The organism is Paenibacillus timonensis (assembly GCF_022427145.1).
Classification (GTDB): domain Bacteria; phylum Bacillota; class Bacilli; order Paenibacillales; family Paenibacillaceae; genus Fontibacillus; species Fontibacillus timonensis.
The window spans coordinates 57376-100180 of sequence record NZ_JAKSXN010000010.1 but is presented as its reverse complement, the minus strand read 5'-3'; the positions used below and the strand labels follow the sequence as shown (position 1 = coordinate 100180).

Sequence of the window (42805 nt, the reverse complement as noted above, 5' to 3'; positions counted from 1 at the left end):
ACATGCTTCAAGGCCGCAAGTTGTCATTAATACCTTCAGGATGTCGATAGCCTTATCGTCATGAGCATGCTTGGGAAGATCTCGTATCGGGGAACAGACTGTTAGATCATGGTTTAATATACATTTTCTTTCATGGAATCGACAAAAAAACAGACTTCCCCTATGCCGGGTGGGTCTGTATATATAACCGTCCGGGGAGCTGGCTGACATGATCCTAGAATTTTAGTCCCTATAGCTTTGCGTCCTTGCCTTTCGGCAAGTTTGCCTTTTTCCATGAGAATATGCAATTAAGTATCCAATATCTATTTCGACAGGGTCAAATAAGAAATGAAGACTTTCATCCTGGTTTTTAATAAAAACCTAGTCTGAAAGTCCTCTTTGTAACAAAATGTACATAATCCAAATGACCTATATCACTTTTTCCCCGGATCGATATCCTGCGGGCGGAGTCCTTCCCAAATGTTCGGGATGTTTACTTTGGACGGATCATCAAAGACGAGAAAAGCCGTCGGCAAATAACGCTCTCCGTATTCGGACGAAGGCTTGTTGACGATATCGCCGCCTTCCTTCACCAATACGGTAGACGACCCGCCGTCCAGATTGGCGGCGATCACCGCGCCGTGCTCCAGCATGATCTGCTGGACATCGTACAGGCTGGCGCCGATGCTGTAGCCCGGCTGGCGTCCGTCGATGACGACGAACAGGATGGCGCCGTCTTCACGCTGCCCCATGGCCGTCCGTGGCGCGATGCCCCAGCCTTCTTTTTGACTGCGGATCTGCCCTTTGCCGTTCACGATAATTCTCGGCTGAAACGTCACCGCCTCCTGGATGCCCAGCTTGTCCAGTTCCTCGAGCGTGTATTTGCCGGCAATCATCTTGCCTTGCTTGTCCAGCCCAACGATTTGCGTCGCCGCTCCCGAGCTGATACCGTTGTAGTACAGCTTCCCTTGCGAAATGACGACCCCGATCGGCTTGAAGCCGTTGCCTTTCCAGTTCGGATCGGCAAATCCGCCGCCGTTGACGCCGGCCAGAGCTCCGGTCCGCTCCACCATGCTGGACACCTTCTCCCCTTTGCCTCGTTTCGCCGGTACGCCCAAACGGATTTTGGTCGGATCGTTGACGGTCATCACGTACCCGTGGTAGCCATTGCCCGAAACCTCTTCGATTTCGATAAGCGGCTTCTCCACCTGGGTATCTTCCTTATCTGTATTCGATAAATCGATCGTATGGGTGTCCTTCTCCGTTCCCATCTGCTCGAACCGCGCCTGATAAGCGGCTACCCGCTTGTCCAGCTCCGCTTGCCCGATGATATATTTCGCCCAATGGCGATGTTGCGTCGTAATCAGCGTGTCGGCCATCAAATATCGCATATTGTTGCCGGACGGGGTGAAGAACAGCCAGATCAAGGCTGCCGTCCCGATCAGCATCATCGTAATCAAAAACCGGGAAAACAGAAAGAAAAATCCGCGCTTCCGCCGTTTCTTGACGGACGTGCGTTTCTTGGCACCCGTTCCCCTCTTCACCGACGAGCGGCTGGGTAATGTAGGCGTTGGCATGATGATGGTCTCTCCCCTTGCTCTCTAATATAACTTGCTGTACATTTAACGTTCACTCTAGTCCGAAAGTTTCATCACCACGGAGAAGGCCCGCAATCGCACCAACGATCGCGGGCCTAATCCTCAAAGAAGCGACCACCAAATCTTCACGGCGGTGAAGGCGATGATCGCCACCAATCCGTAGCGGAGATATTTTACGCTGATTCTGGCTCCGATTCGGGCGCCTAGCGGGGCTCCGGCCAAACTGCCAAGAACGGTGTACAGCACCGGCTCCAAGGGGATCGGCATCGTTGCCACTTTACCGACCACGCCTCCGATGGCGGAGAACAAGACGATGGCGAGCGATGAGGCGATCGCGGTACGAGGCCGGATTTTCAGAATCGTCAACATCACGGGGATCAGCATAAAGGCCCCTCCGGCACCAACAACTCCGGAAACGAGACCAATCACAAACGCCGCCGCCATCGCAACCATTCGGTTGAAGGAGATCGCCTCCCCCCCGGTTTCCGGCGCCGCGCGGTTCGGGATCAGCATCAGCACGACGGCAACGGTCGCGAGAATGCCGTATACGAGGTTGATGACCTCGCCCGCCAGATAGCCGGAGACCAGCCCGCCGAGCAGGCTGCCGACCAAGGTGCTGCCCCCCATATACCAGACGAGCCCCTGATGGATGCCGCCGGTTTGCGTGGTTCTCCGACGGAAGGCCAACACACCGGACAAGGAAGCGAACAATACCTGGAACATGCTGATCGAGGAAACCTCCTGACCGCTGAAATGGGCCGCCCCCAGCGCCGCAGGAACGAACAGGAGCAGCGGATAATTGATAATCGCTCCGCCGATTCCGAATAGTCCGGAGAAAAAGGACCCCACCAGCCCCAAAACAAACATCACCGCAAACAGCAAAATATCCATGCTCCCACTCGACTCCCGTCTAATAGCCCCCGTGCCGTTCTCCCATCGTTCCTCTGTACTTCCGGGCGAGTAACCGTTATAATAAATACCAAGTAAACTTATCAGAAAAAGGTGATGATCCTTGCGAGCCGCTTTGAAGAAACTGTTCGAAAGCCGCTGCCCCAATTGCAGCCAGCCGCTGGTATCCGAACGGGACGCCGATCGTTCTTTGAAGACCTGTCCGCAATGCCGCTATAAGGAAGAAACGTATCTTTCCCTGGGCGTCACCGTCGTTTACAACGAAACCCGAAACGAATTCAAATAACACTGCATTTTCTATCGTAACACAGTTAAAACCCGCCTGCATCAGCAGGCGGGTTTCTTCTCCAAGCAAGGCTTCAACGCCGCTCTTATCCGGCATACCTCTCCGCGCAAGGCATACAATTGCCGGAAACCACGTCTTCTAAGAATCCGGGCAGCCTTTAACGCCGCATACCGGCTATCCGCCAAGATCAGGACGGGGTCAGCAGGCGAGAGCTCCTTATTCCATACGAACGGCAGCCGCCCCAACGAAATGTTGATCGTCCCGTCCAGATGGCACTCCTCATAATAAGACGCGTCCCGGATGTCCAGCTTTTTCGTCTGCGGCGGAAGGTCGTCCCCGCATATGGCTCCGGCCTCCACGAACTTCATGCCCGGGATAGGCCATACCAACCGCAGCAAATATCCGCTTACCGCGACGGCAATCCAGATCCCTCCAGCCATGGCCAGCACGGTTATCATTCCACGTCATCCTGCCAGGCCAACATCCCGCCGACCATGTTGACGACGTTATAGCCTCGTTCGCCTAGTAACTCGCACGCCAGGCTGCTACGTCCTCCACTGCGACAGACGACGATCAGCTCTTCCTTAGGATCCAACTCCACGTGCCGTTCCGGCAATTGTCCCAGCGGGATATGCCGAGCTCCCGGAATATGGCCTTCCGCCCATTCGAGCGGCTCGCGCACGTCCAACACATTGACCGGTTCGCCCCGTCTCATCCGCGCGGCCAATTCGGCCGGGGTGATTTCCTTCTCTGGCTGAAACGCCATATTCATCGTCTCCTTCCTCTTATTAACGACTCTTGACCAACAGTTCGACGGCTTCCTTCACCAGATGCCCGGTGTCGCCCCCTTTGGCCTGTTCCTCCAAAATACACTGCTGCAGGTTATCCGCAACGATTTGTGCCATCGCTTTATCTGCCGCGCTTCGCACGGCGGACAGCTGGCTCACGACTTCCTTGCAGGGCTTCCCTTCCTCCATCATGCGAAGCACGCCGCGTACCTGGCCTTCTATTCGTTTCATGCGCCGTTTTACGTCATCCGAATACATATAAGTTTCCGCCATCGCTCATTCCTCCTTCAAAGAACACGGCAGTCAAATAATACCCCCATGGGTATTATTTTAGTGAGAAAATGCGATGATGTCAATCCACTTACTGTGATGGTTTACGGAAACCGATGCGAGGTGCCATTACTTTGCCAACGATTAGTCCCCCGACTACCACAAACCAAACAAACGGCAACGCAATGATGAACCCCCATATAAAGGTCTGAAAATTCGCGACACCTGATGAATAAAAGCGGTAGATTGCATAGGATGCAACGGGTATTTCGACCACGATCGCAGTAATTACGCCGGGTGTATAGTGTTTCAAACGGATCCACATGCCAATATGCTTAAGACCATCGATCACCAAAGCTACAAGGATACCGGCGTACAATCCGCTTAATCGCCCTTGGTTATGGTATTGAACTGCGGCAGTATAAGTTACGATAAGCAGTGAAACTCCCAATAGGAATATTGCAATCGCAAACTGACCTGTGACATATTTATCCGAAGCTAGAAACCGGGTTGCCTTCACGATGCTCGGTTGGGATTGGTGACGACGCAGCCATCTGCGGACCATCAGAACTTCTTCCCCGTCATGGATGAAAAAAACGACGGGAATCAACCAGATCAGAATAGTCAGATCAACGCTCACGGTAACAGTCTCTAAGAAGGCCATCCTCTTATTCCCCCTTGTCTAGGAATCGGAGAATTTTTTGGTTTACGAGCTCGGGCTGCTCCGCCACAAAGCAATGGCTTGCCTTCGGAATCCCCTCCGCCTTCACTCCCGGCAGTAGCCGCAAAGCACGCTTAATCGCACGAGATGCGTTGTACACAACCTCCTCATCACCGACGAGGAACAAGGTTTTCGGTTTTAAAGATGACAGTTCGTGCTTTTTAAAAACATGAGGAACGACTCTCAGTTGCGGAGTACAATTCATCCACCCCTGAACCACCATCTCCTCGATCCAAGGGTGAAGCCGCGAACCTCTGGCTAAAAACCACTTCCATAGTCGCAAAATCCTCTCCCGAGTAGGCCGGAGCATTACCGGATAAACCTTCAACATGAAGACGATAGGCAATCGTATAATCGAAGCAATAGGCGCCAATAGCACAAGCTTGACCACCCTCTCAGGGCTAGTCAGAGCCAAATTCAAGCTTAGCCATCCCCCCATGGAATGGCCTACATAGATTGCCTGTTCCAATCCAAGCGAATCCATCACTTCGCTTAACCACTTGTTACAATCCTGCCTGGTCTTCAATGGTTCCTTGACGACGCTTCTTCCATAATCGCCCATTGTATCAATGCAAAACGTCCTGTACCGCTTTGAAAGGGCGGATATATTCTGCACCCACATGGTTGAATTAAATGTCATTCCGTGAAGCAAGATCATCGGCTCCCCGTTCTCGGGGCCGCTAACCAACACATGCGTTTTCCCATATGTGGTATTTACGAGCCTGCTCTCGTAGGGGACAGCCCACAACTTCAAGCTTTGTTCGTAGACTTCGCGAAACTTCCGCTCCCCTCTTGCCGATTTAAAGATGGAATACTTCTCTTGCATAGGTCATACCCCCTTTAACAATTACCGATCAGTGATAGGTGATGGTTCCATTGTAGGGAGTGAACGGATATCCAAAAAGGGTAAAGGCTCTGCTCATCATTTCTACTTTTTCGGTTTGTACCAGATAGATGAAAAGTCTACCCACCCTTTCGGGTTCACTTTGACATTTTGCAGCGTAGAGTCATATAGAGTCGTAACTGATTTGGATGTGAGAAAGACACAAGCCGATGCCCGATGTAATTCCTCTTCGGTTTCTTGAAGCCACTTTTCTTCGGCTACCACCTCTGGATCTGCAAGCATGGCGAACGTGCGGTTATCGATGTTTTCGCAAATTTCGTTACTTAACGAGCTCCGTAGAAAGCTCCCCTCCGACAGAAAATATTCAAGCAAACGCAGCGGTCCCTCGCTTAACACGGCTTCGAACAGCAGCAAATCCGCTTGAGCGATCGTTGAAGGTTCCATCATCTCGCTCCATGGCAGAATATTGACTTCAATTCGAATACCAATCGCTTCATATTGTTGTTTCAGCCAAGCGGCGGCAGTTGCATGTCGACCATAGGTCAACAACCGTAACGGTTGCCCGTCGTATCCTGAATTGCTTAATGCTAACCTCGCCTCGTTCGGTCGATATAATAAGTCCTTTGGGTCCATTTCATGCTTCAAAGAGAAGCCTTTCACAGGATAACCCCAAGGTTCGGGAAGTTCTTCTATCATCCGTATGCGATCAATGCTATGAACGATTGCTTTCCGCACCGGCCAATCCCGCAACCAACCCTCTTTCTTCATATTCAACGTCAACATCAATACACCGGTCATCGTTTCCTGCTGCGGCATCGCCGTAGACGGGACATGGAACTCCCCGGTCACCACGGACAACACCCCCGGGCTCGTTCCAAAACAAGCTTCCGCTTCGTTGGCTGGCACAATGATGATTTCGATCCGGTCCATCATCCCGCGCTGTCCGTGGTAAGAAGGGAATACCTCCAGCACGCACTTACCGGAGTGGAACTCGACGATTTGATAAGGACCTGATCCTACCGGAACGTACTTTGCTTTCAGATCGAAGGAGTTTTCCCCCAGAACAATCGAAGCTGCGGTGTGGCTCATAAACCATAGAAAACGCCGATTGGGTTTGCAAAGTGTGATCTTCACTTTATAGCGTCCATCAATGTCAATCCTTGCAATATCGTTAGCCAGCCAACGATGACTGCAGGAAGGTTCCCGTAAACGGAGTAAGGAGGACCTCACCTCCTCGGCCGTGACTTCCCGCCCATTGTGAAACCAGAACCCTTTATGTAAAAAAAACGTCCACTCTGTCCCGTCTTCATTCGTTTCCCAATGATGGGCAACACCCGGACGAATCGCACCGGTCTTGGGTTCGTATTCGACGAGCCGACTGCAGATCTGCGAGATGATGTGCGTATCGAGCGAAAACATCGCACTCGCCGGGTCCAACGTTACAATCTCCCGGTATATCGGCAACCGCAACGTCTCCATAATCCGGTCGCCGTTACGGTTTTCGGTGCTATAACCGAAATACCCCGTTAACCACTGAAGAAATTGCGTTCGCACCTCAGCTGCCCCTTCGTGTGTCTTTAACCAGTCGAACGCACCAGGGACATTCCCCTGCTTCACCAAGTCTTCTGCGGTATGAAGCAGCAATTGATCGAAAGGAAGCAACAACGTAAGTTCGGAGGTATTCCCCCTCCCCCTCCCTGAGACGAAACGAATCCATTCCAACTCTCTCATCTTAGTCACAATCAGCTTCGCGTTCCGCGGCGTACAATACCATATTTTCGCCAAGTCTCCCATCGAGACATGGAAGGATTCACCTTCAGCATACTCCGAAAACACATTCCGAAGGCTCAAATAATCCTCCGCTATTCTCATGCAATCACCCCTCTTGAATAGTTGAAGTATTGCAATGGCGTTCTGCCTTTTTTTCCATAAACGAATCTCTCCTACAATATTATCGACTTCCCGTGGATGACTTTCAATTACTTTAGCGGGATCTGAGCTTGCAACTAACCCAACAAAGAAAAATAGTCGGCCAGGTGTAAACCGTCCTGGCTGACTATCTTATCAAAAAGTGCTTTATTAATTCCTTTTATTTCAACGTAATCTCTTTCTCCCAGGTCAATTCCTGGCCCTGCTCATTGCCGAATACGAAAGTCACCTTCCCTTCTTCGCCTTTCATTTCATCGGGATACAGAAATCCCATAAACTGCCCGTCCCCGCTGATATAGAATCCGTCTCCGCCGTTTTGCCCGTGCTGGATCGCTTCCTCCAGCGTATTGACGATGTCGTTTTTCCCGGATGTCCAATGAATCTCCTTCAGCATATAACCCTCCGGCGCTTTTTTGACGGTGAAGTCAAAGCCTCCCCCTTCCGCAAGCGGTTTGGGCGTCTGGTCGATGACGATCAGGATATCCCCGTTCGCGGCACCGTTCGCATCGGCTGGGTTATCGTTCGTATCCCCTTGATTGTTGCCCGTAGCCGTCTCATTGCCCGAAGTTGCTGAGTTATCCCCCGAATCGGGTTTGGCCGGAGTTGGGGCGTTGACCCCAGCCGTATTCGATGGCGCATTCTGGTTCTGCCCCGCAGATTCATTGCCGCAGGCGCTCAGCATCAGCACCGCCGCCAGGGCTGACGTCAAAAGTATCCTTGTTTTACGTTTCATCATGAGTTTCTCCTCCGTTAAAGGTTTCTTTATCTGATAAGGTAAAATAGAAAGCTACACCTTGCTTGGTATTCAACGCTCCATATTCACTGCCATGCAGCTCCAGGATATGCTTGACGATTGCCAGCCCCAGTCCGGTCCCGCCGGACTTGCGGTCCCGCGAACGTTCCGCCCGGTAGAAATGGTCCCAAATCCGGGCCAGATCCGCCTCGGCAATGGATGGGCCGGCATTTTCAATCGTTGTTGTAATTGTTCCCCCATCGTCCCGGTGCAGCGCGATGTGAATCGTACTCTGCTCCCGGGCATGGCGAACGGCGTTGCTTAATAAATTCAGGAGCACCTGCTCGATCCGCCGCGGATCGGCCCAAGCCGTAACCTCGCTCTGACCATAGTGCAGTTCACCTTCCCCGCTGCTCTGCGTCAGTTCGATTCGAAGCCCCTTCGCTTCCAACTGCGGGTTGAAGGACTCGCTTACCCGCTGAACGAGGCCGGTCAGGGAGAAACTACGGGGGGACAGCTGCACCTTCTTCACCTCAAATTTGGACAACTCCAGCATATCCATAATCAGGGCGTTCATGCGGTCGGTTTCGCTGACGATCAAGGCCAGATAACGCTCCTTCTTGTCGTCCGCTACGCCATCCTGAAGGCCTTCCGCAAACCCCTTGACGATGCCTAGCGGCGTCTTCAGCTCATGCGAAATATTGGCGATCAGCTCTTTGCGCAGCTCTTCCGCTTTCCGCTTCTCCTCCACGTCTTGCTGCAATTGACGGTTTGCACGGGTCAGCTCCTTCAACGCCTGATCCAAATTGCGCGACAACCGCGCCAGATGACGGGACAACTCGCCGAACTCATCCTTTGACCGGACCTCCGGCACCGCGGAGAAATCCAGCTCCGCCAGCCGGGCCGCCGCGCGATTCAGAGCGAGCAGCGGACGGGAAACGATCCGCGAGAAGATCAAGGACAGCAGCACCACCAGCACGACGATCAGGGGGGCCAGCACAATCACATACCGCCGGAGAATGTTCACGGCCTCGCCGACCGGCTGCAGCGAGCTTAACGCAACCATGTAATGCGGGCCGGTCCGGCCTTCGTTTGCGAGCGGCTGCAGCAGCACGGCGTATTCGACGCCGCTCCACGAGTCCCGCCATTCGAATCGAACGGGTTCCCCTTGGAGCAGCCGGGTTTCGGAGGACGAACCGTCGGGGGGTTGCGCCCTCCAAGCTTGGACTGCATCATCGATCAGCGTATCCTGGTAAAAGGGATTATAGGAACGGGAGTTTAACTCCGGCAACAGGAGATCCGTCACTTCGCCCTCCGCCCGCACCAATCCCGAATCGGGCTCAACGCTCGCCTCCGCCGATAAATGGATGTCGACGGGATTCATGATCATGTCCCGTTCATCCATAAACATCCCGTCGACCGACAGTCGATCGCCAATCTTTACCTGCGGGATCGACTCCCTTGTCGTTCCTTCGCTCGGAATCACGACTTTGATCAGCTTCCCGCCCGGCGTCCGCAAATCAATGGAATAGGGTTCATAATGGAGCTGGGCAAACTCCCGACCCAGAATCGCGATGCTGGCGTCATGCCGGTTCATGAATTCGCCCAGCAGCCGGGACACTCGCCGCTCATCGTCCGGATGCTCGCCATATGCCTCGGCAAAGCTCCCCATGCTCCCCGCCAGACTGCTAATTTTAGTTCCCCGGTAGAACCGCTCGAAGAACAAGCCCTCTGCCGCCATTACGACCAAAAAGGCAAGCAGGACCAGCGCCGAGGTGACGATGAACAATTTAAAAACGACGCTGTGCCTTCTCATGGATTTGTATCGAATTTATAGCCTGACCGGATCACAGTAGCGATGTACCGGCCTTCGTCTCCCAGCTTGGCTCTTAATTTTTTGATATGGGTATCCACCGTACGAGAATCCCCCAAATAATCGTAACCCCAAACCGCATCCAAAATGGCCTCCCGGCTCAGCACCTTGCCGGCATGCTTGACCAAAAAGATCAGCAACTCATATTCCTTGGGCGTTAAATTCACCGACTCGCCCTTAACGGTAACGACATGCGCCTCCCGGTTGATCGCTAGATCGTCGAAAACTTGCGTTTCGCTGTCCCGGCCAACCGTGCCTTCCTTTCTTTTCATCAAAGCGGTGGCCCGTGCAACGAGCACTCTCGGGCTCAGCGGCTTCGTCACGTATTCGTCGGCTCCCAGCTCGAATCCGAGCAGTTGATCGTCGTCTTCGGCCCGGGCCGTCATGATGATGATCGGCACATCCGATTTGCCGCGAATCCGACGGCACACGGACCAACCGTCCATCTCGGGCATCATGATATCCAGCACGACCAGATCGACGGCGGTTTGCTCGAACATTTCGAGCGCAATCCGGCCGTTTTCCGCTTCATGCACTTCCCATTGCTCTTTTCTAAAATAATCGGTGATAAACTCGCGCATCAACGCGTCGTCTTCCACCAGCAATATGCTTCGTTTCATCCCGGCATCACCTATGCTCGTATTCTGGCCTTCCCACTACACTTCTATGAATTCGGGCCGCACCTCCATTCCTCCTTGCAAAACCAAGTATAGCAAAGCGATGTGTCCGCCGCGTGAACTTGGGGTGACCAAGAAAAAAAGAGGCCTTCCGCTTATCGCGGAAAGCCTCCCACTCTCAAATCAGGATGCGCTGTGGACAGCCCTTCCTTAAATCTTATACGCCTTCATCGCTTTACTCAGCTCTTTGAAGGTTGGACGTTTCCCGTACAGCAGGACGCCGGTGCGATAAATCTTCGCGGACAACCAGCCGAACAGGAAGATCGCAATGGCCAGGACGACCAGCGAAACCGCGATTTCCCAGATTGGCGGCTCCCCGATGCCAACCCGCACGATCATCGATACCGGAGAGACGAACGGGATGAAGGAGCTTACCTTCATGAGCAGCGAGTTTGGCGTGCTCAGGCTGAAGATCCCGATATAGAACGCCGCCAGCGACAGCATCGTGATCGGCATGACCGCTTGCCCCAGCTCTTCGGTCCGGCTGACCAGCGAGCCGATCGCGGCGAACAGCGTGGCATACAGGAAGTAGCCAAGGACATAGAAGACCAGGCCGAGTACTAACACTTCCACGCGGATGTCGGACAGATGGAGGTTGAAATCCGCTAATACGGGTTGATTATACGGCAGCGAAATGTTGATCGCGATCACGCCGGCGAAGATGGCAATCTGCAGCAATCCAATGAAGAACATGCCGAGAATCTTGCCGAACATCTGCGCCAGCGGCGACACGCTGGTAATGAGAATCTCCATGATGCGCGAGCTTTTCTCCGCGGTAACCTCGGCGGAGATCATATTGCCCGTCATCATGATCGTCATGAAGAACAGGATGATCAGCACGTACACGATCACGAAGTTAATCGCGCCGGTCTCCTCCGATTTGTTCCCGGTTTCGCTTCCGCCCGATTCCGGCGAAGCTTTCACCGCATCGATTTGCACCGGCGCGCTCAGCGCGGCGATCTGTTCATCGGTCAGCATGCCTTTGGTCAAATACCCCGCCTTAACGTTCTGCAATGCGGCCTGCAGCGCGGTTTGCAGTCCCATGCCCAAGCTGTCTTTCTTGGAGGTATAGGTCACGGCCGGGAAAACGCCGTCGTCGCCTTCGGCAAATTGCAGATAACCATCGATCTCCCCGGCATCGATCGCCGCTTGCAGCTTCGCCTTGTCCGCTTGTTCGTATGGAACCAGCGTGTAGCCTGCCGCCTGCTGCTTCTCCGTATAGGCCTCCAGCGACTTGGCTAGCTCTGGCTGCCCTTCGTAAACCAGCCCGATCTTGGACGGTTGATCGTCCCCGCCGGTAAACTTATCGATAAAATAAGGTACGTGCAGCCCGATCGTCACGAGCAGAGCCAACACGAGCGTAGTAATGATAAATGATTTCGTTCTGACTTTATTCATAAAAGTAAAGCCGACGACCGTCCCCATTTTATTCATTCGACTCACCTACCTCTTTAATAAAGATCTGATTCAGCGTGGGCTCCTTGATCTCGAAATGTTCCACTTCGCTGACCTCCATCGCTTTACGCAAAATCTCCTGCGCTGCCGATACCTGCGAGATCCGCACCAGATAGCCGCGTTCTTTCCGCTCGACCCTCTCCACGCCCGCGATACGCTCAAGCCCCGACACCTCTCCGGCGGTATGCAAGAGCACCTCTTCGCGGGGATAACGTTTTTTGATCTCCCGCAAATTGCCCTGCAATACGGTGTTCGAACGGTGCAGAATCGTGATGTTTCGGCACAGCTCCTCCACATGCTCCATCCGGTGGGTGGAGAACAGGATGCTGGTGCCTTGGTCGCGTAGCTCTTTCACTGTCGCTTTCAGCAATTCGACGTTAACCGGATCCAGCCCGCTGAACGCTTCGTCCATGATGACGATTTTCGGTTTATGGACGACCGCGGCGATAAAGCCCATTTTTTGCTGGTTGCCCTTGGACAACTCCTCGATTTTCTTGTCGTAATATTCCGGCACTTCAAATCGATCGAGCCAGTACTTCAAGCTCTTGTCGGCTTCCGCCGAAGACATGCCGCGCAGGCGTGCCAGGTAAATGATCTGGTCGCTGACTTTCACCTTCGGATACAAACCGCGCTCTTCCGGCAAATAACCCATTTGCGCTTGCAGCTCCCGGCCGTAAGGCTTGCCGTTGTACAAGATCTTACCGCCATCCGGATAGATCAATCCCAACACCATTCGCATCGTCGTCGTTTTGCCGGCGCCGTTTGCGCCCAGCAAGCCGTAAATCTCGCCTTCCTCCACTTGCAGCGAAATGTTGTTGACGGCCGTTTTCTCGCCAAATTGCTTCATTACGTTGTCTAAAACCAATGGATTCGCCATATTCCCTCTCCTTCTTCTATATGGAATCATTTATGCCATTAAACTATTGCCGCTTCCGGTGCCGGCTTCACCGGCGGATGACCTTGAATCCATAACTGCAAAATTTCGTCCAGTTCCAGGCTGCGGGTTTGCATCACCTGCAAACCTTTGGCCTCAAGGCTTCGCTGCAGTTCCCCTTCATGCTGCTCCTGCACGACCAGCTTGGTTACCGATGGGCCATCCACGCAGAGAATCGTTCCTTCCGGCAAATCCCCCGGCGAGCATCCGCCGCTGCGGATCCAAATTTCCTTCCAACTGCTGAATAAATGGTCCTTCTCAGCCATCCCTAACACCTGTCCCTGGTGCATCAATGCGATGTAGTCGGCTAGTCGTTTCACTTCCTCGACGACATGGGTCGCGATCAAAATCGTCATGTCCTCGCCGGCCATGAAATCCCGAAGTTCATCGATCATGCACTTCCAGGCGAAGGGATCCAGACCTGAAGATGGTTCGTCGAGCAACAGCAGCTTCGGCCGGGCGGCTAACGCTGCCGCGATTTCGAATTTACGCCGCTCCCCTTTAGACATCCGATTCAATCGCTCTCGCCTCGGGACCTCGAACCGGTTCATTAATTCCTCAAAGAGCTTGTCGTCCCACGTCGGATACCAATGCGACCGGAACCGGGCTGCCCGCTCCGCCGTCATAAAATTCTCTTCCGGTTCGGGCGCTTCGGGGACATATCCGATTTGCTGGCGCAGTTCGATCGGAATCATGCCGGAGAATCCTTGCCCAAACCAGCGGATTTCACCTTCATCCGGCTTAAGCGTCTGCTGGATCATTTGCATCATCGTACTTTTTCCCGAACCGTTAGGTCCGACCAAAGCGACGATATACCCCTTCGGCACTTGCAGATGCAGCGGTCCGATCGTCTTGCGGCGCCCCTGTTTGAGTGCCCCGATCAGCTCGATTGCCATAGGTTGTTCCATTAGTCCGTTTCCCCCTTGCTTTGCGACGAATCATATTTCTGCTTCACGATTTGCAAAAACAGCTGCTTAAGCTCCTCCGCCCCGTATTGCAGCGATTGTCCGGTATCGACGGCTTTTTCGAGCGCTTCCTTTACCACCGCGGTGCGGTATTCGTCGCGTTCGCCCGCGCCGACCTTGGCGACGAACGTGCCCGTTCCCTGCTTGGTCCGAAGGAGACCCTCGGTCTCCAAGTCTTGATAGACCCGCCGTACCGTAATCACGCTGCAGTTTAAAGCGCCGGCGAATTCCCGGATCGAAGGCAGCAACGTTCCTTCTTCGATTTGCCCGCTGACGATCAGCGCCTTGAGCTGCGACTCGATCTGATGATACAGCGGCGCGGCGCTATTTTCGTTAATTTGAATGGGAATCCACACCTTTCTTGCTCACCTCCGCCTTACTCCCGTAATTCCGTGCCACATTTAGGCCAAATCCCGCTTCGTCAGTTTTCGCAACGTCACCGAGCACAGTAAGGCCAATCCCAGACTGCCTCCGGCTAAGGACCCCCACATCAAAGGCGACAGGAGGACGTAACGCCGGGAGTTATCCAGGGTGAATGACATTAGGTTGCCGCCGAACCAATTCGTAACGAATGCAACCACCCCAAGCACCAGCATGAGCAGGAACGTTAACCATAAATAAACGGTGCCTTTCATCAGAAGCTCGCAGTAGATGAATAACCCGTTGATCAGTAACCCGTAACCGACCCAGGTGAAGCAAAACGCGATAAAGGCTCCAGCCTCGAGCGCGCTGCCATTCATCAGGTACGTTACGAGATAAAAGCCGCCGTAGAACAAAATGCCGTTCAGCAGCATCGCTGCCCCCAACTGGATCAACCTGCTTCGGATCACCGTTTTCAAAGGAATCGGCAACACGTGGTAAAAACGAAGCATTTGGGTATATGAATCTTCCTTAATGTAGTTAAATGATCGCCGCGTGAAAAAGAATCCCGTAAACGGAACCATCATCAGCATCAGGAAGTCGCTCATCGGATTCATCACGTAATGGGTCTCTTCCCGAGCCCCCACCAGGGAGCCGAGCATCAGCGTGACGTACAGCATGAAGATGACGTTCCAGATCAGAAACAGGCGATCGTTTCGCAAATCCTTTTTGAAAATAACCCAAGCGTCTTTCCAACTGTCCAAGTCCATCAACCTCTTTTCAACCCTATCGCCTTCAGTTCGTGATTTGCGCTCGTCGACCGGGTTTGATAATCACTGTGCTTACTGTTTATATCTTTATACACAGTATAATCTGTGCTCATTTCCATGTCAACATTTTCCTTAACCCACACAAAAAAAACGCCAACAGCGCGATTCTACAAGAATCCGCCATTGGCGCTTCGCATGTTTATCTTATTCCACCGGTATCCTACGCACCCAAGATGACTTCCCATACCGGTTTCGTATGACCACCCGGATACATCAGGTATAACAGTACGTATACGGCTACGCCGGTAATCGCCGTGCAGAACCAGATGACCGAGGTCACCCGGCCCCATTTGCGGTGTTTGGCGTATTTCGCCTTGAAGCCGAGCACCAGCGTTGTGATGCCGAATACGGCTGCTACGGTCGCCAGGACGATATGGAAGACAAGGAAGGTTTGATAATACCCCTTCAGGCTGTCCGGACCGCCCCAGGACGTATTGCCGATAAATACGGTCCGAGACATGTAGATGACGAAGAATAGTAGCGCAGCGGCAGCCGCAGCGATCATCGTTTTTTTGTGGGCTTCCCGTTTCCCTTTGATGATCAGCCCCCAGCCGATCGCTACCAGCACTGCGCTGATGACGATAAACGATGTGCTTAGCGTCGGAAATAACGTGAACAGATCCAATTTGCATCCTCCTAAATATAGACCTCATTTGGTGAGTAGGTATCCCGGTCCCGTTGAGCTGCCGCTGGTCCGAAAAAAGCAATTCCCCTTGCGGGGCTGCACTGGCGCGCGGCTGTCCGCTCGTGTCTCCCCCGTATCGTCACGGTCCGGTTTGAGGGGGCAGCGGCGGATTCAACGGCTCCTGCGGATGCGTCCTTCCCAGCATCTCCTCTTCCTCGGCGTTCTCCCGGTTCTCTTGCTTGTACCATTGGAAGAAAACATAGGCGAGCATCGACGCAAAGATGAATTCCTGAATGAATTTCATCAGAATGCCGCCCACCTGCTGATCAATATCCGGCTCGAGGTAACCAAAGAACTGCGGACCGCCGAATTGGCGAAGCAGCAGCGCGGGATCGCCAGCAACGCAATAGCCCATCGCCCGTGCCCAGATCGCGGGATCGCTGTAAGTTGCGTAAAGCGGCTCGTCCGCGAAGATGATCAATCCGCAAGCCGGCGTTAACAACACCATGTTGAGGAAAATGAAGCCCATTTTCTTCAGTCCCTGGACTCCGGCTCGTTCCGGCAGCGGATTCACCAGCGTCCACCACATCAGGCCGGCCGCTAGGAACAAGATGAAGTAATACAGCCGGTGGATGCCGAAATGCAGCATGACGTAATCATGAACAACCGGCAAATGGTAAAACGAAAATAACCCGTTAAACACCACAGCCGCCACCACCGGACGGGCCAACACCTTCAGCCTTTTCAGCGGGCTGGCAGCCAGATAAGCGGTCACTCGCCGCCAGACCCAAGGCGGCAGTCCCAGCATCAACAGCGGCGGCGCCAACAGATAGGAAAGCGCCATGCTGAGCATATGGAAGCTGAACATCATATGTCCCAGCAGCTCCACCGGCCCGCCTTGAGCCAGGTAAAGCAGCAGCATTCCGGTTACGAACAATAGCTTCCGTCCGGGTGAAACGCGGGAATCCCCCTCTGCCCATTTGTCGCCGCCCGGCCCAATTAGCACAAAGTACCCGGCCGTCGCCAGCAGCATAAAGGCTAAAAACACCGGACTCCAAACCGCCGTAAAATTAAAATATTCTAATCCCAGCACGGCAAACCCTCCTTCCGCAGCGATGTTAGTTCTGTCCAAATTGTGAACAAGCCCGCAAATACGACAAAAACGGTGACAGCGTCCCCGAGGGACGGTACCGTTTCTGTGCCAAGCCTATTATGAAATCTTGCGGTTTAACCCGCAAAAGAGGGGGCCCGCCGTCCAGCGAAACCCGCCTCTTTCCGTTTACCACCACATCCAATATAAAGCGGCGATAATCGCGGTAAATGCCACGAAAAATCCGCCGGCCATGAAGATGATCGGGATCAAATGACCTTTATCCTTCATGTGCATCCAGTAACCCAGTTGAACCAGCACCTGCAGTACCGCCATCACCAGAAGCAATATGACGGTGAACCCGGTGTTTACCCCACCGGCCGCAACCGCCGCAAAGGCGATCAGGGTCAGGACGATGGAGAAAATAAACGCGATGATATGCTTCTCCGGACCTTCATGCCGCTGGCGGTGCTTCACCGTCGGCGAGCCGTTTGATTCCTGATTAACCATCCGTTAGACCACCTTTCCGAGCAGGTAGACAACCGTGAAAATGAACACCCAGACAACGTCGATGAAGTGCCAGTAAATGGCCGACACGTAAATCTTCGGCGCCGTAACGACGGTCAGGCCTTTTTTAAAGAGTTGCCCGATGAGCAGGGAAATCCACAAAATCCCGAACAACACGTGCGCGCCGTGGAAGCCGACTAACGTGTAGAACGCCGAACTGAACGCACTTGTCGTCATCCCGTACTCTTCATGAAGTACGTACTCGGCAAACTCATAAATCTCCAGCACAAGGAATGCGAGGCCGAGCAGCACGGTTACGCCTAACCAACCCGCCAGCTTCCCTTTGTCGCCGCGATGCATCGCCTGGATGGCGAAAACGCTCGTTAAACTGCTGACCAAGAGGATAAAAGTCGCGGCTGCCGTCATCGGTAAGTTAAACAGCTCGCTGGCCGCCGGGCCGTCGGCGATTTGGTTCCGCAACGTCAGGAAGGTCGCAAACAAAGTACCAAACAGGACGGCCTCGCCGCCGAGAAACAACCAGAAGCCCAGAATTTTGTTGCGTCCTTCCAGCGTCGCCTTCTCCGGTTCATGCGGCAGCGTACCCGTTACATGCGATGTGTTTGGCGTGCTCATGCTTTGACCCCCTTCCCATTCAATTCGTCCGGTTCGATGTGCCAGCCATGATCGTCAAACAAGGAACGAAGCAGCATGCACAGGAACGTGATCGCCAGACCGATGCCAACGACGATATAGTTGTTGAACAGGAAGTTCATTAAACCGTTGCCGAAGTCATCGTTGGTGAACATAAAGCCCAGACCGGCGATGAACAAGCCTACCGACATGACGAAAGGAAGAATCGTCGGCGACGGCATATGAATCGGTCCAACCGGCTCCGCCGGGGTCATTTCCTTGTTCCCGGCCATTTTCTCTTTCCAGAAGGCATCGATGCCGCGCACCAGCGGAATTTGCTTGAAGTTATATTCTTCCGGCGGAGAGGCAATCGCCCATTCCAGCGTACGGCCATCTTCCCAAGCATCGCCCGCAACGCCTTTTGGCTTTCTCGCCGTAATGCCGATATTGACCAGGAACAAAATCACGCCAACGCCCATCAGGAACGCGCCGATCGTACTAACCAGGTTCAACAGGTCGAAGCCTTGATTCGGCAGGTACGTAAAGACGCGGCGTTGCATCCCGATAAGCCCAAGGAAATGCTGCACGAAGAATGTCAGGTGGAAGCCGATAATAAAGAACCAGAACTCCCATTTCCCCAATCTTTCATCCAGGATGCGGCCGAACATTTTCGGCCACCAGTAATGCAGACCGGCAAACAGCCCAAGCACTAGACCGCCGACGATAACGTAGTGGAAATGCGCTACAACGAAATAAGTATCATGATACTGGTAGTCCGCCGGCGCCGAAGCCAGCATGACCCCCGTAACGCCGCCCATGACGAACGTCGGGATAAATCCGGAAGCAAACAGGTTCGCCGTCGTAAAGCGGATTTGCCCGCCCCACATCGTGAACAGCCAGTTGAAGATTTTGATCCCCGTCGGAACGGCGATCAGCATCGTAGCGATGGAGAACAGCGCGTTGGCCACCGGCCCCATCCCTGTCGTAAACATGTGGTGCGCCCAAACCATGAAGCCAAGGAAGGCGATCAGGATCGTGGCGAACACCATCGAGCTATAACCGAACAACCGCTTGCGCGAGAACGTACTTACCACTTCGGAGATAACTCCAAATGCCGGCAGAATCAAAATGTAAACCTCGGGGTGACCGAAAATCCAGAAAATATGCTGCCATAACACCGGGTTACCGCCGCTTTCCACGTTAAAAAAGTTAGCGCCGAGAATCCGGTCGAACGTCAGCAATACAAGCCCAACCGTGATCGCCGGAAAAGCGAACAGGATCATCGCCGACGTGACGAACGACGTCCAGGTGAACATCGGCATCCGCATAAAGGACATGCCCGGCGCGCGCATCGTGATGATCGTCGCCAGGAAGTTAATGCCCCCGATCAGCGTCCCGAGACCGGCGATCTGCAAGCCGATCGTATAGAAGTCGACCCCGTGCGTCAGGCTGTAAGCCGAGGATGACAGCGGCGTATATGAGGTCCAGCCGGCATCCGGCGCGCCGCCCATAATCCAGCTAAGGTTCAGCAGCAAGCCGCCGAACAGGAACGTCCAAAACCCGAGGGCGTTCAGGAACGGAAACGCCACGTCCCGGGCCCCGATCTGCAGCGGAATCACCGCATTCATCAGGGCGAAGATGACCGGCATGACGCCAAGGAAAATCATCGTCGTGCCATGCATCGTGATTAATTCGTTAAATTGCTGCGCCGTCACGAAATCATTCATCGGTTTCGCCAGCTGCACGCGGATCAGCAATGCTTCGATGCCGCCGATCCCAAAAAAGAAGCCGCCCGCCACCAAATACAAAATGGCGATTTTCTTGTGATCGACCGTCGTCAACCAGTCCATTAACCCCTTGTGCCGCTTGACAGTGTGAGCATGAGCCAAGGTTTGTACCCCCTCTTTTAATTCCTATCCATCCATGCCGTCCTTTGAGGCACGCAAGATTAATAAGATAATTTGCTGTTTGCCAAGTAGTCGGCGATCGCTTCGATTTCCGCATCCGTCAGACCGAGGTCTTCCTTCGGACTAGGCATCTTGTTGCCCGGTTTCACCTTCTGCGGATCCGTCAGCCATTCCACCAAATTATCCTTGACCGGTTTGCCGTCGATCGGTTTGCCGGACGCTTCCGCATTATGTAAAATGCTCGCTACCGTCTCTCTGCTGCCGATGCCCGTCAGGTTAGGCCCGATCGGTCCGCCTTGATCGCCAACGGCGTGGCAGCTCAAGCATTGCGTTTTAAATACTTCGGCTACGGCCGGATCTTGAATCGTCTGTACCGGCGCTTTCATCGCTTCAACCCAACGGTCGAAGGACTCCTGGCTAACCGCCTTGACTTTGAATTCCATGAACGCGTGGGATTTCCCGCACAGCTCGGCACACTTCCCGAGGTAAACCCCTTCGTTCGTGGCTTCCAGCCAAGCTTTGTTGATCGTTCCGTCCGTATTCGTATCCGTTTTGCCGCCGAGCGAAGGCACCCAGAAGGAGTGCAGCACGTCAGCCGTCTTCAGCTCAAGCGCGATTTTCTTGCCCGTAGGAATAATCAAGTCCTGGGCCGTCGTGATTCCGTATTCCGGATAAGTGAACTCCCACCAGAACAAATGCGAGGTGACTTTCACCTTCACCGCATTCGCATCCTTCGAATAGTCCTCGCCAAAAGCAAATACCTTCTGCACGGTAGCAACCGCCAAGATCAGCACCAGGACCAGCGGAATGGCCGTCCAGATGATCTCCAGCTTGTGGTTGCCTTCAACTTGCTTCGGAATATCTGTTTGACCCGGCTTGCGGCGGTACTTAACCCACACGTAAGCGGCAATCCCGAATACGATCAGCATGACGACTACCATGATCGTAATCGACAGTTTAATTAGTCCGAGCTGACCCTCGGCTACCGGACCCTGCGGTCTAAGCACGGACAGGTCTTCGCGGCCGCATGCGGACAAGAGGAGCGCCAGCATGGCAAACAAAGGTGCCAGCCGCTTAACAGCCTTCCACGGTTTCATCATTGATCTACCCCACTTCTTACGTTTTCTTCCGCAGCATCACAGAGATTTCCAGCTTAAACCACTTAAAAATCTACCTGTCTATCACGGATACTACATTCCTGTCAATTACAACAATCACCTATTAAATATATGATCGAACCCCTCGTTTGTCAATGATTCAGGGGCAGTTCACAAATTGTTCAAAAATCCGAAAAGCCGCACCACGAAAGGTTTTGTTAACGTTTTCCCCGTTTCGACACCGCCTGAAAAGGCTGCCATTTTTGAACATTTCCCGGCGAATTGTGACGTTTTTTTGCTCTGCTTCATTTTTGACATTTCTTCAAACTTTATTTCATTTAATTGAAGAAAAAGCCCCCTTTTTCTGCTTGGAGATACGGACTTCAGGAGGGACATTCCATCGCAAACGGCACCTCCGTGGATCCACAGAGGGCGCGAAATGCTCGGGATGCTGTCAAAGTTGAGTTGGTGTTGGACGGTGGGCTGACGGGCTGGTGGAGAGAGCCTAGCGCCGAGTAACGGCGGAGATAGCGCGGGGCTTGTTGCCTTAGGTGCGGTGAAGTAACTGGAGTGGCATGGGGCGGGTGGATGCGAGGAAACTTGAGTTCGTTGTGACCTAGGTGCGTTGAAGTAACATGGAGTGGCATGGGGCCAGATGAACCGGGCATCTAATGGACGTATCTTATTGCTAACTAACTTTCTAGAAGTAACTCTAGCGGAACGTAATGACCTTATTTAATCATTTCCCGGCCATTTCCCGCTGTAACGGAACCCAGAGCCCTTATTGGGCTTAGATCACCAGGATTTCGCCTTGTTTATCCTAAATAAGGTCTCCTGGTTCCGTTAGAGATCGGGACATTACCAAATCCGATGAATAACGGCTCTGAGTTCCGTTAGAGTGCAGAAAGAAGGCATTGCGGCGACGGAACGTAGGCGGACGTAGGCGGACACAAGCGGCATAGGCCGGACGTAGGCAGAACGTAACGGTGCGAAATGGATACGGCGTGCTCCCCTTAAATAACCGATCGAAACCTTAGGTTTCGGAGCAACCTTATTAAAGAAAAAAAGAGAGCATTCGCTCTCTCTTTTAAATCACCCTATTCCCCGTTCGTCAGCACCAGCGGTCCGTCTTCCGTGATCGCCAGCGTGTGTTCGTAATGCGCTCCCAGACTGCCGTCCGCGGTGCGGATCGTCCAGCCGTCGTCCTCCCACAACACGGCGCCGGTATCCCCGCCGGTGAAGATCGGCTCGATCGTGATGACCATGCCCGGCTGCAGCAATACCCCGCTGCGCGGCCGGCCGAAGTTCGGCACGTCCGGCGCTTCGTGCATGGCCCGGCCGATGCCGTGGCCGATCAGCGGCTTGACGATGCCGATGTTCGCCGCTTGCGCCACGCGCTGCACCGCATACCCGATGTCCCCGATCTTCTTGCCGGGGACGGCCTGCGCGATTCCGGCCAGCAAGGCCTGCTCGGTGGTCGTGAGCAGCTTTTCCGCCTCATCGCTCACCTGTCCGATCCGGTAGGACCAGCCGGAGTCGGCCATCCAGCCGTTTTTCCCTACGACGATGTCGATCGTGACGATGTCTCCGGCCGCCAGCTTGCGGTTACCCGGGAACCCGTGGCAAACCACGTCATTGATCGATGCGCAGGTCGCAAACGGGAAGCCGTGGTACCCCTTTTGCTCCGCCGTAGCTCCCCGTTTCTCCAAAAACGACTCCACGAAGGCGTCGATCTCCAAGGTGGTCATTCCCGGCCCAATCATTTTGGCGATTTCGCGGTGGCATTCGGCCAATATCCGTCCCGCCTCGCGGATCCGCTCGATTTCCTCTTTGGTTTTTATACGTACCTTCACGTCCTGATTCTCCTCCCGCTGCCGTACGACGATTCATTTCGTGCGTTCCCGTCAATTTAATATATGTGGGAACGGACGAAAAAAACCGTCCCGAACGCCTAAGGCGACGGAACGGCGATATGCATCCATTTAAATGGTTCAGGAAACGGACGAGTCCAATTTCCCGAGCTCATGCTCAACAAGGTGGGTCAATTCCTCTTCATAGCCGCCCATAATACGATACTTGCGGACATATTCTTTCACGAACTTCTTCGGATCCTTCGGTTTGAAGATTCGGGTCATTTCCCGTAAACTTTCTTTCACTTCGTCATGACCTTTCGTTGCCATAATGATTCCCTCCCAGAACGCTTAAGGTAAATGCTGCCGAAAAGTGTAGGTTCACATTCATGAAGTCGTGCCGGCTATTCAGTTGTATGGAATGACCTCCTATTCCCTTATTGTAACATATTCAGGATCAGGTTTCAGCTTTCTTCCAAACGTACATTTTTTATCCGCTTTCCCTAATATTATTTATAAACGCGATGCGGGGGCAAACTACAAGCAACTTTATTGCCATTGCCTGGACATGAAGAGGAGTGAACCAGCCATGATTACCCGACCTCCGAAAATCATCATTTTATATGCCAGTTACGGGGATGGGCATTACCAAGCCTCCAAAGCGGTCGAAGCCGGCTTGCGGAGCAAGGGCCTGACCGACGTCACGTTGCTCGACCTGATGGCCGAGGCGCACCCGCTGATTAACGGGCTAACCAAGTTCGTGTATTTGCAAAGCTTCAAAACGATCCCCGGCCTCTACGGCTGGATCTATAACGCCACCAAGCAGATGCCGCAAGAAGCGCCGCTGCTCGAAGTCATCAATTCGTTTGGAGTCGGTAAGCTGCAGCAAACCCTAAGGGAGGCCCGTCCGGATCTCATCATCCATACCTTCCCCCAACTCGCGATGCCCCGGCTCTTGAAACGGACCGGTCAGTCGCTGCCGCTCGCCAACATCGTCACCGACTTTGACCTGCACGGACGTTGGATTCACTCCGGGGTCGACCGCTACTACGTCGCGACCGACGACATGAAGGAAGAAATGATCAACCGCGGGATTCCCGGAGATCGGATTCAGGTGAGCGGCATCCCGGTTAAGCCGGAATTCGCCCGCCGCCCACAACCCGAAGGCGAGGCGCTTCCTCCCCCCCTCCAAGGGCTGCTTCCGGGGGATTCCTCCGGTAAAACCACCGTCCTGCTGATAGCGGGAGCTTACGGTTCCATGCAAGGGGTTCGCGAGGTTATCGAACGGTTGGCCGCCTTGGAACGTTACCGAATCATAGCCGTATGCGGACGAAACCGCGAGCTTTACCGCGCGCTTCAGGACCAGTTGCCTCCCCATCCGGACGTACATCTTCTGGGATACGTCGAGCAGGTAGCCGCCCTCATGCGGATTAGCGATTGCATCGTAACCAAACCGGGCGGCATTACGTTGTCCGAAGCGCTGGCCTGCCGCTTGCCAATGTTCGTGTACCGCCCCGTTCCCGGGCAAGAGTTAAATAACGCGCGCTACCTTGCGCAAAAAGGCGTCGCCTGCATCGCCCGTACCCCTGCGGAGCTGACCGAGGAAATCGATGCCCTCTTCGGGGACGCGCATCGCCTGGCCGAAATTCGCCAAAAAATCGAAAACCTCCGTCGGCCCGAAGCCGCGGAGGTGATTGCAAACGATATTTTACAGCAGTGGTTCGCGCCCGAGCGGGCCGAGCTGGTTCTTACGTGAGAGGGCTCGTCATACATTTAGGGTAAGACAATCCTCTCCCGAAAGAAGGTATCGTCCTTATGTCCCCTTTCAAATCATCCACCGGCCTCTACGAAAACGTCGCCGGCTTCCTGTGTTACCTGTTCGCTTTTGTCGGCGGCGTCGCTTTCCTCGCCCTGGAGCGGCGCAGCCGATTCGTGCTGTTCCACGCCCTGCAGTCGGTCATGCTGTTTGGCGGCCTGATGCTGGCCCACGCCTTGTCCGGCTTCCTTCCGGTCATCGGCCTGGTCGTCAATCTGCTGCTAACCCTGCTGGGCGTAACGCTTTGGTTGGTGCTCATGCTGGCCACGCTCCAAGGCAAATGGCTGAAGCTGCCTTGGATCGGCGAACTGGCGGAGAAACAGCTGCAGCGGATGTAGTCTTTCGATCGGACCGCGCTGCTTTATGCCGTAGCTCTGGCGGTTTCGTTGGATTCGGACGATCTTTCCGCCAAAGCAGACTTGCGGTTTCCCCTCCAGCCGTTGAATAGCAGGTTCATCACGATGGCCGTAAAGCTGCCGGCGACGATTCCGTTGTCCACCAAAATCCGCAGCGCGGCCGGCAACCGGTCGAACAGCTCGGGCATCACGGTCACACCCAGTCCCATGCCGACGGAACAAGCGATGATCAGCAGGTTCTCATGCCGGTTCAAATCAACCTGGTCGCCCAGCATCCGGATCCCGGAGGACAAGACGAGTCCGAACAACGCGATCATCGCTCCGCCGAGCACCGACGTCGGTACCAGCTGCGTCAGGGCGGCGATCTTTGGCACGAAGCCGATCAGGATGAGCAGCGCGCCGGCCACCACGATCACGTCGCGGGTTTTCACCCGGCTCATTTGGACAAGCCCGACATTTTGCGAATACGTCGTATACGGAAACGAGTTGAAAATCCCCCCGAGCATGATCGCAAGCCCTTCCGCCCGGTACCCTCTCGTCAAATCCTTATCGGTAATCTCTTTATCCACGATTTTGCCAAGCGCCATGAATACGCCGGTCGACTCCGCTACGCTAACGATCGCCACCAGAATCATCGTCAGAATCGCCGAGGCGTGAAACGTCGGTTTACCAAAATAAAACGGCTGTACCGCATGAAACCAGCTGGCTTCCTGGAGCGGCGTCAAGTCCACTTTGCCGGCGAGCGCCGCCACCAGCGTCCCGGCAATCAGTCCCAGCAATACGGAGATCGAACGCGGAAAGCCTTTGGCAAAGCGGTTCATCAGAATGACGAACAGCAATACCCCGAAGCCAAGCGCGAGGTTAAGCGGGCTTCCGAAGTCGGGATTTTCGCCCGGACTGCCGCCGCCAAGATCCGAAATCGCCACCGGGATCAACGTAACGCCGATGATCGTGACGACGGAGCCGGTGACGACCGGCGGAAACAAAGCGATCAGCTTGCCGAACAAGCCGGCGAACAGAAAGACAAACAGCCCGGAAGCAATGATCGCGCCGTAAATGGCGGAGACCCCCGCGCCGTCCGTCAGTCCGATGGCAATCATCGGCGACACGGCCTGAAAAGCGCAGCCGAGCATGACCGGGAGGCCGATGCCGAACAGACGGTTCCCCCACACCTGAAGCAGCGTAGCAACGCCGCAAGCCAGCAGGTCAATGGCGATCAGATAGGTCAGCTGCTGCGCCGTGAAATTCAGCGCTCCCCCAACGATCAGCGGTACGATCACAGCCCCGGCATACATTGCCAGCACGTGCTGCAAGCCAAGCGATAAAGTTTTGAGCGGATGACGGTGTTTTTGAAAAATACGTTCGCGTTCCATATGGTTCAAGTTCCTCCTCGGGTTGATAGTTAATCGCATGAATGATTAGGTGCATCCTCGACGAAAGCCACCGCGCCGTCTTCCAGCGAGGCAATCCGAACGAGCGATTCAACGCGGTACCCCGCTTCCGTAAGCAGCCGCGCCCCCGGTTGGAACGACTTCTCGATGACAATCCCGATGCCGGCGACGGCGGCCCCGGCTTTCTCCACAACGCGAGCCAGTCCGAAGGCAGCCTCGCCGTTTGCCAAGAAATCGTCTACGATCAACACCCGGTCGTCCGCACGCAGAAACTTTTTCGACACCGTGATCTCGTTCGTCTCCCGCTTGGTGAACGAGTATACTTTTTCCACATAAATGTTATCCTTCAACGTCAGCGACTGATGCTTGCGCGCAAAGATCATCGGGACGCCCAGCTCCAACGCCGTCATGATCGCCGGGGCGATCCCCGAAGATTCGATCGTCAACACCTTCGTAATGCCTTCACCGCCAAACCGCCGGGCGAACTCGGCCCCCACTTCCTTCATCAGTACCGGATCCATTTGATGATTGAGAAACGAATCCACCTTCAATACCTGGTTCCCCAGTACGATTCCTTCTGCCATCACCTTGTCCTTCAGCAACTTCATTCCTGTTGTCCCCTCTCCACATCGATGATTTTCTAAATAGCAGCCAAACGCAAAAAAGCCCATTCCCTGAACGGAAATGGACATGTAGACAGAAAGCACACGGTGCGAGCCCGAAGAAAAAAGCGAAACCAGGCCATCAGGCGATAACCAACCTGAAGCCTCCGCTTCCCGGGCTTATGCGCAGCGTTACTTTCCGTAGTCCGATCATTCCGGTGATCAGGTAGAGACATGCAGGCCGATTCCTGCACTTATACGGAAAATTCATGGATGAGCACACAATGTTAGAAGTATAACGCATCCCGCCCGGGAAGAGGAAGAGGAATTTCGAGGGTTTCGTGAAAACTTTGCAAAGCCTCGCAAGATTGTCGCGGGGTGAATGGCGATGAACACCGGGTTAAAGCGGTTTAGGCTCCCGCGGCAAAAGGTTGGTGAGCAGCGATTTCAATTCGCCGTCTTCCTTGGAGGATTTCTCGCCCGTGTCGAGGTGGCGTACCCGGATCTCGCTGTAATCCGCGCCGGCTTCCGTCGGCTTGAACACGAGGTTTTGCCGATCCTCCAGACGCAGCTTATATCCCATCTCTTCGAACATTTGCAGAAAGTCGCTTTCGGACGGAGACTTCCCGGGATCGAGGAAAAGCAGCCCGCGCAAGCTCTTCACCTCATCCTTATGTACGACGTCAAAATGTACGATGCATTCCACGCGCTTCACGCTCCTAATCACTGGATTATGCGGTATAGCATCCCCCGCCGAAGGCGGGAGCATCCGCCAAAGCGGGGGGACAGCCCAACGAGGGCGCCGTAAAAGCGAAGCCGGCACGGCAGCTGCGGAGCCGCTCTTCTCGCTTTGCTCCTGGGCCGCCGTACCGGCGAATACCGCATGCTTATCTATTACTACGAATGAATGCTCTGTCGCGGCCGTTGACTTTATGACAACCTGATGAACTTTGCTCAGCCGCGGCGTGGCGTCAAATTTGTTCCGAGCCGCAGTGCGGGCACCATTTCGTGCCTTTCACCAGCGTAGAGGAACAGATTTGGCATTTGACGGTGGCCACGCCGCCGATCACCACTTCAGGACTCTCCGCTTGCGGCGCGGCGGCGTTCTGGGACCAGCTGCGAATGCGCCGATCCAGCTCTTCCTGGCGTTTGCGTTCCCGTTCCAGCTCGCGCTGGCGCCGCTCCTCTTCCTCGGGATCGGCCGGCTCCGCCGCCTCGGGTGCCTGCGCAGGTTCCCGAGGCTCCGTCTTCTCGCGAACCAGGGAAGCGGCAAGCACCAGCGTATCCATCTCGCTGATCGCTGCCGGCTCCATGACGGGCGGCTCGGAGCTGACCGCCGCCTCGCGAGCCACCGGAGGCTGCACCGGTTCCGGGGCAGGCTTCAGCAGTTCCGCCGGAACGGCTTGCTTGGCTTTGACCAGCTTATGGCCGCAATATTGGCAGAACAAGGCGTCCTCCGTCACGTTCCGGCCGCAGGCGCCGCAAAGGCGTTCATTTTTGAGCTCGGCGATTTTCAACCGAATTTCGTCGCGTTCTTCCGTCAGCAGATCACAGGTCTTGGCCAGCTCGAGCATCTCTTTCTCCGCATCGGCCATATCCTTTTTCCGGTAAGCCTCGTAGAACACTTCGCCCATTTTTTGAAAATATAAACCGAGTTCGCGTTCGATATTTGAAATTTGGGTGTTCAGTTTACCGATCTCCACGACATTTTGCGCGCGATCGGTAACCTTGCCCGCACTGTCTTTCAACCGTTGTAAAATATTCATGACGTGATTCCTCCCCGCGAAATATTCATTATCATACCAGATTTTGCCCCCCCGTGAAACCGTCCCGCGACTCAGGACGCGGCCTCTTCGGTCTTCCCCCACGTCGGAGAACACGCTAGCGCCCTCACTTGCGCCGGAGTTCGGCCTACGTCCAGGACAAATGTTGCAATTAGTACAACATATGACCGAGTTCCACCAGACTAGCACGGGAAATGTTGCAGATTGTACAACATTTTTGCCCGTAGGGGCGGGTAATACGGCCAAAATGTTGCAGGAAATACAACATTTTCGCTATTTAAGGGGCGAATGGGCTTCAAATGTTGCAGAAAATGCAACATTCGGTGCAAAGGGCCGGACCTAAACCCAGGGATGCGGTCCGTCGCCCGGCAGGAGGAGGCGAGAAGGAATAACCGAGAAAAAGTTCTCTCAAAACGGAGGGAAATGTGGACGACCGAGAATTTAACGCCGGTCTGCTTGGGCGAACTTGGAGCGTAGACCGCGCAGTGCGCAAAATAAGTCTGTTACGGATGCATCAAGCTAAGAGAAGCGCGCTTGTTTAGGGAGCATGGGATCTTTTGAGACCGCTTGGGTGGGAGTGTAGCTTAGTACGGGGGCGGTACGTTTGTTACGTGAGTGTGGTCTGGCGCGGGGCGGTACGTCTGTTGCTTGAGTGTGGTCTGGTGCGGGGCGGCACGTCTGTTGCGTGAGTGTGGTCTGGTGCGGGGCGGTACGTCTGTTGCGTGAGTGTGGTCTGGTGCGGGGCGGTACGTCTGTTGCTTGGGAGACAGTCCGGTGACGTGATGCAACGGACGGCCCCGATGAGCGGACGGGGCCACCGCGCTGGACCAGGCCGCGCTGACCGTGTACGACAGGTCAGCGCGGTCGGCTGCGCAGCGGGGCGGCGAGTTCCTCCGCCCGCTGCATGACCCGCTCGGCGACGAGCGACAGCCCCGTCGCCGCACCACGCACGCCGGGCAGCAGCGCAGCCCACGGCGCCGGGTCCGGCCCCGGCGGCTGTGCGCCTGCCGCCGCGGCCGGGCCCGCGGGGCCGAGTTCCACGTCGACGTCGTGGAACTCCGGCCCGGGCTGGTGCAGCCGGCCTTGCTCGGCTGCTTCCGCCAGCCGCTCGGCCAGCGGCTGGCCGCCCGGGCCGGCGGCCTCGCGCCGCGCGCCTTCGCGCGGCCCGGCGGCACGGCGCAGCGCCGCTTCGGCGTCCGCCAGCGGCGCCTCGGCGGCCCAGGCCGCCCAGACGGCGGCGAGCAGCGCCTCGCGCGTCCAGCCGAGCCGGCGCAGCCGCAGCTCGGCGTCGGCCGCCCAGGCCGCCCGGGCGGCGGTCAGCGCCGGCGCCAGCCGGGCGCAGCCCGGGTCGCCGCACGCGCAGCGCAGGCCGCCCCACGCGCCCGAGGCCTCGCGGTCCTCGCCGGGGCTCGGCGCGGCAGCAGCGCCGCTCTCCCGGCCTTCGCCGCCGCTGCCCGGCCCGCGACCGATGCGATCGCGGCCGCCCGCCTCTGCCTCTGCCGCTGCCTTCGCGCTTGCGGCGTTGTCCGCCGCTTCGCCCTCGCCGAGCGGCCACGGTGCGCGCTCCGCCGGCAGCAGCTTCGCGATGCCGGCGGCCCCGTGCTCGGCCAGCGCCGCCGCCAGGCGCGGCCGTTCCGCCAGCCGCCGCAGCAGCGCTTGCTTCTCCCGCTCCGCCGGCGGCGACACCGGGATCAGCACCGCATGATCCGGTTCCAACTCTACCCGCAGCCCGTCCGCTTCATAACGGACCTTCGGCTCGCCGGGCTCCTGTGCTATCGTCTTGGTCCTGGTCATGCGTATTCCTCCTCGCAGCTTTTTCATCTCCAATGCGCTTTTCGGTTTCGAACCGGCACACATCGCCCGCACCATTCTGCCCATTCCCGCATCCGAACCGAACCCGGCGTAAGTTTGTTCAGCCGAGCGCCCCTTCCGGGAAAAGCCCGCCTTCCTGCAGCATGATCAGGCTTCGCAGCTCCTCGTCGCTCATTTCCGTCAGCCATTGCTCGCCGGAGCCGACCACCTGCTCGGACAGCGATTTTTTTCGTTCGATCAATTCGTCGATCCGCTCTTCCAGCGTCCCTTGGCAGATCAGTTTGTGCACCTCGACGTTCTTCTGCTGTCCGATCCGGAACACCCGGTCGGTAGCTTGGTTCTCCACCGCCGGGTTCCACCATCGGTCATAGTGGACGACGTGGTTCGCACGAGTCAGGTTAAGGCCGACGCCGCCCGCCTTCAGCGATAACACGAAGATCGGCGAGCCCTCGCCGTCCTGAAACGCCCGGACCATCGCGTCCCGGTCGGCTTTCGGCACGCCGCCGTGAAGAAAAAACGGCCGGATACCGTAACGCTCCGTCAAACGTGCCTGCAGCAGCTCACCCATCCGTACGTATTGGGTGAAAATCAGCGCCGCTTCCCCGCTGTCCATAATCATGTCGAGCAGTTCGCCCAACCGCTCCATCTTACCCGAGCGCCCAAAAGCGGCCTGCTCCGGCGACCGGGTTCCCTGAACCAGCTCCGGATGATCGCAGATTTGCTTCAGCCGGGTCAACGAGGATAACACCAAACCTTTGCGGGCGATGCCGTTGTGGTTGCCGATTCGGCCAAGCAGTTCCGTCGTCACGGATTGGTACAGGCGGGCTTGCTCAACGGTCAGCGCGCAGTAGGATTTCAGCTCGATTTTCTCCGGCAAGTCCTTGCGGATATCCGGATCGCTCTTGAGGCGGCGCAGCAGGAAGGGCGCTACCAGTTTCCGCAGCTTCTGCAGCTCGCCCGCTTGCTGCTCGCCCGCGGCACCGGCGTACCGCGTCCGAAACGATGCATGCGTGCCTAGGTATCCGGGATTCAGAAACTGAAATATCGACCACAACTCGCTCAGCCGGTTTTCGACCGGCGTGCCCGTCATGGCGATCCGGTGCGGCGAGCTGAGCTTCATCACGCTTTGCGCCTGCTTGGTTCCGTAATTTTTGATGTACTGGGCTTCGTCCAGCACCACCGTCGTCCATTCCGCCGCACGCAGCTCCTTGGCATCGCGGCCGGCCAACTGATACGTCGTCAGAATAATGTCGCATGCCCGGTACTCCTGCAGGAAGCGGTCCTCGCGATAACGGTCGCTCCCATGGTGCACGTACAAGCGCAGCCCCGGAGCAAAGCGGGAGAATTCCCGCTGCCAGTTGCCCAGAAGGGAGGTCGGACAGATGATCAGGCTTTTGCCCTCCGTCTGCCGGGCGCCATCCAACAGCACGGAGATCACCTGCACCGTTTTCCCCAAGCCCATATCATCGGCCAGCAGCGCGCCGAACCCGAGCTCGCGCATCGTGACCAGCCACTGGTACCCCCGTTCCTGATACGGGCGCAGCGTTCCGTTTAGCCCGGAAGGCACCGGCCTCGGGGCTGGCTGGCGAACCGCTCCGCCGGCCATCAGCATCGATAACATCCCCGTTGTTTCGATGCCGGCGATATCCACGCCCTCAAGTTGCACGTCCTCCTCGCCGGAAGCCAAGTGCATCAATTCCCGAAAGGTCAGGGTCCCGTTCTCATGGCGCTTCATGAACTTCAGCACCTGACGGATTTCCTTCACGTCCACTTCAATCCATTCGCCGCGAAAAAAAACGAGCGGCAGCTTCGCCGACGCCAGCTCGGCCAGTTCCTCCCGGGTAAGCTCGCGCCCGCCTAGCAGCGCCTCCGCTTCAAAGGCGACCAACTGGTCTACGCCTAGCTTCGGCATTCCGGCCTCCCCGCCATTCGGCATTCCGTTCACGAATCCGCGCGTTTTGATGCGGATCCCGGCAGGGCGTTTCCCCTCACGGGTCCAGCGGCTCGGCATTTGTACGGTCACCCCATGCTTGCGCAGAGGCGGTACCGACTTGCTCAAGAACGCAAACAGCTCTTCCGGCTCCAGGAGCAATTCCTGCGGCCGCGGGGCTTGGAGGGCAGCAGCCACTTCCCGGGATACGCCAGCCGCTTTGCTCAGCCGCAACAGGAAATTCTCCTGTACGTTACGGTATAGCAGACCGTGAATCTCCATGTCCGGCTCAGGGTAGCTCCAGATGAGCCCTGCAGGTAGCAGAACGCGCGTATCCTCGGCTCCTTCAGCCCAGAAGCTTAACCGCCAAGCCGAGACCGCTGCGGCCCCCCCTACCCCGCCTTCTTGATAAGGCTCCACGCGCAGACAGAGGCGCAGGCTCCCCGTTGCCAGACCGCCGGCTTCGGGATCCTCCGCCCGGGGACGGCCGCCCCCGGCAGCAGCAATGTCTGCGCTCAGTTGGTCCAACTCCGCCGCGCTGCCCTGGATATCCGCAGGTTGCCCGCCGGTCAGCAAACCGTTCCACCACAGCTCGGCGAGCGGCGACGAACCCCGGTGGTAGTCCGCCCGGCTGGCATTCAGCTTCCGCCCCAGATCCTTAACGGCCCCGCGCGTTTCGTGGTCGATCATCGCGATCAGGAAAGAATGCAGCACCGCCATCTGCCGGTCCTCAAGCAGTCCCTCGTCCTCGGAGGATGCTCCCGCTCCTGTTTGCACCGCGGCCAGACAGATCGGCGGCATCGCGCCGGCCAGCCGCTGAAACCGCGCCGCGTCGTCCGGATCCGTCAACAGCGGCCCCCAGGCCGACCGCATTTGCCCCTGTGCGCCGCGGCGTCGTCCGGTGGCTGCCACCGGACGTATGGACGGCGCAACCCGGCCGCGCAGCAGCAGTTCCAGGGCAAACCGGGCCGCCTTGCTCCAATAGCTCATTTCCGCCCCCGGCTTGATGCCCTGCTCCTCCCAAACCGATTCGTCCCACTGCAGCAGCAGACGCCATGCTTCGGACACAGGCAGAGCCAACCCCTCGAGCGACCGGCCGATCAGACTCCGCCGATCCCCGTTCTTATAGGACCTTCGCACGGAAGAGACCGGATACCTGACCTCCGCCAGCCGCAGCACGGCATGCTGAAAAGGCCGGACTCCCGGCTCCAGCTCCTTGCGCCGGAGCACTGCGGTCCAGGCATCCACCTTCGACTCCGATACTTCTCCGGAGAAGCAAAACAACACATCGCCCAGCCATATTCCGTAAAGACGTTGATTCATGATGATCTCCCGTCGGTTATCCTGATTCCTACCCAAAATTCATTACTAACATCTTATACGAAAACCGCGGTTGTTAAAACCGCCTTCCTTCCCACCCTATCTTCTTCGGCAATCCCACTCTTATCTTTTAAGGAAAAATGGGGAATATTGCATGGTAGCATGACGATCGAAGGAGGTCGATTCCCATGATGCGTAGCCGGGCAAGTTATTGGTGCAATCTCGCTTCGTTTGCGGCGCTGATGGCGGCAAACCTAGCGGCAGCGTCTCTTCCGTTTGGCGACCGCCAGCCAGAAGAACTCTCGGACGGTTTGCACGCGCTCCTCACGCCGGCAGGCTATACCTTCTCGATCTGGCTGCTCATTTACGGTTTGTTGACGGGCTGGGTTCTTTATCCGCTGCTGCAGCCAACCCGCGAGCCGTTCTCCGTTACGCCTATGCCGGTTCGGTTCCTGCTCTCCTGCTTGCTCTCCATCCTCTGGGTCACGCTGGGCGATCGTCATCCCCTGATTTCACTGACGGCATTGCTCCTGCTGGTGATTGTGGCGGCTTCCATGTACCGGAGCACCCGGCAAATTCTCCGTCCGGCTGCCGCAGAAATCTGGTTCGTGCGCCTGCCGTTCAGCTTGTATTTCGGGTGGATTTCCGTTACTGCGCTGGCCAGCCTTGACGCCTTGCTTGTTCATACCCGTCTATCCGAAATCCCCCATTTCGGCCCATGGCAACCCGGACTCACCCTCGTGCTCCTCGCCGTCGGGCTTGCCGGCGCCTGCCTGGTTGGATTCCGATGGCGGGACGCCATCGTTCCGCTCACGTTCGCTTGGGGGTATGGCGCCATTGCAGCCGGACCTCAACTGTACCGCGTCGTAACCGTCGTCTCCGGCGCCGGGGCTCTTGCCTTGATCGTTTACGCGTTATGGATCTCCTTCCTGCGCTCCTATGAACGGGATTAGTCATCCTAGACATGGCATCGTCCCTTTCCTCACAGAAAAAAGCCGCCGAAAGGCTTTCGCCTCCGGCAGCTTCCCGGCTCACCGAGCCGGCCTTAAGCCTTCTTATTTGATCGCGATAACCTCGATTTCTACCAGGCCGTCCTTCGGCAAGCGCGCCACTTCGACGGCGCTGCGCGCAGGATACGGCTCTGCGAAAAACGAACCGTACACTTCGTTGACCTTGGCGAAATCATTCATGTCCTTTAGAAATACGGTCGTCTTGATGACCTTGTCCAATCCGCTCCCGGCAGCAGCCAGAACGGCCTGAACATTTCTCAGGGCCTGCGCGGCTTGCGCTTCGACCCCTTCAGCCAGCTGTCCGGTTTCCGGTACCAGCCCCAGCTGGCCCGAGGTAAAGATCAGATCTCCCAGTTGAATCCCCTGAGAATACGGGCCGATCGCACCCGGCGCGGCCGTCGTGGAAATCACTTGCTTCTCCATATCCTGTCATCCCATCCTTTCTTCTCCCCATTTTAACGATAATCGGTCCATCACGGCAACTTGGTGAACGAACTTCACTCTTCGTGATGCTCCCGAGCCGGTCTCATGGGCAAATAGAAAGAAAACTCGCTGCCCTGCCCCTCCTTACTGGTCATGCGAATATATCCGCCGAGCAGCCGGGCCAGGTTGCTGCTAATTGAAAGGCCCAAACCGGTCCCCCCGTATCTCCGGCTAATCGACCCGTCAGCCTGATGGAATGCCTCGAACACGGACGACTGCTTCTCCTCCGCTACGCCGATGCCAGTATCCGATACGGTGAAGACCAACCATTCCCCGGTCGACGTATCGTCCGCCGGTGCTCTGCGAATGTCCAGCTCCACGCGCCCCTCGTGCGTAAATTTAAACGCGTTGGACAGCAGATTCCGCAGGATCTGGACGATCCGCTGCGGGTCGGAGATGACCGAAGCCGGCAAGCCCGGCTCCTGCCGGATAACGAATTCGATATTCTTCTGGGCGGCAGTCCGCTCGAACTGTACCTGCATCCAGACGGGGATCTCCGCCAACACCACTTCCTCGTTCGTAATCTCCAGACGCCCCGCCTCGACTTTGGACAGGTCCAGAATGTCGTTGATGATCTGCAGCAGCTCATGTCCGGATTTATGGATAATTCGTCCGTATTCCGTGATATCCTCGCCGGCTTCCTCCGACTCGCCGATCATTTCAGCTAGATTAATGATGCTGTTCAACGGCGTCCGCAGCTCGTGCGACATCGTCGCCAGGAACTCCGATTTATAGTTGGAAGCCTGAGCCAGCTGCTTGGCCCGGTCTTCCAATCCGATCTTGGCTTTATGAAGCTCGTCGGTCTGTTTGCGAAGCAGCTCGTTGGCGTATTTCAGCTCCAGGTTTTGTCTCGCTCCAAGCTGGAAGTCGCGAAGGATCAGGGCAAACCCCAGGCTGAGCAGAATGCTCATCGGCAGCGCGACCGGCATGATATCAAGCAAGTAGCGCCGCATCGGTATCACTCCGAAAAGGGCGATATTCAGGCTGTTTACCCCATTCACGACCAGGATCGTAACGATGCCTTTGAAGGCAACGTGATGCCGGGTGCGCCGCATCCAGAAGTTCAAGCCGGCACAAACAAATCCGAGCAGCGTCAGGTTCAGCAAACCGACCATCGCCGCTTCGCTGTAGCCGAACGTCAGCCGGGCCAAGCCGATACCCACCCCGATCAACACCATCGTCAACGGTTGCGTATACACAAAAGCCGCTATAATCAGCGGCACCAGGCGCAGGTCGAACAAGGCGTCATCTTTAAGCCGGAATCCAAACTTCATGCAGATCCAGCCCGATAAGATCATCAACAGAACGGACAGGATGTAGAGGGTGTTCTGCGACATTTTCCTTAAACCGTATTTATATAGGATATTGGCCAAATAGGCCACCGTGATCAACAAGCTCAGATTCAGCACGAAGGTATTACCGATCCCCATATCCTCACTCCTGATTGATGAATCGGCTTGTTCCGCAGATCAGCCGGATTCTTTGCTTTGGTTGTCCCGCCGGTAATGCTGTACGAACAATTCGGCGAAATACGGATCCCACTGGGTTCCGCGGCCCTGCTCCAGAATCTCGATCGCTTGGTCCCGGTCCAAGCCTTTGCGGTAAGGCCGATCGGAGGTCATGGCGTCAAAGGCGTCCGCCACGGCGATAATCCGTCCGAACAGCGGGATCTCTTCCCCGGACAAGCCGTCCGGATAGCCCCCTCCATCATAGCGTTCATGATGAGACCGGACCCCCGGCAAATAAGGGGCCATTGCGTCCGCAGGCTCCACCTGCTTTAAAATCGCCTCCCCGAGCGCGGGGTGCTGCTTAACTTGCTCCCATTCCTCTTCGGTCAACCGGCCTTCCTTCAGAAGAACCGCATCGCGAATGCCGATCTTGCCGATATCGTGGAGCAGCGCGGCCTTGCGCAGTTCATCGATGCGCTCTTCGGGCAAACCAGCCAGCTCGCCGATTTTGACCGCGTATTCCGCGACCCGCAGCGAATGGCCGGCCGTATACGGATCGCGGGCGTCCAGCGCCGCTGCCAGGGTACCGAAATAGCTGTCCACCAGCAGGCTGTTGCGGGATGCTTGGGTTTGCAGCCCTCGCAGCATATGATTAAATCCCGTCACCAGACGGGAAAACTCGTCAGAAAACAAATCGCTGGCCCCGGTTCGGATGCTCCCGGATTTCACTTCGGCCATCCGTTCATATAAATGCTGAATCGGCAGCATAATTTCGCGTGCCAGCAGCCGGGAACCGATAAACGCAAATACGATGCTCACGGCTAATATGTACCCGGCCCATTGCCAATAGGCATAGGCGCCATGCCCGTAGTTCTCAAGCCGGAACTGCATCGATAAGCTGTACAACAGCAACGGTGTCATGCTCATCAAGAAAAAACTCCATATTAACTTTCGCGATACAGGGACGATAACCCTTCCATGTAGCGATAATTCCTTGCCAAACATCTTGCGGCTCCAGGCGATGAGCTCCTCCAATACCGGCCGGATCGCATAGGAGGTTAAGTAATATTCAACCAATGCATGCATGCCGCTGACCAGTATGCCGCCCAGAGCGGCGAGCAGCACATAGTAAGGCGGAATCGACAGGCGGCCGGCTTGGATCAGCCCCAACGTTAAGCCCGCGCCCGGAACGACCAGGCCGAATAGATGGGGCCCGAGAATCCGCTTGACGGCGAGAGAGGGCAAGCGGTGCGTGCGTATGTATACATTTTGAAGCGTCTGGTAGCTGCCGACTTCCTCCATGAATACGCTGCGGATCGGCTTGATTTGCCGGGCGAACACGATCCATTCCAACCCCAGCATGCAGCATAGCGAAAGGCCCAGAATACCGATCAGCCAGGCATATTCCGATGGGGATATATCCAAAGGCGCGGCAGCGATGAGACTCGCGATCGCGACGACCGCAAGCAAGGAGCCGGCTGCGTAATTAAGTAAAAGGCGCGAAATAAACGTCCTGTACACCGTCAAAGAGGATGCCTTCTTTCCGTCTCGCGATATTTTCGGGCTTGCCCGCTTCTATTTATATCGGCAGTTGTCATGACTATTTTCATAAGCCGTTTGGAACTTTTTGTTTATAAGCCCTCTTTTCGGATGACTAAACGGCCTGCACGTTCCTGGAGTATGGGCTTTTAAGCCTATTCTGGATAGGTAATTGGTCTATCGCTCCGGGCAGCAGGTTACCGATCCCGGTGAAGAACCAAATGAACGCGAGCGGATCCCCATATAAGAACTTCTCCCCGCCCCCGAAACCACACCATCTTAAAAAAATAAATATTTAAAATTTAGGTAATCGTTTTCAACTGTTCAATCCCTTATGGGACGCCGCTTCTGCCGTTCTGGGGAGTTGTTTTATATCACACCTCATGTGATTAATTTCACATTAACACCTATTTTAATATGCTAAAATTCCATCGAACAAAGGTTTTGGGACTCCCGAACCCCTCATAAAACCAGCCTTTTTCAAGGTTTTCCCCACCCGATTCCCGTTATTAAAATGTCTTCACATTTTAATATATATATTTCATTCACTGGAGGTCTCTATCATGAAAAAAGCTTCAATTATCCTTAGCAGTGCCCTGCTGCTCGGTGTATTGGCCGGCTGCGGGTCGAACAATGACGCGAACAGCGCGAACACGGCAGAACCGGCAAACAACGCTGCTGCCACCAACGCAACAAATGCCGGCGGCAACAACGCTGCTGCAGAGCAAGGCAAGTATCAAGACGGCGTGTACTATGCTCAAGGTGAAGTGGATGCGGAATCGGGTTGGCAGTCCTACGTAACTCTGACGGTTTCCGGCGGCAAGATCACGGAAGCCAAGTGGAACGGACTGAGCGAAAAGGCTCCTGTCGATAAAGTGACTTACTCCAAAGAAGGCAAATACGGCATGAAAGCCGGCGGCGCTTCTTCCGAATGGCATGAACAAGCCGAGAAAGTCGAGCAGTTCCTGATCGAGAAACAGGATCCTAAAGCGGTGACTTTGAATGAAGAAGGCAAAACCGATGCAATTGCCGGCGTTTCCGTCCATGTAAGTGAATTCTTTAACTTGGCTGATCAAGCGCTGGCCGCCGGTCCGGTTGAAGTCGGTCCTTACAAAGACGGCACCTACCATGCCGAAGGAGCAGCCTTCGACGAGAAATCCGGTTGGAAAGATACCGTTGACGTCGTTGTTGCGGCAGGCAAGATCGTTAAAGTTAACCTCAGCGGCGTGAACGAAAAAGGGGAAGACAAGAAACAAACATCGATCGACGGCAAATACGGCATGAAAGCCGGCGGCGCGCAAGCCGAATGGCACGAAGAAGCCGCTAAAGCCGAAGCTTTCCTGGTTGAAAAGCAAGATCCGGCAGCCGTGACGTTTAACGAAGAAGGCAAAACCGACGCCATCTCCGGTGCTACGATCTCGCTGCAATCTTATTTCGAACTCGTGACCAAGGCACTTGAACAAGCGAAATAATCGCATATTACCACCCACCCTAAAATGAGAAGGTGAATCTCTTGAAGAAAATCGTAGTTTTGGGCGGCGGTTATGGCGGTGTAGTTACTTCCAAGCATCTGGCCAAACTGTTCAAAAAAGATAAAGACGTGGAGATCAAGCTGATTGACCGGAACCCCTACCACACACTGTTGACGGAATTGCATGAAGTCGCAGCCAATCGGGCACCGGAAGATTCGGTCAAAATCGAACTGAAAAAGATTTTTGCCGGACAAAAAGTCGACGTGGTTCTGGATTCCATCGATAACATTGATTTTAACGCCAAAGAACTTCGTTCCGAGCAAACGACTTATAAATACGATTACCTCGTTATCGGTACCGGCTGCAAACCGACCTTCTTCGGGATCCCGGGCGCCGAGGAACATGCGCTGACGCTATGGTCCTATGAAGACGCCGTACGCTTGAAAGAGCAAGTACGCAACAAATTCAGCGAGGCAGCGAAGGTTCGCAATGCGGCCAAACGCCGCAAAATGTTGTCCTTCGTCGTAGTAGGCGCCGGCTTTACCGGTGTGGAATTGGTTGGCGAATTGGCCGAATTCCGCGACGAGCTGTGCAAAGAGTTCTTTATCGATCCGAGCGAGGTTCGCCTGGTCGTTGCCGATATGGCTCCGAAAATCCTGCCGATCCTGCCCGACAAATTGATCGAAAAAGCTGCGAAACGACTGCACAAGATGAACGTAGAAATCATTACGAGCGCCAAGATCACCGGCGTAACGCCGACCAGCGTACAGCTTGGCGAAGGCAAAGAGCTGGAAGCCGACACGATCGTTTGGACGGCCGGCGTCGAAGGCTCCGAACTCGTCGGCAAGCTCGATGTGAAGCAGGAAGGCCGCAAACGGATCGTAACGAACGATAAGCTGCAAAGCATCGATCACGAGAACGTTTATATCGTCGGCGACAACATCTTCTTCATTCCGGAAGGCGAGACCCGTCCGGTACCCCAGATGGTTGAAAATGCCGAGCAAGCCGGTCCGCTTATCGCGCACAACATTCATGCGGACATTCACGGCAAACCGAAGAAGTCTTATAAACCGGGCTTCCACGGAACCATGGTTTGTATCGGCAGCCGCTACGGCGTAGCGAATGTCGGTCTGCCGAACAAAATGTTTATGCTGAGCGGCTTCATGGCCATGTTCAGCAAGCACTTGATCAACATGTACTACCTGTTCACCGTGGCTGGTTTTGCCAAAGTATGGACTTATATGATGCACGAATTCTTCCACGTGAACAATCGCAGAAGCTTCGTTGGCGGTCACTTTGCAAAACGTTCGCCGAACTTCTGGCTCCTGCCGCTTCGGATCTTCGTCGGCTACAAATGGCTGGAGGAAGGCCTCGACAAGCTTCCGAAGGTTTGGAAAGATCCATCGAACATCTTCTTGATTCCGGCTTCTCCAAATGCCGACGTCATCTCGGCGGCCAGTGAAGCAGCCGGCGAAGTGACGAAGACCGTAGATGCCCAAGCGGCAGCTTCGGCTGTAGAAAGCGCCTCGACGGCGGTTACCGCCTTACCGGTGCCTGGATTCATCAAATCGATCGTTGGCTGGTTCATGGATGTGTTCTTCTACACTTCGGACGGCGGTTACACCGCTCTGGCTACCGTATTCCAGTTCTTCATGGTCTTTGCGGAAATCGCGCTTGGCGTCATGATCATCGTAGGTCTCTTCACCGCCATCGCATCGGCAGCCACCGTCGCGCTTGGCGTCATGATCTGGTCCTCCAGCATGGCTTCGACGGAAATGCTGTGGTACATGACCGCAGGCGTCGCCCTGATCGGCGGATCGGGCAGCACGTTTGGCTTGGATTACTACGTACTTCCTTGGCTCAAGAAACAATGGAAACGAATCCCGCTTGTGCGAAGATGGTATCTCTATACCGAATAGAACAGCTCTTTATGAAACCTTGAACCGGAGTAATGTGCGCCTGGCGCACATTACTCTCCTTTTTCTCCTTTGCCGAAATCGGTGTCAGGGTCCCTGCAAGCCTACCTGCTTTTAAGGTGCAAGTTCAAAAAGTCAGGAGTTGAGCACCAAGAAGGTTGGATGAAGCTAGGGGCTGAGTAGCGGAGCGTACGATTGGGGTACGTGAACAGCTGAAATGTTTCCGTCGGAAACATGCTTCGGAAGCATAAGCTTTGGCCCGGCTGAATTCAAGATTCGCTGCCGGATACGCTACCTGTTCTTGCTTCGTGATCGAAAGATGACTTTTTGAACTACCTCTTTAAGGAGTGTGATTGATGTGCTCATCCAAGACGCTTATCGCTTATTGCAGGGCGAACTATCGCCCGAGGCCGGCATTAAGTTAGATTTACCGCAAGAGGAAGTTATCCCGCTGGCAATTCTGCTGGAGCAATACGACTTGTCGGCGTTACGCCAGTGCCAACGTTTATCCATTTACATCGCAATCAAGCTCGCTCTTCAACGCCACAGCGAATGCAGCTCCCTCGCTCCCGGCGAAACGCTGACCCGCAAGGTGTTGGACGGCGACTACCTATACAGTTTTTACGTTGAGCTATGCCTGAAATGGGAGGAGTTCGACTTGCTTACGCATCTTGCTCCGATCATCAAGCAACTGCAAATCAAACGCGTCGAGGGACGCTCCGAGGACGAACGCTTGCTCAAAGCCTGGGAACTGTTCCTGCAGTTGGAGAACAACCGCAGCACCGCCACCAAGGCGATGTAAAACCTAGGGGCGCGTAGCGTAGCTCCGCGACGGAAGGCTCGCAATCCGTTACAAATCCGAATTCCGCTAACCCATATCCAGGAGGGATCGCCATGAAGCTTGAGGAATCGTTGAACATCTCGTTGAAAACGGTCGATCGGGAAATTGAGAATATGGTGAAATACGACCGTGACGTCCCCCGATCCTCCCAGCTTGCCAAGAGCATCGTGGAATTGGTCCGTTCGGGCGGCAAACGGGTTCGTCCCCTAATGGTCATCGTTGGCAGCC

The 42805-nt window shown here is 55.4% G+C and carries 41 protein-coding genes and 2 riboswitches (1 of these 43 cut by a window edge); of the genes, 8 read left to right on the top strand and 33 right to left on the bottom strand.

The genetic code is table 11. From position 1 onward, the window contains the following. Positions 1–191 precede the first annotated feature (191 nt). A riboswitch (cyclic di-GMP riboswitch) is annotated at positions 192–276 on the bottom strand. 137 nt (positions 277–413) lie between these two features. Continuing rightward, positions 414–1556 carry a phosphodiester glycosidase family protein gene (locus tag MJ257_RS05885; RefSeq protein ID WP_372489746.1) on the bottom strand — a complete coding sequence of 381 codons (1143 nt, stop codon included), beginning with the start codon at positions 1554–1556 and terminating at the stop codon, positions 414–416. Positions 1557–1679: 123 nt separating this feature from the next. Then, on the bottom strand, positions 1680–2468 hold the full coding sequence (locus tag MJ257_RS05880) for a sulfite exporter TauE/SafE family protein (RefSeq protein WP_240268359.1): 789 nt from the start codon (positions 2466–2468) through the stop codon (positions 1680–1682). A gap of 133 nt (positions 2469–2601) precedes the next feature. On the opposite strand from MJ257_RS05880, the gene MJ257_RS05875 reads away from it, so the two are divergent. Beyond that, positions 2602–2772 (top strand): zinc finger domain-containing protein, encoded by a 171-nt coding sequence (locus tag MJ257_RS05875; RefSeq protein WP_240268358.1) that lies wholly within the window; start codon positions 2602–2604, stop codon positions 2770–2772. Between the two features lie 41 nt (positions 2773–2813). Here the strand turns inward: MJ257_RS05875 and MJ257_RS05870 are convergent, their stop codons facing one another. The 22 genes from MJ257_RS05870 to MJ257_RS05765 form a co-directional block, all read right to left on the bottom strand. Next, positions 2814–3230 carry a rhodanese-like domain-containing protein gene (locus MJ257_RS05870; RefSeq protein ID WP_240268357.1) on the bottom strand — a complete coding sequence of 139 codons (417 nt, stop codon included), beginning with the start codon at positions 3228–3230 and terminating at the stop codon, positions 2814–2816. Beyond that, complete coding sequence (locus MJ257_RS05865) at positions 3227–3538, bottom strand: rhodanese-like domain-containing protein (RefSeq protein WP_240268356.1); 312 nt, start codon at positions 3536–3538, stop codon at positions 3227–3229. Before MJ257_RS05865 ends, MJ257_RS05870 begins: the two co-directional genes overlap by 4 nt. Positions 3539–3560: 22 nt before the next feature. Continuing rightward, positions 3561–3833, bottom strand: a complete 273-nt coding sequence (locus MJ257_RS05860) for a metal-sensitive transcriptional regulator (RefSeq protein ID WP_240268355.1) — start codon at positions 3831–3833, stop codon at positions 3561–3563. An 88-nt stretch (positions 3834–3921) separates the two neighbouring features. Beyond that, complete coding sequence (locus MJ257_RS05855; protein WP_240268354.1) at positions 3922–4470, bottom strand: HXXEE domain-containing protein; 549 nt, start codon at positions 4468–4470, stop codon at positions 3922–3924. Positions 4471–4498: 28 nt separating this feature from the next. Further along, positions 4499–5377, bottom strand: a complete 879-nt coding sequence (locus MJ257_RS05850) for an alpha/beta fold hydrolase (protein WP_240268353.1) — start codon at positions 5375–5377, stop codon at positions 4499–4501. Positions 5378–5479: 102 nt separating this feature from the next. Continuing rightward, entirely contained in the window at positions 5480–7267 is a 1788-nt protein-coding gene (locus tag MJ257_RS05845; RefSeq protein ID WP_240268352.1) for an ABC transporter substrate-binding protein, read from the bottom strand. 217 nt (positions 7268–7484) lie between these two features. Continuing rightward, the gene (locus MJ257_RS05840; RefSeq protein ID WP_240268351.1) at positions 7485–8057 is read right to left on the bottom strand and encodes a hypothetical protein; all 573 of its coding nucleotides are present in this window, start codon (positions 8055–8057) and stop codon (positions 7485–7487) included. After that, a complete protein-coding gene (locus MJ257_RS05835) occupies positions 8047–9873 on the bottom strand; it encodes a sensor histidine kinase (protein WP_240268350.1) in 1827 nt (608 codons plus the stop codon). The genes MJ257_RS05840 and MJ257_RS05835 overlap by 11 nt, the downstream gene beginning before the upstream one ends. Beyond that, positions 9870–10550, bottom strand: coding sequence for a response regulator transcription factor (locus MJ257_RS05830; RefSeq protein ID WP_240268349.1), 681 nt, complete (start codon positions 10548–10550; stop codon positions 9870–9872). Before MJ257_RS05830 ends, MJ257_RS05835 begins: the two co-directional genes overlap by 4 nt. 207 nt (positions 10551–10757) lie before the next feature. Then, entirely contained in the window at positions 10758–12041 is a 1284-nt protein-coding gene (locus tag MJ257_RS05825; RefSeq protein WP_240268348.1) for an ABC transporter permease, read from the bottom strand. Beyond that, positions 12034–12939, bottom strand: coding sequence for an ABC transporter ATP-binding protein (locus MJ257_RS05820; protein WP_240268347.1), 906 nt, complete (start codon positions 12937–12939; stop codon positions 12034–12036). Before MJ257_RS05820 ends, MJ257_RS05825 begins: the two co-directional genes overlap by 8 nt. Before the next feature lie 38 nt (positions 12940–12977). Then, positions 12978–13904, bottom strand: coding sequence for an ABC transporter ATP-binding protein (locus MJ257_RS05815; protein WP_240268346.1), 927 nt, complete (start codon positions 13902–13904; stop codon positions 12978–12980). Beyond that, on the bottom strand, positions 13904–14317 hold the full coding sequence (locus tag MJ257_RS05810; RefSeq protein WP_240268345.1) for a GntR family transcriptional regulator: 414 nt from the start codon (positions 14315–14317) through the stop codon (positions 13904–13906). Before MJ257_RS05810 ends, MJ257_RS05815 begins: the two co-directional genes overlap by 1 nt. Before the next feature lie 45 nt (positions 14318–14362). After that, positions 14363–15085, bottom strand: coding sequence for a hypothetical protein (locus MJ257_RS05805; RefSeq protein ID WP_240268344.1), 723 nt, complete (start codon positions 15083–15085; stop codon positions 14363–14365). A gap of 226 nt (positions 15086–15311) precedes the next feature. Beyond that, entirely contained in the window at positions 15312–15776 is a 465-nt protein-coding gene (locus MJ257_RS05800; RefSeq protein WP_155607281.1) for a DUF420 domain-containing protein, read from the bottom strand. Positions 15777–15915: 139 nt separating this feature from the next. Then, positions 15916–16869 (bottom strand): cytochrome c oxidase assembly factor CtaG, encoded by a 954-nt coding sequence (gene ctaG / locus MJ257_RS05795; RefSeq protein ID WP_240268343.1) that lies wholly within the window; start codon positions 16867–16869, stop codon positions 15916–15918. A gap of 186 nt (positions 16870–17055) precedes the next feature. Next, entirely contained in the window at positions 17056–17376 is a 321-nt protein-coding gene (locus MJ257_RS05790; RefSeq protein WP_240268342.1) for a cytochrome C oxidase subunit IV family protein, read from the bottom strand. Positions 17377–17379: 3 nt separating this feature from the next. Continuing rightward, complete coding sequence (locus tag MJ257_RS05785) at positions 17380–18006, bottom strand: cytochrome (ubi)quinol oxidase subunit III (protein ID WP_240268341.1); 627 nt, start codon at positions 18004–18006, stop codon at positions 17380–17382. Next, the gene (ctaD, locus tag MJ257_RS05780; RefSeq protein WP_240268360.1) at positions 18003–19853 is read right to left on the bottom strand and encodes a cytochrome c oxidase subunit I; all 1851 of its coding nucleotides are present in this window, start codon (positions 19851–19853) and stop codon (positions 18003–18005) included. The genes MJ257_RS05785 and ctaD overlap by 4 nt, the downstream gene beginning before the upstream one ends. A 98-nt stretch (positions 19854–19951) precedes the next feature. After that, a complete protein-coding gene (gene coxB / locus MJ257_RS05775) occupies positions 19952–21010 on the bottom strand; it encodes a cytochrome c oxidase subunit II (protein ID WP_240268340.1) in 1059 nt (352 codons plus the stop codon). A 1094-nt stretch (positions 21011–22104) separates the two neighbouring features. Further along, the gene (gene map, locus MJ257_RS05770; RefSeq protein WP_240268339.1) at positions 22105–22860 is read right to left on the bottom strand and encodes a type I methionyl aminopeptidase; all 756 of its coding nucleotides are present in this window, start codon (positions 22858–22860) and stop codon (positions 22105–22107) included. Between the two features lie 138 nt (positions 22861–22998). Continuing rightward, positions 22999–23187, bottom strand: a complete 189-nt coding sequence (locus tag MJ257_RS05765) for a hypothetical protein (protein ID WP_059042463.1) — start codon at positions 23185–23187, stop codon at positions 22999–23001. A gap of 259 nt (positions 23188–23446) precedes the next feature. On the opposite strand from MJ257_RS05765, the gene MJ257_RS05760 reads away from it, so the two are divergent. Then, positions 23447–24613: an MGDG synthase family glycosyltransferase gene (locus MJ257_RS05760; RefSeq protein WP_240268338.1), complete on the top strand. Its 1167-nt coding sequence runs from the start codon at positions 23447–23449 to the stop codon at positions 24611–24613. Between the two features lie 59 nt (positions 24614–24672). Beyond that, on the top strand, positions 24673–25011 hold the full coding sequence (locus tag MJ257_RS05755; RefSeq protein WP_240268337.1) for a DUF4870 domain-containing protein: 339 nt from the start codon (positions 24673–24675) through the stop codon (positions 25009–25011). 23 nt (positions 25012–25034) lie between these two features. Here the strand turns inward: MJ257_RS05755 and MJ257_RS05750 are convergent, their stop codons facing one another. The 6 genes from MJ257_RS05750 to MJ257_RS05725 all read right to left on the bottom strand — a co-directional run bounded on the left by MJ257_RS05750 (position 25035) and on the right by MJ257_RS05725 (position 33871). Continuing rightward, complete coding sequence (locus tag MJ257_RS05750) at positions 25035–26402, bottom strand: nucleobase:cation symporter-2 family protein (RefSeq protein WP_240268336.1); 1368 nt, start codon at positions 26400–26402, stop codon at positions 25035–25037. Between the two features lie 29 nt (positions 26403–26431). Further along, positions 26432–27028: a xanthine phosphoribosyltransferase gene (locus MJ257_RS05745; protein WP_240268335.1), complete on the bottom strand. Its 597-nt coding sequence runs from the start codon at positions 27026–27028 to the stop codon at positions 26432–26434. Positions 27029–27204: 176 nt separating this feature from the next. Next, positions 27205–27304, bottom strand: a riboswitch (purine riboswitch). A gap of 118 nt (positions 27305–27422) precedes the next feature. Further along, positions 27423–27728 carry a hypothetical protein gene (locus tag MJ257_RS05740; protein WP_240268334.1) on the bottom strand — a complete coding sequence of 102 codons (306 nt, stop codon included), beginning with the start codon at positions 27726–27728 and terminating at the stop codon, positions 27423–27425. Between the two features lie 265 nt (positions 27729–27993). Next, entirely contained in the window at positions 27994–28788 is a 795-nt protein-coding gene (locus MJ257_RS05735; RefSeq protein ID WP_240268333.1) for a zinc ribbon domain-containing protein, read from the bottom strand. A gap of 873 nt (positions 28789–29661) precedes the next feature. After that, complete coding sequence (locus MJ257_RS05730) at positions 29662–30600, bottom strand: hypothetical protein (RefSeq protein WP_240268332.1); 939 nt, start codon at positions 30598–30600, stop codon at positions 29662–29664. A 118-nt stretch (positions 30601–30718) separates the two neighbouring features. Next, a complete protein-coding gene (locus MJ257_RS05725) occupies positions 30719–33871 on the bottom strand; it encodes a DEAD/DEAH box helicase (RefSeq protein WP_240268331.1) in 3153 nt (1050 codons plus the stop codon). Positions 33872–34056: 185 nt separating this feature from the next. Between MJ257_RS05725 and MJ257_RS05720 the strand changes: the two genes are divergently transcribed. After that, positions 34057–34821: a TspO-related membrane protein gene (locus MJ257_RS05720; protein ID WP_240268330.1), complete on the top strand. Its 765-nt coding sequence runs from the start codon at positions 34057–34059 to the stop codon at positions 34819–34821. Between the two features lie 102 nt (positions 34822–34923). Here MJ257_RS05720 and MJ257_RS05715 read toward each other — a convergent pair whose 3' ends face one another. From MJ257_RS05715 to MJ257_RS05705, 3 genes are all read right to left on the bottom strand, one after another. Then, on the bottom strand, positions 34924–35301 hold the full coding sequence (locus MJ257_RS05715; protein ID WP_240268329.1) for a RidA family protein: 378 nt from the start codon (positions 35299–35301) through the stop codon (positions 34924–34926). A 74-nt stretch (positions 35302–35375) separates the two neighbouring features. Further along, positions 35376–36791 (bottom strand): ATP-binding protein, encoded by a 1416-nt coding sequence (locus tag MJ257_RS05710; RefSeq protein ID WP_240268328.1) that lies wholly within the window; start codon positions 36789–36791, stop codon positions 35376–35378. 39 nt (positions 36792–36830) lie between these two features. Next, positions 36831–38330 carry an HD-GYP domain-containing protein gene (locus MJ257_RS05705; protein ID WP_308193165.1) on the bottom strand — a complete coding sequence of 500 codons (1500 nt, stop codon included), beginning with the start codon at positions 38328–38330 and terminating at the stop codon, positions 36831–36833. Positions 38331–38911: 581 nt separating this feature from the next. Here MJ257_RS05705 and MJ257_RS05700 point away from each other — a divergent pair. The 4 genes from MJ257_RS05700 to MJ257_RS05685 all read left to right on the top strand — a co-directional run. Then, positions 38912–39820 (top strand): FMN-binding protein, encoded by a 909-nt coding sequence (locus MJ257_RS05700; protein ID WP_240268326.1) that lies wholly within the window; start codon positions 38912–38914, stop codon positions 39818–39820. Between the two features lie 41 nt (positions 39821–39861). Next, on the top strand, positions 39862–41739 hold the full coding sequence (locus tag MJ257_RS05695; protein WP_240268325.1) for an NAD(P)/FAD-dependent oxidoreductase: 1878 nt from the start codon (positions 39862–39864) through the stop codon (positions 41737–41739). A gap of 355 nt (positions 41740–42094) precedes the next feature. Continuing rightward, positions 42095–42538: a hypothetical protein gene (locus tag MJ257_RS05690; RefSeq protein WP_240268324.1), complete on the top strand. Its 444-nt coding sequence runs from the start codon at positions 42095–42097 to the stop codon at positions 42536–42538. Positions 42539–42630: 92 nt separating this feature from the next. Further along, positions 42631–42805: the 5' end (the start) of a polyprenyl synthetase family protein gene (locus tag MJ257_RS05685; protein WP_240268323.1), read on the top strand. It continues 806 nt past the right edge of the window; the window shows 175 of its 981 coding nt (coding positions 1–175); its start codon is at positions 42631–42633; its stop codon lies beyond the right edge, outside the window.

Excerpts from the sequence above, each read along its gene's own strand:
- ctaD (WP_240268360.1), bottom strand. The coding sequence starts at position 19,853 with ATGGACTGGTTGACGACGGTCGATCACAAGAAAATCGCCATTTTGTAT.
- MJ257_RS05880 (WP_240268359.1), bottom strand. The coding sequence starts at position 2,468 with ATGGATATTTTGCTGTTTGCGGTGATGTTTGTTTTGGGGCTGGTGGGG.
- MJ257_RS05750 (WP_240268336.1), bottom strand. The coding sequence starts at position 26,402 with ATGGAACGCGAACGTATTTTTCAAAAACACCGTCATCCGCTCAAAACT.
- MJ257_RS05885 (WP_372489746.1), bottom strand. The coding sequence starts at position 1,556 with ATGCCAACGCCTACATTACCCAGCCGCTCGTCGGTGAAGAGGGGAACG.
- MJ257_RS05850 (WP_240268353.1), bottom strand. The coding sequence starts at position 5,377 with ATGCAAGAGAAGTATTCCATCTTTAAATCGGCAAGAGGGGAGCGGAAG.
- MJ257_RS05700 (WP_240268326.1), top strand. The coding sequence starts at position 38,912 with ATGAAAAAAGCTTCAATTATCCTTAGCAGTGCCCTGCTGCTCGGTGTA.
- MJ257_RS05860 (WP_240268355.1), bottom strand. The coding sequence starts at position 3,833 with ATGGCGGAAACTTATATGTATTCGGATGACGTAAAACGGCGCATGAAA.
- MJ257_RS05745 (WP_240268335.1), bottom strand. The coding sequence starts at position 27,028 with ATGAAGTTGCTGAAGGACAAGGTGATGGCAGAAGGAATCGTACTGGGG.
- MJ257_RS05835 (WP_240268350.1), bottom strand. The coding sequence starts at position 9,873 with ATGAGAAGGCACAGCGTCGTTTTTAAATTGTTCATCGTCACCTCGGCG.
- MJ257_RS05710 (WP_240268328.1), bottom strand. The coding sequence starts at position 36,791 with ATGGGGATCGGTAATACCTTCGTGCTGAATCTGAGCTTGTTGATCACG.
- coxB (WP_240268340.1), bottom strand. The coding sequence starts at position 21,010 with ATGATGAAACCGTGGAAGGCTGTTAAGCGGCTGGCACCTTTGTTTGCC.
- MJ257_RS05715 (WP_240268329.1), bottom strand. The coding sequence starts at position 35,301 with ATGGAGAAGCAAGTGATTTCCACGACGGCCGCGCCGGGTGCGATCGGC.
- MJ257_RS05820 (WP_240268347.1), bottom strand. The coding sequence starts at position 12,939 with ATGGCGAATCCATTGGTTTTAGACAACGTAATGAAGCAATTTGGCGAG.
- MJ257_RS05865 (WP_240268356.1), bottom strand. The coding sequence starts at position 3,538 with ATGGCGTTTCAGCCAGAGAAGGAAATCACCCCGGCCGAATTGGCCGCG.
- MJ257_RS05735 (WP_240268333.1), bottom strand. The coding sequence starts at position 28,788 with ATGAATATTTTACAACGGTTGAAAGACAGTGCGGGCAAGGTTACCGAT.
- MJ257_RS05870 (WP_240268357.1), bottom strand. The coding sequence starts at position 3,230 with ATGATAACCGTGCTGGCCATGGCTGGAGGGATCTGGATTGCCGTCGCG.
- MJ257_RS05825 (WP_240268348.1), bottom strand. The coding sequence starts at position 12,041 with ATGAATAAAATGGGGACGGTCGTCGGCTTTACTTTTATGAATAAAGTC.
- MJ257_RS05730 (WP_240268332.1), bottom strand. The coding sequence starts at position 30,600 with ATGACCAGGACCAAGACGATAGCACAGGAGCCCGGCGAGCCGAAGGTC.
- MJ257_RS05790 (WP_240268342.1), bottom strand. The coding sequence starts at position 17,376 with ATGGTTAATCAGGAATCAAACGGCTCGCCGACGGTGAAGCACCGCCAG.
- MJ257_RS05725 (WP_240268331.1), bottom strand. The coding sequence starts at position 33,871 with ATGAATCAACGTCTTTACGGAATATGGCTGGGCGATGTGTTGTTTTGC.
- MJ257_RS05830 (WP_240268349.1), bottom strand. The coding sequence starts at position 10,550 with ATGAAACGAAGCATATTGCTGGTGGAAGACGACGCGTTGATGCGCGAG.
- MJ257_RS05755 (WP_240268337.1), top strand. The coding sequence starts at position 24,673 with ATGTCCCCTTTCAAATCATCCACCGGCCTCTACGAAAACGTCGCCGGC.
- MJ257_RS05765 (WP_059042463.1), bottom strand. The coding sequence starts at position 23,187 with ATGGCAACGAAAGGTCATGACGAAGTGAAAGAAAGTTTACGGGAAATG.
- MJ257_RS05815 (WP_240268346.1), bottom strand. The coding sequence starts at position 13,904 with ATGGAACAACCTATGGCAATCGAGCTGATCGGGGCACTCAAACAGGGG.
- MJ257_RS05720 (WP_240268330.1), top strand. The coding sequence starts at position 34,057 with ATGATGCGTAGCCGGGCAAGTTATTGGTGCAATCTCGCTTCGTTTGCG.
- MJ257_RS05845 (WP_240268352.1), bottom strand. The coding sequence starts at position 7,267 with ATGAGAATAGCGGAGGATTATTTGAGCCTTCGGAATGTGTTTTCGGAG.
- MJ257_RS05760 (WP_240268338.1), top strand. The coding sequence starts at position 23,447 with ATGATTACCCGACCTCCGAAAATCATCATTTTATATGCCAGTTACGGG.
- MJ257_RS05840 (WP_240268351.1), bottom strand. The coding sequence starts at position 8,057 with ATGAAACGTAAAACAAGGATACTTTTGACGTCAGCCCTGGCGGCGGTG.
- MJ257_RS05785 (WP_240268341.1), bottom strand. The coding sequence starts at position 18,006 with ATGAGCACGCCAAACACATCGCATGTAACGGGTACGCTGCCGCATGAA.